The sequence below is a fragment of the Klebsiella sp. JB_Kp004 genome (genome assembly GCF_040065795.1).
Classification (GTDB): domain Bacteria; phylum Pseudomonadota; class Gammaproteobacteria; order Enterobacterales; family Enterobacteriaceae; genus Klebsiella; species Klebsiella quasipneumoniae.
Map to the genome: position 1 here is coordinate 56,607 of NZ_JBEAKW010000043.1, position 55,498 is coordinate 112,104.

At 55.6% G+C, this 55,498-nt stretch carries 58 protein-coding genes, 1 tRNA gene and 3 pseudogenes (2 of these 62 only partly in view); 26 read left to right on the forward strand and 36 right to left on the reverse strand.

Going from position 1 to position 55,498, the window contains the following annotated elements; all coding sequences use genetic code 11:
* Positions 1–134 carry the end of an SDR family oxidoreductase gene (locus tag ABLX76_RS18695; protein WP_023290977.1) on the forward strand. The gene continues 610 nt to the left of window position 1, outside the view, so the window shows 134 of its 744 coding nt (coding positions 611–744); its start codon lies beyond the left edge, outside the window; it ends in the stop codon at positions 132–134.
* Between the two features lie 116 nt (positions 135–250).
* Here ABLX76_RS18695 and ABLX76_RS18700 read toward each other — a convergent pair whose 3' ends face one another.
* From ABLX76_RS18700 to ABLX76_RS18725, 6 genes are all read right to left on the reverse strand, one after another.
* On the reverse strand, positions 251–754 hold the full coding sequence (locus ABLX76_RS18700; protein WP_348875054.1) for a protein disulfide oxidoreductase: 504 nt from the start codon (positions 752–754) through the stop codon (positions 251–253).
* Complete coding sequence (locus ABLX76_RS18705) at positions 744–1,355, reverse strand: thioredoxin domain-containing protein (protein ID WP_023290975.1); 612 nt, start codon at positions 1,353–1,355, stop codon at positions 744–746. The genes ABLX76_RS18700 and ABLX76_RS18705 overlap by 11 nt, the downstream gene beginning before the upstream one ends.
* Position 1,356: 1 nt before the next feature.
* Positions 1,357–3,366, reverse strand: a complete 2,010-nt coding sequence (locus ABLX76_RS18710) for a protein-disulfide reductase DsbD domain-containing protein (RefSeq protein ID WP_348875055.1) — start codon at positions 3,364–3,366, stop codon at positions 1,357–1,359.
* A 49-nt stretch (positions 3,367–3,415) separates the two neighbouring features.
* Positions 3,416–3,775: a hypothetical protein gene (locus tag ABLX76_RS18715; RefSeq protein ID WP_023290973.1), complete on the reverse strand. Its 360-nt coding sequence runs from the start codon at positions 3,773–3,775 to the stop codon at positions 3,416–3,418.
* 124 nt (positions 3,776–3,899) lie between these two features.
* On the reverse strand, positions 3,900–5,333 hold the full coding sequence (bglA, locus tag ABLX76_RS18720) for a 6-phospho-beta-glucosidase BglA (RefSeq protein WP_023290972.1): 1,434 nt from the start codon (positions 5,331–5,333) through the stop codon (positions 3,900–3,902).
* A 118-nt stretch (positions 5,334–5,451) separates the two neighbouring features.
* Complete coding sequence (locus ABLX76_RS18725; protein WP_032454033.1) at positions 5,452–6,180, reverse strand: MurR/RpiR family transcriptional regulator; 729 nt, start codon at positions 6,178–6,180, stop codon at positions 5,452–5,454.
* 50 nt (positions 6,181–6,230) lie between these two features.
* On the opposite strand from ABLX76_RS18725, the gene yqfB reads away from it, so the two are divergent.
* The gene (yqfB, locus tag ABLX76_RS18730) at positions 6,231–6,542 is read left to right on the forward strand and encodes a N(4)-acetylcytidine aminohydrolase (RefSeq protein ID WP_065883829.1); all 312 of its coding nucleotides are present in this window, start codon (positions 6,231–6,233) and stop codon (positions 6,540–6,542) included.
* A gap of 163 nt (positions 6,543–6,705) precedes the next feature.
* Positions 6,706–7,368 (forward strand): hemolysin III family protein, encoded by a 663-nt coding sequence (locus tag ABLX76_RS18735; protein ID WP_065883827.1) that lies wholly within the window; start codon positions 6,706–6,708, stop codon positions 7,366–7,368.
* A gap of 134 nt (positions 7,369–7,502) precedes the next feature.
* On the opposite strand, the gene ygfZ is transcribed toward ABLX76_RS18735, so the two are convergent.
* On the reverse strand, positions 7,503–8,486 hold the full coding sequence (gene ygfZ, locus ABLX76_RS18740) for a tRNA-modifying protein YgfZ (RefSeq protein WP_087848599.1): 984 nt from the start codon (positions 8,484–8,486) through the stop codon (positions 7,503–7,505).
* A gap of 245 nt (positions 8,487–8,731) precedes the next feature.
* Here ygfZ and sdhE point away from each other — a divergent pair, with 245 nt between their 5' ends.
* Together sdhE and ABLX76_RS18750 are read left to right on the forward strand one after the other, a co-directional pair.
* The gene (gene sdhE / locus ABLX76_RS18745) at positions 8,732–8,998 is read left to right on the forward strand and encodes an FAD assembly factor SdhE (RefSeq protein WP_002916312.1); all 267 of its coding nucleotides are present in this window, start codon (positions 8,732–8,734) and stop codon (positions 8,996–8,998) included.
* Positions 8,979–9,389 carry a protein YgfX gene (locus ABLX76_RS18750; RefSeq protein WP_023290968.1) on the forward strand — a complete coding sequence of 137 codons (411 nt, stop codon included), beginning with the start codon at positions 8,979–8,981 and terminating at the stop codon, positions 9,387–9,389. Before sdhE ends, ABLX76_RS18750 begins: the two co-directional genes overlap by 20 nt.
* Before the next feature lie 6 nt (positions 9,390–9,395).
* Here ABLX76_RS18750 and fldB read toward each other — a convergent pair whose 3' ends face one another.
* Positions 9,396–9,917, reverse strand: coding sequence for a flavodoxin FldB (gene fldB / locus ABLX76_RS18755; RefSeq protein WP_004205324.1), 522 nt, complete (start codon positions 9,915–9,917; stop codon positions 9,396–9,398).
* A gap of 100 nt (positions 9,918–10,017) precedes the next feature.
* Between fldB and xerD the strand changes: the two genes are divergently transcribed.
* The 5 genes from xerD to lysS all read left to right on the forward strand — a co-directional run bounded on the left by xerD (position 10,018) and on the right by lysS (position 16,100).
* Entirely contained in the window at positions 10,018–10,914 is an 897-nt protein-coding gene (gene xerD, locus ABLX76_RS18760; RefSeq protein WP_004144729.1) for a site-specific tyrosine recombinase XerD, read from the forward strand.
* A gap of 22 nt (positions 10,915–10,936) precedes the next feature.
* On the forward strand, positions 10,937–11,650 hold the full coding sequence (gene dsbC, locus ABLX76_RS18765; protein WP_002916301.1) for a bifunctional protein-disulfide isomerase/oxidoreductase DsbC: 714 nt from the start codon (positions 10,937–10,939) through the stop codon (positions 11,648–11,650).
* A 5-nt stretch (positions 11,651–11,655) separates the two neighbouring features.
* A complete protein-coding gene (recJ, locus tag ABLX76_RS18770) occupies positions 11,656–13,389 on the forward strand; it encodes a single-stranded-DNA-specific exonuclease RecJ (RefSeq protein ID WP_348875059.1) in 1,734 nt (577 codons plus the stop codon).
* 85 nt (positions 13,390–13,474) lie between these two features.
* A protein-coding gene (prfB, locus tag ABLX76_RS18775; RefSeq protein ID WP_101862173.1) for a peptide chain release factor 2 occupies positions 13,475–14,573 on the forward strand; the annotation gives its coding sequence in 2 pieces (ribosomal slippage) (positions 13,475–13,549 and positions 13,551–14,573; 1,098 coding nt in all).
* Between the two features lie 9 nt (positions 14,574–14,582).
* Positions 14,583–16,100, forward strand: coding sequence for a lysine--tRNA ligase (gene lysS, locus ABLX76_RS18780; RefSeq protein WP_008806422.1), 1,518 nt, complete (start codon positions 14,583–14,585; stop codon positions 16,098–16,100).
* 190 nt (positions 16,101–16,290) lie between these two features.
* Here lysS and idi read toward each other — a convergent pair whose 3' ends face one another.
* Positions 16,291–16,845: an isopentenyl-diphosphate Delta-isomerase gene (idi, locus tag ABLX76_RS18785; RefSeq protein ID WP_032454025.1), complete on the reverse strand. Its 555-nt coding sequence runs from the start codon at positions 16,843–16,845 to the stop codon at positions 16,291–16,293.
* Between the two features lie 315 nt (positions 16,846–17,160).
* Here idi and actS point away from each other — a divergent pair, with 315 nt between their 5' ends.
* The 3 genes from actS (at position 17,161) to ABLX76_RS18800 (ending at position 20,049) form a co-directional block, all read left to right on the forward strand.
* Entirely contained in the window at positions 17,161–17,874 is a 714-nt protein-coding gene (actS, locus tag ABLX76_RS18790; RefSeq protein WP_050533763.1) for an amidase activator ActS, read from the forward strand.
* 80 nt (positions 17,875–17,954) lie between these two features.
* Positions 17,955–18,028, forward strand: a tRNA-Gly gene (locus tag ABLX76_RS18795).
* Between the two features lie 89 nt (positions 18,029–18,117).
* Complete coding sequence (locus tag ABLX76_RS18800) at positions 18,118–20,049, forward strand: site-specific integrase (protein ID WP_239944211.1); 1,932 nt, start codon at positions 18,118–18,120, stop codon at positions 20,047–20,049.
* A 117-nt stretch (positions 20,050–20,166) separates the two neighbouring features.
* On the opposite strand, the gene ABLX76_RS18805 is transcribed toward ABLX76_RS18800, so the two are convergent.
* The 7 genes from ABLX76_RS18805 to ABLX76_RS18835 form a co-directional block, all read right to left on the reverse strand.
* Positions 20,167–20,502, reverse strand: coding sequence for an NIPSNAP family protein (locus ABLX76_RS18805; protein WP_348875061.1), 336 nt, complete (start codon positions 20,500–20,502; stop codon positions 20,167–20,169).
* Between the two features lie 62 nt (positions 20,503–20,564).
* Positions 20,565–20,915 carry a GNAT family N-acetyltransferase gene (locus ABLX76_RS18810; protein ID WP_348875063.1) on the reverse strand — a complete coding sequence of 117 codons (351 nt, stop codon included), beginning with the start codon at positions 20,913–20,915 and terminating at the stop codon, positions 20,565–20,567.
* Positions 20,916–21,216: 301 nt separating this feature from the next.
* Positions 21,217–23,058, reverse strand: a complete 1,842-nt coding sequence (locus ABLX76_RS18815) for a TIGR04141 family sporadically distributed protein (protein ID WP_230122647.1) — start codon at positions 23,056–23,058, stop codon at positions 21,217–21,219.
* A 505-nt stretch (positions 23,059–23,563) separates the two neighbouring features.
* Complete coding sequence (locus ABLX76_RS18820; RefSeq protein WP_021314595.1) at positions 23,564–24,115, reverse strand: DUF4468 domain-containing protein; 552 nt, start codon at positions 24,113–24,115, stop codon at positions 23,564–23,566.
* A gap of 102 nt (positions 24,116–24,217) precedes the next feature.
* A complete protein-coding gene (locus tag ABLX76_RS18825; RefSeq protein WP_230122645.1) occupies positions 24,218–24,790 on the reverse strand; it encodes a hypothetical protein in 573 nt (190 codons plus the stop codon).
* A gap of 408 nt (positions 24,791–25,198) precedes the next feature.
* Positions 25,199–26,212, reverse strand: coding sequence for a hypothetical protein (locus ABLX76_RS18830; RefSeq protein WP_348875065.1), 1,014 nt, complete (start codon positions 26,210–26,212; stop codon positions 25,199–25,201).
* Between the two features lie 155 nt (positions 26,213–26,367).
* Positions 26,368–26,835 carry a DUF1643 domain-containing protein gene (locus tag ABLX76_RS18835; protein WP_008806412.1) on the reverse strand — a complete coding sequence of 156 codons (468 nt, stop codon included), beginning with the start codon at positions 26,833–26,835 and terminating at the stop codon, positions 26,368–26,370.
* A 192-nt stretch (positions 26,836–27,027) separates the two neighbouring features.
* Between ABLX76_RS18835 and ABLX76_RS18840 the strand changes: the two genes are divergently transcribed.
* Positions 27,028–27,588: a recombinase family protein gene (locus ABLX76_RS18840; protein WP_105630007.1), complete on the forward strand. Its 561-nt coding sequence runs from the start codon at positions 27,028–27,030 to the stop codon at positions 27,586–27,588.
* Positions 27,589–27,861: 273 nt separating this feature from the next.
* Positions 27,862–28,863, forward strand: coding sequence for a PIN domain-containing protein (locus ABLX76_RS18845; RefSeq protein ID WP_219415380.1), 1,002 nt, complete (start codon positions 27,862–27,864; stop codon positions 28,861–28,863).
* A 298-nt stretch (positions 28,864–29,161) separates the two neighbouring features.
* On the opposite strand, the gene ABLX76_RS18850 is transcribed toward ABLX76_RS18845, so the two are convergent.
* A complete protein-coding gene (locus ABLX76_RS18850) occupies positions 29,162–29,914 on the reverse strand; it encodes a hypothetical protein (RefSeq protein ID WP_230122643.1) in 753 nt (250 codons plus the stop codon).
* A gap of 122 nt (positions 29,915–30,036) precedes the next feature.
* Here ABLX76_RS18850 and ABLX76_RS18855 point away from each other — a divergent pair, with 122 nt between their 5' ends.
* Together ABLX76_RS18855 and ABLX76_RS18860 are read left to right on the forward strand one after the other, a co-directional pair.
* Positions 30,037–30,495 carry a helix-turn-helix transcriptional regulator gene (locus tag ABLX76_RS18855; protein ID WP_139070342.1) on the forward strand — a complete coding sequence of 153 codons (459 nt, stop codon included), beginning with the start codon at positions 30,037–30,039 and terminating at the stop codon, positions 30,493–30,495.
* 175 nt (positions 30,496–30,670) lie between these two features.
* A complete protein-coding gene (locus ABLX76_RS18860; RefSeq protein ID WP_219415383.1) occupies positions 30,671–31,543 on the forward strand; it encodes a hypothetical protein in 873 nt (290 codons plus the stop codon).
* 291 nt (positions 31,544–31,834) lie between these two features.
* Here ABLX76_RS18860 and ABLX76_RS18865 read toward each other — a convergent pair whose 3' ends face one another.
* Positions 31,835–33,223 (reverse strand): MFS transporter, encoded by a 1,389-nt coding sequence (locus ABLX76_RS18865; protein ID WP_110243462.1) that lies wholly within the window; start codon positions 33,221–33,223, stop codon positions 31,835–31,837.
* Positions 33,224–33,352: 129 nt separating this feature from the next.
* Between ABLX76_RS18865 and ABLX76_RS18870 the strand changes: the two genes are divergently transcribed.
* Positions 33,353–34,270, forward strand: a complete 918-nt coding sequence (locus tag ABLX76_RS18870; RefSeq protein ID WP_348875069.1) for a LysR family transcriptional regulator — start codon at positions 33,353–33,355, stop codon at positions 34,268–34,270.
* Positions 34,271–34,517: 247 nt separating this feature from the next.
* On the opposite strand, the pseudogene ABLX76_RS18875 reads toward ABLX76_RS18870, so the two are convergent.
* Positions 34,518–35,219, reverse strand: a pseudogene (locus ABLX76_RS18875) (carboxymuconolactone decarboxylase family protein); the annotation flags it as partial.
* Positions 35,220–35,422: 203 nt separating this feature from the next.
* Between ABLX76_RS18875 and ABLX76_RS18880 the strand changes: the two are divergent.
* Positions 35,423–35,686, forward strand: a complete 264-nt coding sequence (locus ABLX76_RS18880) for a hypothetical protein (RefSeq protein ID WP_023290955.1) — start codon at positions 35,423–35,425, stop codon at positions 35,684–35,686.
* 3 nt (positions 35,687–35,689) lie between these two features.
* On the opposite strand, the gene ABLX76_RS18885 is transcribed toward ABLX76_RS18880, so the two are convergent.
* Entirely contained in the window at positions 35,690–36,262 is a 573-nt protein-coding gene (locus tag ABLX76_RS18885; RefSeq protein ID WP_065883804.1) for a DUF1349 domain-containing protein, read from the reverse strand.
* Between the two features lie 18 nt (positions 36,263–36,280).
* The gene (locus tag ABLX76_RS18890) at positions 36,281–36,574 is read right to left on the reverse strand and encodes a YciI family protein (RefSeq protein WP_065883802.1); all 294 of its coding nucleotides are present in this window, start codon (positions 36,572–36,574) and stop codon (positions 36,281–36,283) included.
* A 217-nt stretch (positions 36,575–36,791) separates the two neighbouring features.
* Here ABLX76_RS18890 and ABLX76_RS18895 point away from each other — a divergent pair, with 217 nt between their 5' ends.
* From ABLX76_RS18895 to ABLX76_RS18915, 5 genes are all read left to right on the forward strand, one after another.
* Positions 36,792–37,121, forward strand: coding sequence for a metalloregulator ArsR/SmtB family transcription factor (locus ABLX76_RS18895; protein WP_087848602.1), 330 nt, complete (start codon positions 36,792–36,794; stop codon positions 37,119–37,121).
* 51 nt (positions 37,122–37,172) lie between these two features.
* Positions 37,173–38,465, forward strand: a complete 1,293-nt coding sequence (locus tag ABLX76_RS18900) for an arsenic transporter (protein ID WP_050533783.1) — start codon at positions 37,173–37,175, stop codon at positions 38,463–38,465.
* 9 nt (positions 38,466–38,474) lie between these two features.
* Positions 38,475–38,897, forward strand: a complete 423-nt coding sequence (gene arsC / locus ABLX76_RS18905) for a glutaredoxin-dependent arsenate reductase (RefSeq protein WP_086074981.1) — start codon at positions 38,475–38,477, stop codon at positions 38,895–38,897.
* A 473-nt stretch (positions 38,898–39,370) separates the two neighbouring features.
* The gene (locus ABLX76_RS18910; RefSeq protein ID WP_086074982.1) at positions 39,371–40,924 is read left to right on the forward strand and encodes a peptide MFS transporter; all 1,554 of its coding nucleotides are present in this window, start codon (positions 39,371–39,373) and stop codon (positions 40,922–40,924) included.
* Positions 40,925–41,108: 184 nt separating this feature from the next.
* A complete protein-coding gene (locus tag ABLX76_RS18915) occupies positions 41,109–41,408 on the forward strand; it encodes a DUF1889 family protein (RefSeq protein ID WP_004205347.1) in 300 nt (99 codons plus the stop codon).
* A 249-nt stretch (positions 41,409–41,657) separates the two neighbouring features.
* On the opposite strand, the gene ABLX76_RS18920 is transcribed toward ABLX76_RS18915, so the two are convergent.
* From ABLX76_RS18920 to ABLX76_RS18940, 5 genes and pseudogenes are all read right to left on the reverse strand, one after another.
* Positions 41,658–43,106, reverse strand: a complete 1,449-nt coding sequence (locus ABLX76_RS18920) for an MdtP family multidrug efflux transporter outer membrane subunit (RefSeq protein WP_087848604.1) — start codon at positions 43,104–43,106, stop codon at positions 41,658–41,660.
* Entirely contained in the window at positions 43,103–44,407 is a 1,305-nt protein-coding gene (locus ABLX76_RS18925) for an FUSC family protein (protein WP_348875082.1), read from the reverse strand. The genes ABLX76_RS18920 and ABLX76_RS18925 overlap by 4 nt, the downstream gene beginning before the upstream one ends.
* A 7-nt stretch (positions 44,408–44,414) precedes the next feature.
* Positions 44,415–45,047, reverse strand: a pseudogene (locus ABLX76_RS18930) (FUSC family protein); the annotation flags it as partial.
* Between the two features lie 12 nt (positions 45,048–45,059).
* On the reverse strand, positions 45,060–46,085 hold the full coding sequence (gene mdtN, locus ABLX76_RS18935) for a multidrug transporter subunit MdtN (RefSeq protein ID WP_023290946.1): 1,026 nt from the start codon (positions 46,083–46,085) through the stop codon (positions 45,060–45,062).
* Between the two features lie 6 nt (positions 46,086–46,091).
* Complete coding sequence (locus tag ABLX76_RS18940; protein ID WP_032454006.1) at positions 46,092–46,364, reverse strand: YtcA family lipoprotein; 273 nt, start codon at positions 46,362–46,364, stop codon at positions 46,092–46,094.
* Positions 46,365–46,588: 224 nt separating this feature from the next.
* Between ABLX76_RS18940 and yjdI the strand changes: the two genes are divergently transcribed.
* Both yjdI and ABLX76_RS18950 read left to right on the forward strand, forming a co-directional pair.
* Positions 46,589–46,819 carry a 4Fe-4S mono-cluster protein YjdI gene (yjdI, locus tag ABLX76_RS18945; RefSeq protein ID WP_004205354.1) on the forward strand — a complete coding sequence of 77 codons (231 nt, stop codon included), beginning with the start codon at positions 46,589–46,591 and terminating at the stop codon, positions 46,817–46,819.
* An 11-nt stretch (positions 46,820–46,830) separates the two neighbouring features.
* Positions 46,831–47,103: a GNAT family N-acetyltransferase gene (locus ABLX76_RS18950; RefSeq protein WP_002916201.1), complete on the forward strand. Its 273-nt coding sequence runs from the start codon at positions 46,831–46,833 to the stop codon at positions 47,101–47,103.
* 65 nt (positions 47,104–47,168) lie between these two features.
* On the opposite strand, the pseudogene ABLX76_RS18955 reads toward ABLX76_RS18950, so the two are convergent.
* The 10 genes and pseudogenes from ABLX76_RS18955 to fimB all read right to left on the reverse strand — a co-directional run.
* A pseudogene (locus ABLX76_RS18955) lies at positions 47,169–47,330 on the reverse strand (fimbrial protein); the annotation flags it as partial.
* A gap of 41 nt (positions 47,331–47,371) precedes the next feature.
* Complete coding sequence (locus ABLX76_RS18960; RefSeq protein ID WP_049013376.1) at positions 47,372–48,277, reverse strand: fimbrial protein; 906 nt, start codon at positions 48,275–48,277, stop codon at positions 47,372–47,374.
* A 17-nt stretch (positions 48,278–48,294) separates the two neighbouring features.
* Positions 48,295–48,780 carry a fimbrial protein gene (locus ABLX76_RS18965; protein ID WP_074442688.1) on the reverse strand — a complete coding sequence of 162 codons (486 nt, stop codon included), beginning with the start codon at positions 48,778–48,780 and terminating at the stop codon, positions 48,295–48,297.
* A gap of 27 nt (positions 48,781–48,807) precedes the next feature.
* Positions 48,808–49,335, reverse strand: a complete 528-nt coding sequence (locus ABLX76_RS18970; RefSeq protein WP_023290941.1) for a fimbrial protein — start codon at positions 49,333–49,335, stop codon at positions 48,808–48,810.
* A gap of 10 nt (positions 49,336–49,345) precedes the next feature.
* Positions 49,346–51,958: a fimbrial biogenesis usher protein gene (locus tag ABLX76_RS18975; RefSeq protein ID WP_348875072.1), complete on the reverse strand. Its 2,613-nt coding sequence runs from the start codon at positions 51,956–51,958 to the stop codon at positions 49,346–49,348.
* A gap of 81 nt (positions 51,959–52,039) precedes the next feature.
* On the reverse strand, positions 52,040–52,699 hold the full coding sequence (locus ABLX76_RS18980) for a fimbria/pilus periplasmic chaperone (RefSeq protein WP_223822580.1): 660 nt from the start codon (positions 52,697–52,699) through the stop codon (positions 52,040–52,042).
* A 94-nt stretch (positions 52,700–52,793) separates the two neighbouring features.
* Complete coding sequence (locus ABLX76_RS18985; RefSeq protein WP_348875074.1) at positions 52,794–53,330, reverse strand: fimbrial protein; 537 nt, start codon at positions 53,328–53,330, stop codon at positions 52,794–52,796.
* 71 nt (positions 53,331–53,401) lie between these two features.
* The gene (gene fimA, locus ABLX76_RS18990; protein ID WP_004205364.1) at positions 53,402–53,950 is read right to left on the reverse strand and encodes a type 1 fimbrial major subunit FimA; all 549 of its coding nucleotides are present in this window, start codon (positions 53,948–53,950) and stop codon (positions 53,402–53,404) included.
* 479 nt (positions 53,951–54,429) lie between these two features.
* Positions 54,430–55,038 carry a type 1 fimbria switch DNA invertase FimE gene (fimE, locus tag ABLX76_RS18995; RefSeq protein WP_044524645.1) on the reverse strand — a complete coding sequence of 203 codons (609 nt, stop codon included), beginning with the start codon at positions 55,036–55,038 and terminating at the stop codon, positions 54,430–54,432.
* 452 nt (positions 55,039–55,490) lie between these two features.
* A protein-coding gene (fimB, locus tag ABLX76_RS19000) for a type 1 fimbria switch DNA invertase FimB (RefSeq protein ID WP_023290937.1) crosses the window boundary here: on the reverse strand, positions 55,491–55,498 show its 3' end. 598 nt of this gene lie beyond the right edge of the window; only the last 8 of its 606 coding nucleotides appear in the window; the start codon falls outside the window, past its right edge; its stop codon occupies positions 55,491–55,493.

The window sequence follows — 55,498 nt, forward strand, 5'->3', positions numbered from 1 at the left end:
ATCGGGTGAAGCATTCGCTGCCGATGCGGCGCGGCGGTCAGCCGGAAGAGGTCGCTCAGGCCATTGCCTGGCTGCTGAGCGACAAAGCGTCCTATGTGACGGGCAGTTTCCTCGAACTGGCGGGCGGTAAATAACCCGCTGATGTCAATTGCCCGGCGGCGCTGCGTTTGCCGGGCATGGGGGTAAGGCGAACGGTAGGCCGGGTAAGGCGTAGCCGCCACCCGGCATAAAGTCCGGTAAAGTGGCTGGCCTACCAGGAGGCCAGCCACAGCCGCAGACGCATTCCCCAGCCGCTGGTCCAGCCGGTGGTAACCGACTTCACCTCGCCTCGAGAAATCACCACCAGCGTTGGCGTCACCCGAATGTCCCACTGCCGCGCCAGCTGGCCGCTCGGGTCATTCACCGTCGGCAGCGCCAGTTTCTTTTTGGCAAGCCACGTCTCCAGCGCGGCGTTATCGCCGGATCGCAGGGCCACGGTCAGCACATTGCCGCCATCGGCGGCAAGCGATTCCACCGACGGCGTGGTGTAGCGACAGACCCCGCACCAGGTGGCCCAGACGTACAGCAGCAGCGGCTTTTGCTGGCTCATGGCGTTCAGATCCACCGCCCTGCCGTCGAGGGTGCGCAGCGATGTGGCGCTGACGTTTTGCGGCAGCGCGGGCTGGCGAAAATAATCCACCGCCAGGCCCACCGCCGCGCCAATCAGCAGCCACACCGCCAGCTCACGCAGCCAGCGCCGGAGCTTACTGGCCACGGGCTTTCGCCAGCTGCTCTTTCACCAGCCCCTCCAGTTCGTCAGCAGGGATCGCCCCGGCGACCATCTGATCGCCGATGATCGTTGCCGGGGTGCCCTGAATATTCAGCACCTGCGACAAAATCAGGTTCATCTTCAGCGAATCCATGGTCTTGTCATCAAGACTGACGCTGTCGGTGGCGGTTTTCTTCTGCGCCGCGGCGATGCTGGCGTCATCGTGATAGCCTTTTTTCGCCATCAGCCGCTGATGCAGCGCCCAGAACTTATCGGGCTGCTGGCGCCAGGTAGAGAGCGCCGCTTTGGCGGCATTGACCGAACTTTGCCCCTTGAACGGCAGCAGCTTCACGATCAGCTGGATGTCCGGGTTATCGTGGACGATTTTTTCCAGCATCGGATCAAACTGTTTACAGTAAGGACAGTTGTAATCGGTAAACGAGACGATCGTCAGCTTCGGCGCTTTGGCGCCGGTGCGCGGGCTGTTCGGATCGTTAAACAGCAGCTGCGCCAGCTGGTCATTACCGTTTGCTGGTGGTTCTTCCGCCGGGGCGGCGAAGCTGAAGGCGGATACGCACAGCAGTAATAAGGCGGTGATAGCTCTCATGTTAGTTTCCTTTGGCGGCAGACAGGGTGGCGAGGAGGTGTTCGCGATCTAACAGCGCAGGCAGGATCTCTCCCTGCGGCAATCCCGGTCCGTAAATCTGGTTAAACGGCACCGCGGCGCTGCCGCGGTCGGTTAAAAACTGACTAATCGTGGCGGAGGGGCGGCTCCAGTCGCCGCGCAGGGCGACCACGTCCGGCGCTAACAGCGCCTGCTGGACGTCATCGCGCAGCAGCACATTGTATTTATTGGCTTTACAGGTCACGCACCAGTCGGCGGTGACATCAATAAACACCCGCTTATGTTCCGCCAGGGCGCTGGCGATAGCCTGCTCGCTGAGCGGCTGCCAGTTAACCCGGTCGCGGCGCGGGCCCTCGCCGTCAGGCCGGGAGACAAAGGCGACGGCGCCGGCCACCACGATGGCCAGAGCCCCTGCGCGCAGCGCTGTCCGCCAGCGGTAGCGCCAGGCGGTGGCCAGCAGCAGGGCTACGGTCAGTATCACCAGCAGGGTAAGCACCGGGGTACGGCCGATGTGGATCGTCAGCAGGCTGACCAGCCATAGCGCCGAGCCCAGCATCATCACCCCCAGCGCCACCCGCAGATGATTCATCCAGCGGCCTGGGCGCGGAAGGCGTTGCGCCAGCCCCGGCCAGGCGACGATCAGCAGCCACGGCAGGCTCATACCGATCCCCATGGCGAAGAAAATCCCCCACAGCAGCGGCAGCGGCGCCACCAGCGCCACCGACACGGCGGTGCCGAGGAACGGCGCGGTGCAGGGCGTCGCCAGCAGGGTGGCGAAGGCGCCCTGCCAGAAATGGCCCATTAAGCCGTTGCCGCCTCGGGTGGCGAGGAAGGTGCTGGCGGTGGAGGAGAGGCGGATTTCGAACAGCCCCAGCAGACTGGCGCTGAACAGGACCATCACCAGCGCCATGGCGCCGATAAACCACGGGTTCTGGAACTGGATCCCCCAGCCGAGCGCCTGATTACCCAGGCGTAGCGCGGTCATCATCAGCGCCAGCGCCAGGAACGAGACGACGATCCCGCACGCCGAGGCGAGGAACTGTCGGCGCACCGCGCCGCGTTCGCGATGTTCGGTTTGCACCAGCGAGCCGAGCTTCATCGCCAGCACCGGCAGGACGCAGGGCATTACATTGAGGATAAGCCCCCCGGCCAGCGCCATCAGCAGCACCCAGCCTAACGCCGCTCCCGGCGCGGCGCTGCCTGCGCTGATAGCGAGCTGGCTTTCCTGCGCCTGGCCGCTATCCGCCAGCACCAGCGACAACGTTTTACCGCGTAGATCCGGCGCCGCTTCGCCCCAGCTGTCGGTGATCGGCACGCTGGCGGTCAGCGTATCGCCGCGGGTGGAAAAGCTCGGCTTGCCGAAATCGACATCCTCCATGCTGTCGATAAACAGCGCTGGCTGCTGCCAGCCGGCATCACGGCGGGCGGTCACCGTCAGTTTGCCGCTGACGTAGCTGGCGCTCAGCTGCGAAGTCATGCCATCGCGCAGCGGCAGCGTGCCCATCGCACGGGTGTAATCGTAGGCAAAACCCTCCCCTGGCGGGGCCGTCATATCCAGCGAAAAGGGATAGTCAGTGAGAATGCAGACATTGCTGCAGGTGGATAATGTCAGTACGCCGCTGAGCGTCGGCGGTATCTTCCCGTGCAGGGTCATCGGGAAGCTGACGTCGCCGTGATACCCCTGAGTGGAAATGCCCGCAACGTCGAAACGCTGCGGCGTCGGCCAGCGCCAGTCAACCGCCAGCGGCGTGCCCCAGGCGATAGCCGGCGCGACGCCGCCTTCCCCTGGCGAGCGCCAGTAGGTTTTCCAGCCCTTTTCTAGCGCCACGTCTAAAAGCAGGCGGGTATCGCCATTGCTCTCGGTTTGCGCCCGCAGGCGCACGCTGGCGTGTTGATTATCGGCGGCGCGTAGCCAGCCGCTGTCGGCGGCCTGGCTGACGGGCAGCCATAGCCAAAGCAGGCAGACCAGTAGTCGCCTGAATAACATAGACATAAATTTGCTCCATAAATGATGAATTAACCTGAACTGTCAGGAAAATCACTCACTCACGGAAGACGCATAATCGCAGATGCACCCGCAATCGGGGCGGGGAGATAACGCGGGGAGGCCACTGGCGTTCGATACGCGGCGGGATCGCCGCCAGCACCGCCAGCAGCAGGGTGATAGCCAAAAGCGCCCCTTCGAACAGCATCGGCGGGACGGCCATCAGCGACTTGGCGCTGAGCTCGCACGGCGTGACCGGCGCGTCGGCCTTATCCTGGGTTTGCTGTAGCGACGGGCTGTCGGCAGCGAGGTTCATGACCAGCGCGTGCATCCCGGCCATTCGCTGGGCGGTGCAGACCAGCACCACCAGACAGGCCAGGAGGACAAAAAGAATGGCTTTGCGTTGTCGCTTAATCATGAGCGCCTCAAATATTCACGAGGCATATCTTATCGGGCGAACGCGTTTTGGCAATGGTAAAGCTGTAAAGAAGTGTCTGGCGGATAAGCGATTTGCCCTCTCCCGGCCGGGAGAGGGCAGTCAATTACAGATTCTCACCGTTGCTGGCGATGACCTCTTTGTACCAGTTGAAGCTCTTCTTGCGCGAGCGGGACATATCGCCGGTGCCGTCGTCGTGTTTGTTGACGTAGATGAAGCCGTAGCGTTTGCTGTACTGGCCGGTGGTGAAGGAGACGCAGTCGATGCAGCCCCACGGGGTATAGCCCATCAGATCGACGCCGTCGTAGGTGACGGCTTTCATCATCTCTTCGACGTGGGCGCGCAGGTAGTCAATGCGGTAGTCATCATTGATGCTGCCGTCGGCTTCGACTTTGTCGTAGGCGCCAAAGCCGTTCTCGACGATAAACAGCGGCTTCTGGTAGCGCTCATACAATTCACACAGGGAATAGCGCAGACCGACCGGGTCAATCTGCCAGCCCCAGTCGGAGGCTTTGACGTGCGGATTCGGCACGCTGCCTTCGAAGCCGGAAATGGCGTCGCCGGTGCCGCCTTCGGCTTTTACCGCGTTGGTCATGTAGTAGCTGAAGCCAAGATAAGCGCAGGTGCCTTCGCGCAGGATCTGCGCGTCGCCATCCTCCATCTTGATGTTGAAGCCGCGGCGCTCCCACTCATTCAGCACATAGCTCGGATAGTAACCGCGCAGCTGAACGTCGGTAAAGACGTAGCGCTCGCGCATCGACTCCTGAGCAAACATCACATCTTCCGGTTTGCAGGAGTAAGGGTAGAGGGCGACCATCGCCAGCATGCAGCCGACCTGCATGTCCGGGTTAATACCACGCGCCGCTTTCACCGCCAGCGCGCTGGCGACGAACTGATGGTGCAGCACCTGGTACATGGTCTCTTCCGGGTTGTCATGCTCGGTATAAACCACCCCGGAGCAGCAGTAGCCGAACAGCGGTGCGCGCCAGTTACGCTGGTTATTGATCTCGTTGAAGGTCATCCAGTATTTCACTTTGTGCTTATAGCGCTCGAAGACCACTTCGGCGAAGCGCACAAAGAAATCGACCACTTTACGGTTGGTCCAGCCGCCGTACTGCTGCACCAGGTGCAGGGGCATCTCGAAGTGGGAGAGGGTGATCACCGGCTCGATGTTGTACTTCAGCAGCTCGTCGAACATGTCGTCGTAGAACTTCAGCCCCTCTTCATTCGGCTGGGTCTCGTCGCCCTGCGGGAAGATGCGGGTCCAGGCGATGGAGGTACGGAAGCATTTGAAGCCCATCTCGGCGAACAGTTTGATGTCTTCTTTGTAGCGGCCGTAGAAATCCACCGCTTCGTGGTTGGGGTAATATTTGCCGGCTTCAACCTGGTGGGTGATTTCACGCGGCACGCCGTGCGCCCCGCCGGTCAGCACGTCGCAGATGCTCGGGCCTTTGCCGCCCTGATCCCAGCCGCCTTCAACCTGATGCGCGGCAACCGCGCCGCCCCATAAAAAATCTTTCGGAAGGGTTAATTTTTTCATCCTGGCTAATCTCTCTAATAACTATTGCTCTCGAGTCTAGCAAAGTGAAATTGAATGTCACGATATAACAAATTACGCCAAACGTAATATGTTACATCGAAAAAACAGGCTGTTATTTTTAGCTGATTTTGCGCGCTAATTTACGTCCGAGCGTTTCGAGAATATAGATCACTGGAATTTGCGTCGTAATATCGTAGACACCGCCAATGCGCGTCTGCGGCACGTGCCAGGAGAGATTGAAATCGGCCAGTTTGGCCAGCCGCGAGTGTTCGTGACTGGTAATGGACATCACCTTGCAGCGGTGCAGGCTGAACTGGCTGGCGAAGCGCAGGATCTCTTCCGTCTCGCCGGAGACGGAAAGCACGATCGCCAGCGCGTTACGGGCCATATCGTTAGTCACCGGAAAATAGGGGTCATCAATATGATTACTAAATTTCCCGACGTTGGAGAAGAAGCGGGCGCCATATTTCGCCAGCGCGCCCGAGGTGCCTGCGCCGACGAAAATAATACGTTCGGAGGCGAGAATAATATCGACGGCCTGCTCGAGTAATTCATCGAACTCGTCATTATTAACGCTTTTAAAAAAGCTCATGATTTCGCTGGCGCCGATATTTGCCTGTTGAGGCTCGTTCTGCTCAAGATATAATTTAAAGCGCACGCGAAATTCAGAGTAGCCCTCGCACTGCAGTTTGCGGCAGAAGCGCAACACGGTGGTGGTGGAGACGCCGGCGGCTTCGGCCAGTTCGCGGATGGTCATGTACATCACTTTGTCACGATTCTTAATGACGTAGTGGTAGACCATCATCTCAAGATTATTGAGACTGGCGACAGCGGCGTGGGAGAACATACTCACAGTGGCGAACTCACAATTCATAATGACCAGGACGGAATTATATCATGCAGGCCAATGACATTACCTTTTTTCAGCGCTTTCAGGAGGACATCCTCGCCGGGCGCAAAACGATCACCATTCGCGATGCGGCGGAGTCGCACTTTAAGCCCGGCGATGTGCTGCGCGTCGGGCGCTATGAAGACAACGGCTATTTTTGCACCATCGCCGTGACCGCGACCTCGACGGTGACTCTCGACACGCTGACCGAACAGCATGCTCAACAGGAGAATATGACCCTCGGGCAGCTGCGTCAGGTCATCAGCGACATCTATCCTGGCGAGAACCAGTTTTATGTCATTGAATTCAAAACGCTTTAAGGTAATCAGAAACAGCTGTGAGTTGAAATAAAATTGTAACTTTATGATTTTAATGTATTTACAAATATACATCGTTTTATTTTAGCTAACAGGTGTTCACTGGAATCATTCTCAGTTACCCTAAGTGGGCAATGAAAGCGTTCTTGTTTTCACGGAGTCAAATATGGTGCGCAAACCATTAATCACTCAGGGATATTCTCTGGCAGAGGAAGTTGCCAACAGCATCAGTCACGGGATCGGGCTGGTGTTCGGTATCGTCGGCCTCGTGCTCTTGCTGGTGCAGGCGGTGGACACTAACGCCAGCGCGACGGCGATCACCAGCTACAGTCTGTACGGCGGCAGCATGATTATGCTGTTTCTCGCCTCCACGCTCTATCACGCGATCCCGCATCAGCGGGCGAAACAGTGGCTGAAAAAGTTCGACCACTGCGCCATCTACTTGTTAATCGCCGGGACCTATACGCCGTTTTTGCTGGTAGGGTTGAACTCGCCGCTGGCGAAGGGGCTGATGATCGTCATCTGGAGCCTGGCGCTGCTGGGGATCCTGTTTAAGCTGACCATCGCGCACCGCTTTAAAATCCTGTCGCTGGTGACCTATCTGACCATGGGTTGGCTGTCGCTTATCGTGGTCTATCAGCTGGCGGTAAAGCTGGCGGTGGGCGGCGTGACGCTGCTGGCGGTCGGCGGGGTGGTGTACTCGCTCGGGGTCATCTTCTACGTCTGCAAACGCATTCCCTATAACCACGCTATCTGGCATGGCTTCGTGCTCGGCGGCAGCGTGTGTCACTTCCTGGCGATCTATCTCTACGTCGGTCAACACGGATAAAAAAAGAGCCCCGTAAGGGGCTCCTTGCTGCATATCCTGACCACGTCCACGCTTATCGTGGCGACGAAATTCTGCGACCTGGTCGCCCGACTCAGCCGCTTGCGCCGCCAGCCGGCAACTGCCGAGGGATGAGGTTAAGCTTCTTCCAGCGAATAGGGCAGCGGTTCGATGCGCAGGCTGCCGGCATCGTCGCGCACGCGGAACACGCTGTCCGGCTCCATATCGTTATTCATCACCACCTGCACCAGCAGCTGGCCATCATCCAGCTGAACCGCCGCAAGCACCGTACCGGTGCGGCGCCAGTTTTCGCCCATCTTCAGCTCCAGATCTTCTCCGGCCTCCGGCACCCGGCTGGCGGTACCTGACAGCGTCCACAGCGCGCGCTTATTGGCGCCGCGGAATTTCGCCCTGGCGACCATTTCCTGGCCGGTATAGCAGCCTTTTTTGAAGCTGATACCGCCCAGCGCCTGCAGGTTGGTGGCCTGCGGAATGAACTGCCCGCTGTTGGCGCTGTCGATAACCGGCAGACCGGCTTCAATATTCAGCGCCAGCCACTGCTGGCTATTGTTGAGCTGCGCTTCGCCGCGCAGCGCGTCGGTGACGCGATTGGCGGTGTCGACATCGGTCACCAGCAGGAAGCGTTCGCCCGGGTGTTCAAACCACAGCAGGCTGGTGGCGCCTTCGCTAACCACCGGCGTCGCGGCGTCGGGCAGGGCGGCGAACAGCGGCGCCAGCGCGGCGCGCGCCTGGAAGCCGGCCACCCCCAGCAGAACCAGATCGTCGTTGGCGGCGATGGTGACTTTGGAGAAGACGGCATATTTTTTCAGCTCGGTCAGCTGCGCGTCGCGCAGGCTGCGGCGCTCAATCCACGCGAAGCCGCCGTCGCGGCGGAATACGCGCAGGTTGCTCCACATCTTGCCTTTGGCGTCACAGTGGGCGGCAAGCAGATGCTGGGCATCGGTGAGACTGCTCACATCGGCGGTAATCTGCCCCTGCAGATATTTTTCGCTGTCCGGTCCGCTAATTGTCGCCAGCGCCCAGTCATCCAGGGTCATCAGCGTTAACGGCAGACGAGCGGAAGAGGAAGGCTGACGCGGAGGAAAAGGTGTAAAAGCCATAGTCATATCCTGAATCGCTTAACGCAGTGTGTGTGACCAATGGTAAAAGAGCTATAGTGCATTGCAAGCGCTTTCAACAGGCCATTTGTGCGCTGACGTTTGGCGACGGCCTGACGCGGGAAAACAATAAGCCCATCATTATTTTATGGTTTTTATGGAAGGATGCTCGCATTCAGCGATATTCCTGTAAAGTTACGGCAGAAAACGGGTTAAACTAACCTATATTTTGCTGCTGGAAGGTCAACATGGACATTAACAATAAAGCACGTATCCACTGGGCATGCCGCCGCGGGATGCGCGAACTCGACATCTCCATCATGCCGTTCTTTGAGTATGAGTACGATACCCTCAGCGACGCTGACAAACAGCTGTTCATTCGCCTGCTGGAAAATGACGATCCGGATCTGTTCAACTGGCTGATGAACCACGGCAAACCGGCCGATGCGGAGCTGCAGCGGATGGTAACCTTAATTCAAACACGGAATCGGGAACGTGGTCCTGTGGCAATCTGATCTCCGTATCTCCTGGCGCGCGCAGTGGTTTTCCCTGCTGCTCCACGGCGTTGTGGCGGCGCTGGTGCTGCTGGTTCCCTGGCCGTTAAGCTACACCCCGATCTGGCTGCTGCTGCTGTCGCTGGTGGTCTTTGACTGTGTGCGTAGCCAGCGACGGATCCATGCCCGTCGCGGGGAGATAAAACTGCTCACCGATTCCCGGCTGCGCTGGCAAAACGCCGAATGGGAGATCCTCGGGACGCCGTGGGTCATCAACAGCGGTATGCTGCTGCGTTTGCGCCATGTCGATACCCGACGCGGTCAGCATCTGTGGCTGGCGGCGGACAGCATGGATCCCGGAGAGTGGCGGGATCTGCGCCGGTTGGTGCTGCAAAAACCGGCGCAGGAGTAAGCGGCGTCAGGAGAAGTGTTCGGCCATTTCGCCGAGGATCTGCTCGCACCAGCTCTGGATGCGCTCGTCGCTCAGGTCGTACTGGTTGGTTTCATCCAGCGCCAGGCCAACGAACAGTTGGCCATCAGCGATCACCGGTTTCGGGCTGGTGAACTCATAGCCTTCGGTTGGCCAGTAGCCGACAAACTTCACGCCTTTGGTCGCCAGCTTGTCATGCAGCATGCCCAGCGCGTCAAGGAACCATTCGCCATAGCCCAGCTGATCGCCCATGCCGTACAGCGCGACGATTTTGCCCTCCAGGTCCAGGGTGTCCAGCTGGTCCCAAACCGCTTCCCAGTCTTCCTGAATTTCGCCGAAATCCCAGGTCGGGATGCCGAGGATCAGTACATCGTACTGGCTCATCAGGGCGGGGGAGTCATCTTTCAGATTGTGCAACGTCACCAGCTCAGGGCCGATGATATCGCGGATTTTCTCCGCGGCCATTTCGGTGTAGCAGGTACTGGAGCCGTAAAACAGACCTATATTCATCGCGTAAACATCTCGATTCTTGCTGTGAATGGCGGGCAGTGTACCAGAAAGGCGTCCTCTTAAGGCATAATGAGAGCGTTTAACGAACAAAGAGGCCGATGTGAAACAGGATCTGGCACTAATCGAACAGTTTCTCGATGCCCTTTGGCTGGAGCGCAATCTGGCGGAGAATACGCTCAGCGCCTACCGTCGCGATTTGACGATGCTGGTGGAGTGGCTGCACCATCGCGGCCTGTCGCTGGCAAGCGTCGGCAGCGACGACCTGCAGGCGCTGCTGGCCGAGCGGCAGTCCGGCGGCTATAAAGCCACCAGCACCGCGCGCCTGCTGAGCGCCGTGCGTCGTTTCTTCCAGCATCTGTACCGGGAAAAAATTCGCCCGGACGACCCCAGCGCGCTGCTGGCCTCGCCGAAGCTGCCGCAGCGGCTGCCGAAGGATCTCAGTGAGGCGCAGGTTGAGCGTCTGCTGCAGGCCCCGCTGGTGGAGCAGCCGCTGGAGTTGCGCGACAAAGCGATGCTGGAGGTGCTGTATGCCACCGGCCTGCGCGTCTCGGAGCTGGTGGGGCTGACGATGAGCGACATCAGCCTGCGCCAGGGCGTGCTGCGGGTGGTGGGCAAAGGCAACAAAGAGCGGCTGGTGCCGCTGGGGGAAGAGGCGGTACTGTGGGTGGAAAATTACCTCGAGTATGGTCGCCCCTGGCTGCTGAACGGCGTGGCGTCGGATGTCTTATTTCCCAGCCAGCGCGCCCAGCAGATGACGCGTCAGACCTTCTGGCACCGGATTAAACACTATGCCGTGCTGGCGGGGATCGACAGCGAAAAGCTCTCCCCGCACGTGTTGCGCCATGCGTTCGCCACGCATTTGCTCAATCATGGCGCCGACCTGCGCGTGGTGCAGATGCTGTTAGGACACAGCGATCTCTCCACCACGCAGATCTACACCCACGTGGCGACCGAGCGTCTGCGACAACTTCATCAACAGCACCACCCGCGGGCGTGAGTGCTGAACAAAAGGACTGAGTATGAAAAAAGGTTTATTGATGTTCACCCTGCTGGCGGCTTCCCTTTCCGGGGCGGCGCATGCCGATAGCGCGGCAATTAAACAGTCGCTGGCGAAGCTGGGTGTGCAGAGCACCGATATTCAACCGTCGCCGGTTTCCGGGATGAGCACGGTGCTGACCGACAGCGGCGTACTGTATGTCACCGACGACGGCAAGCACATCATCCAGGGGCCGATGTACGACGTGAGCGGCGCGCAGCCGGTCAATGTCACTAACCAGCTGCTGCTGGGTAAACTGAACGCGCTGAGCAACGAAATGATTGTCTACAAAGCGCCGAAGGAGCAGCACGTCATTACCGTCTTCACCGACATCACCTGCGGTTATTGCCATAAGCTGCATGAGCAGATGAGCGACTACAACGCGCTGGGGATCACCGTGCGCTATCTCGCCTTCCCGCGCCAGGGACTGCAGAGCCAGGCGGAGCAGGACATGAAGGCCATCTGGTGCGCGAAAGATCGCAACAAAGCGCTGGATGACGCTATGAACGGCAAGGGCGTGCAGCCGGCGAGCTGCAGCGTGGATATCGCTAAACACTACACCCTTGGCGTGCAGATGGGCGTCAACGGTACCCCGGCGATGGTCCTCAGCAACGGCATGGTGCTGCCGGGCTATCAGGGGCCGAAAGAGCTGAAGGCGTTCCTCGACGAGCATAAAAAACAGACAAGCGGTAACTGATTCGCGTGAAACAACAGATACAACTACGCCGCCGCGAGGCGGTTGACGGCGTCGATTTACCCGCCGAACTGCCGCCGCTGCTGCAGCGGCTGTATGCCAGCCGCGGGGTGCGCAGCGCCCAGGAGCTGGAGCGCAGCGTCAAAGGCATGCTGCCGTGGACGCAGCTCACCGGCGTTGAAAAAGCGGTCGGGATGCTGTACGACGCTTTCCAGAAAGGGTTGCACATTGTCGTAGTCGGCGATTTTGACGCCGACGGCGCCACCAGCACCGCGCTCAGCGTGCTGGCCCTGCGCGCGCTGGGCTACGGCAACGTCTCCTACCTGGTGCCGAACCGTTTTGAAGACGGCTACGGCTTGAGCCCGGAAGTGGTCGATCAGGCCCACGCCCGCGGCGCGCAGATGATCATGACCGTCGACAACGGGATCTCGTCCCATGCCGGCGTCGATCATGCCCATGCGCTGGGGATCCCGGTGCTGGTGACCGATCACCACCTGCCGGGGGAGACGCTACCGGCGGCGGAGGCCATCGTTAACCCTAACCTGCGCGATTGCGACTTTCCGTCGAAATCGCTGGCCGGGGTCGGGGTGGCGTTCTATCTGATGCTGGCGCTGCGCACCTTTCTGCGTGATAACGGCTGGTTCGATGCCCGCGGCATCGCCGCGCCGAACCTTGCCGAGCTGCTGGATCTGGTGGCGCTTGGCACCGTTGCCGACGTCGTGCCGCTGGATGCTAACAATCGTATTCTCACCTGGCAGGGGTTAAGCCGCATTCGCGCCGGCAAATGTCGGCCCGGCATTAAGGCGCTGCTGGAGATTGCCAACCGCGATCCGCAAAAGCTGGCGGCCAGCGACCTCGGTTTTGCCCTCGGGCCGCGCCTGAACGCGGCGGGGCGGCTGGACGACATGTCGGTCGGCGTCGCGCTGCTGCTGTGCGATAACATTGGCGAAGCGCGCGTGTTAGCCAATGAGCTTGACGCGCTCAACCAGACGCGCAAAGAGATCGAGCAGGGGATGCAGGCGGAAGCGCTAACGCTCTGTCAGCAGCTGGAACGCAGTAGCGACACCCTGCCCGGCGGGCTGGCGATGTACCATCCGCAGTGGCACCAGGGGGTGGTCGGCATCCTCGCCTCGCGAATTAAGGAACGTTTCCACCGGCCGGTGATCGCCTTTGCGCCCACCGGCGACGGTACGCTGAAAGGCTCCGGCCGCTCCATACAGGGGCTGCATATGCGCGATGCGCTGGAGCGTCTCGATACGCTCTATCCGGGGCTGATCCTGAAGTTCGGCGGCCACGCGATGGCGGCAGGATTATCGCTGGAAGAGGCGCGCTTTGAGGAGTTTCAGCAGCGCTTTGGCGAGCTGGTGACCGAGTGGCTGGATCCCGCGCTGTTACAGGGCGAGGTCGTTTCCGACGGGCCGCTGGCGGCGGCGGAGATGAGCATGGAAGTGGCGCAGATGCTGCGCGACGCCGGGCCGTGGGGACAGATGTTCCCGGAACCGCTGTTTGACGGCCGTTTCCGCCTGCTGCAGCAGCGGCTGGTGGGCCAGCGTCACCTGAAGGTGATGGTCGAGCCGGTTGACGGCGGCCCGCTGCTGGACGGTATCGCCTTCAACGTGGATACTTCCATCTGGCCCGACAACGGCGTGCGTGAAGTCCAGTTAGCCTACAAGCTCGACATCAATGAGTTCCGCGGCAACCGCAGCCTGCAGCTGATCATCGATCACCTCTGGCCAAATTGACAACAGTGTATGAATAAGGGCGCGAATCCGGTAGAATTCCGCTCTTATCACCGCATTTTGACAAATCCATTAAAAGAAACCGACCATGTTTGAAATAAATCCGGTAAAAAACCGCATTCAGGACCTCACGGAGCGCTCCGACGTTCTTAGGGGGTATCTTTGACTACGATGCCAAGAAAGAGCGTCTCGAAGAAGTAAACGCCGAGCTGGAACAGCCGGACGTCTGGAACGAACCTGAACGCGCTCAGGCGCTGGGTAAAGAGCGTTCTTCCCTGGAAGCCATCGTAGATACCCTGGATCAGATGTCCCAGGGGCTGGAAGACGTTGCCGGCCTGCTGGATCTGGCCGTGGAAGCGGACGACGAAGAGACCTTCAACGAAGCCGTCGCCGAGCTGGATACGCTGGAAGAGAAGCTGGCGCAGCTTGAGTTCCGCCGCATGTTCTCCGGCGAATACGACAACGCCGATTGCTACCTCGATATTCAGGCAGGCTCCGGCGGCACCGAAGCCCAGGACTGGGCCAGCATGCTGATGCGCATGTACCTGCGCTGGGCGGAAGCGCGCGGCTTTAAGACCGAGATCATCGAAGAGTCCGAAGGTGAAGTCGCGGGCATTAAATCCGTGACCATCAAGATCATTGGCGATTACGCTTACGGCTGGCTGCGTACCGAAACCGGCGTTCATCGTCTGGTGCGTAAGAGCCCGTTCGATTCCGGCGGCCGCCGTCATACCTCCTTTAGCTCTGCGTTCGTTTACCCGGAAGTTGAAGACGATATCGATATCGAAATTAACCCGGCCGACCTGCGCATCGACGTTTACCGCGCCTCCGGCGCCGGTGGGCAGCACGTTAACCGTACAGAATCCGCGGTGCGTATTACCCACATCCCGACCGGGTTGGTGACGCAGTGCCAGAACGACCGTTCGCAGCACAAGAACAAAGACCAGGCCATGAAGCAGATGAAAGCAAAGCTTTATGAGCTGGAGATGCAGAAGAAAAATGCCGAGAAGCAGGCGATGGAAGACAACAAGTCCGATATCGGCTGGGGCAGCCAGATCCGCTCTTACGTGCTGGATGACTCGCGTATTAAAGATCTGCGTACCGGGGTGGAAACCCGCAACACTCAGGCGGTGCTCGACGGCAGCCTGGACCAATTTATCGAAGCAAGTTTGAAAGCAGGGTTATGAGGAACCAACATGTCTGAACAACAAGCACAGGGCGCTGACGCGGCAATTGACCTTAATAATGAACTGAAAACCCGTCGCGAGAAGCTGGCTGCGCTGCGTGAGCAGGGCGTCGCTTTCCCGAACGATTTCCGTCGTGACCATACCTCTGACCAACTGCACGCTGACTTCGATGCCAAAGAAAACGAAGAGCTGGAAGCGCTGAACGTTGAAGTGGCCGTGGCTGGCCGCATGATGACCCGCCGTATCATGGGTAAAGCGTCCTTCGTCACTCTGCAGGACGTTGGCGGCCGCATCCAGCTGTACGTAGCGCGCGATGACCTGGCGGAAGGCGTTTACAACGACCAGTTCAAAAAATGGGATCTCGGCGACATCATCGCCGCCCGCGGTAAGCTGTTCAAGACCAAAACCGGTGAGCTGTCTATCCACTGCACCGAGCTGCGTCTGCTGACCAAAGCCCTGCGCCCGTTACCGGACAAGTTCCATGGCCTGCAGGATCAGGAAGCGCGCTATCGTCAGCGTTACCTCGACCTGATCTCCAACGATGAATCGCGCAACACCTTTAAAGTGCGTTCGCAGATCCTGGCGGGTATCCGTCAGTTCATGGTTGGCCGCGGCTTTATGGAAGTTGAAACCCCGATGATGCAGGTGATCCCGGGCGGCGCCTCCGCGCGTCCGTTCATCACCCATCATAACGCGCTGGATCTGGACATGTACCTGCGCATCGCGCCGGAACTGTACCTCAAGCGCCTGGTCGTGGGCGGTTTCGAACGCGTCTTCGAGATCAACCGTAACTTCCGTAACGAAGGGATCTCCGTTCGTCATAACCCAGAGTTCACCATGATGGAACTCTACATGGCCTATGCGGACTATAAAGATCTGATCGAGCTGACCGAATCCCTGTTCCGCACCCTGGCGCAGGACATTCTCGGCAACACCGAAGTGCCTTACGGCGACCAGGTGTTCGACTTCGGCAAGCCGTTTGAAAAACTGACCATGCGCGAAGCGATCAAGAAATACCGTCCGGAAACCGAGATGGCGGATCTGGATAACTTCGATTCCGCGAAAGCGATCGCTGAGTCTATCGGCATCAAAGTGGAGAAGAGCTGGGGTCTGGGCCGTATCGTGACCGAGATCTTCGAAGAAGTGGCGGAAGCGCACCTGATCCAGCCGACCTTCATCACCGAATACCCGGCGGAAGTTTCTCCGCTGGCGCGCCGTAACGACGTCAACCCGGAAATCACCGACCGCTTTGAATTCTTCATCGGCGGCCGTGAGATCGGTAACGGCTTTAGCGAGCTGAACGACGCCGAAGATCAGGCGCAGCGCTTCCAGGACCAGGTTGATGCGAAAGCCGCAGGCGACGACGAAGCGATGTTCTACGATGAAGACTACGTCACCGCGCTGGAGCACGGCCTGCCGCCGACCGCCGGTCTGGGTATTGGTATCGACCGCATGGTGATGCTGTTCACCAACAGCCACACCATCCGCGACGTGATCCTGTTCCCGGCAATGCGTCCGCAGAAATAATCGCGTCTTGTGAAATGCAAAAACCCGGCTTGCCGGGTTTTTTTATGTCTGACGTGAGGCCTGAAGGCTGGCGGCGTAAATGTCTTATCCGGGCTACGCAACAGCGCAGAACCGTAAGCCTGTGCAAGCGTAGCGCCGCCAGGCATTAATGACAGGCACAGGGCTGCGCCTTGCCTGGAGAATAGTCAGCTTACCCGCGCACACGCGCAACAAAGTCGGTCAGCGCCTGGCGAGCGTCCCGATTTTCCGCTTCCAGCACCATCCACGGGCTAAACGCCCACGGCGTGGCGGCCAGCGCGCTTAACATCGTTGCCAGGTCAACCCACTGATAATCCATGACTTCATCGTCGTTAGGCAGCACTTCGCTCACCACGCGCGCGGCATACACCGGGCATACTTCGTTCTCAACGATGCCGTTCGGGGCGACCGCCCGGTAGCGGAAGGCCGGGTGAACCGGCACGATGTCGGCGATCTCCACGCCGAGTTCGAAGCGACAGCGGCGCGTGACGGCCTGCTCGAAGGTCTCGCCCTGCTGGGGGTGTCCGCAGACGGAGTTGGTCCACACCCCGGGCCAGGCTTTTTTGCCCAGCGAACGGCGGGTGACCAGCAACTGCCCCTGCTGATTAAACAACCAGCAGGAAAACGCGAGATGTAAAGGGGTATCAAGCGTGTGGGCGGCATACTTCTCCAGCATACCGGCAGGTTGATCCTGCTCATCCAGTAAAATGACGTGTTCCCCGGCCATGACGACTCCTGAAAATAAAAAATGACCCGGCACAAACCCGCCGGGTCATGTACTCAGGCCTCTAGGGTAGCCGATAAATGGGAGAAAGGCATTACCAAAACAAGCCCTGGAGTCCGCTCTGTGAGCGGCAACGCGTCATGGCGGGCAAGCCCACCACGACGTGCGGCTCCAGCAGCAATCGCTGTCCGTCGCGGGCCGTATTCGATGGCAGGGGGATATTGGTTTCGCCATCAGGGATGACGCCCTGCGCCGCGGACTGGTATGATATTCGCCCTGGTTGCGAGGTAAGTGGTTGTGTTAAGTGCAGGATGCCTGATGATGAAACGCGTTTTTATGACACTGATGCTGGTGGTAAGCCTGGCGCTGGCCGGCTGCTCCAGCAACTCCGATTCCGGTACGACCTACACCGTCAAACGCGGCGATACCCTGTATGGCATCTCCCGCACCACCGGCACCAGCGTTCGCGATCTGGCCCGCCTGAATAACATCTCCCCGCCTTACACCATTGAGGTGGGGCAGAAGCTGAAGCTTAACGGCAGCAGTTCAACGAAGACAACGAAGAAAAAATCTGCCTCCACGCGCACGGCGGCGGTCACGCCTTCGTCCGCGGTACCTCAGTCCTCCTGGCCGCCGGTGGGACAGCGCTGCTGGCGTTGGCCGACCAGCGGCAAAGTGGTCCTGCCTTATTCCACCGCCGATGGCGGCAATAAAGGCATTGATATCGCCGGAACTCGCGGCCAGCCGGTCTACGCCGCCGGGGCGGGCAAGGTGGTCTACGTCGGCAACCAGCTGCGCGGCTACGGCAACCTGATCATGATTAAGCACAGCGAGGATTACATCACCGCCTATGCCCACAACGATAAGCTGATGGTGAATAACGGCCAGAGCGTGAAGGCCGGCCAGCAAATCGCCACCATGGGCAGTACGGATGCCGACTCAGTGCGTCTGCATTTCCAGATCCGCTACCGGGCGACGGCCATCGATCCGCTGCGCTATCTGCCGCCGCAGGGCAGTAAGCCTAAGTGCTAAAAGGTTATTTTATCGCCAGTCAGCATCCGGCGGGCTTGTCACAGGGTGCGTAAGGGCTATAATGCTTCTCGCACCTCTTCGCGGGCGTAGTTCAATGGTAGAACGAGAGCTTCCCAAGCTCTATACGAGGGTTCGATTCCCTTCGCCCGCTCCAGAATTCCCCTAACGTATTCATTCCACTATCTTTTTCTAAATCATACGTGACGGCGCTCGTGACCCTCCTACAAGGAGTTCATACAGCCGATGGCGCAACGTGGTAATCTCTATCGACGTCCTAGCGGGATCTATGTTCTGCGGATAACCGTTCCGGTTCGGTATCGTGCCCTGATAGGGCAGCGTGAAATACATGCATCTACCCGCACAACCCACCTCGCAAATGCTAAGGCAATCGCCACGCGTTTGTTGGAGAAGTGGTATGCGTCTCTGGAAGAGTTCAAGCAAGTGGATAAAGAGAAAATTCGGGGAAACGCCCCGTTGTTGGCGGGGGCTGGCAAAATCAGCTTGGCTCTGTTTTGCGAATCATTTGATGTGGGTCTTGAAACGGTTGTTCCGCATCTTTTGGCAGACAATATTCCGCTGTATGCTTTCGTAGATAGCCAGCGGGGTTTTCTGATTGATGATTTTACTGCCATTGATCGTGACCCTGATACGCATGGCTTTGTTTTAAACGACGTTGCTCATTACGGCACTGAGGCTATGGTTAACGGCTATATGCAGATTTACATGCCGCTGCATGCCCTCAAGGAATTGAAGAAAGGGCTATCAACGGAAATAACTGCATTCAGGGCTACCAACGGTAATCCCCTTGCTCTTTGGCTACTGGACTTGCCAGGGGTTACGGTAGATTCAAGTTCTTTATTTATCAACAATGTGCAGGCTGAAAAGCTGCGTAGCATGTGGGATAAAGCGTTTGCGAAATCTGAACCTGAATTACCTCCTGTTCCGGCTGTTGTGCCACCACCACCTGTTGTCATCACCAATCCGTATTGCAATCCGCTATTTGCTTCGAAAACGGTTTCAGAAATTCTTGAAAAGTTTATTGAACACAAAAACACTGGAGACCTTAAACTTGCCAGTGAGGATAAAATTCGATCAAGAATCGCTCATTTTATTGACGTTATGGGCAACTTAACGCTTGGCGAGTTAGATCGTGATGTCGTAAAAGTCTACGTTGCTAAAATGCAGAAGATGCCCGGTAATTTGTATTTGATGCGGCGTCGATATGCAGCCGAAGATTTAAACCAGCTCATAGAAAAAGCACTTACTGCTGGCGAAGCAACTATGACTAAAGATGCTATAGAGCGCCATATTACTGCACTGGGAGCTATGCTGGAATGGGCGCGAAGGGAGACATGGTTGATCGGCAATCCAACTGAGAACGTATTAGCGAAACGTAAAAGAAAAAACAAAGATCAAGATAAGCGTTATCAATTCACAGAGGAAGAGTTAAAGCTTATTTTTTCTGCTAGCTGGTTCAAAATTGGTGCAGGTGAACCCAATCAATTTGGGCGTTACATCAACTTTCGTCCCTATCATTATTGGTTGCCATTATTGGCATTATATACTGGTGGGCGAATTAATGAGCTATGTCAGCTTTACCTCTCTGATATTCGTGTGAGTGAAAGCGGGGTTGCATATTTAGATTTCAATCTTGATACCCCGGATAAAGTAATGGATGATGAAACAGAAACTGATAAATCGTTGAAAACACCGAATGCGCAGAGGCAAATGCCGATTCATCCCGAACTTATCAAACTTGGTTTTCTGAAATATGTTGAAGCTTTGAAAGTTGATGGGCGAGAGCGACTTTTCCCTGAATTGAAACACCACGAAATTAAAGGTTATCGTGGTTATGCATCGAAGTGGTTTAACGAAAACTACCTCGGAAAACAACTTGAAATGCCGCGCGACGGCAAGAGGGTTTTCCACTCACTTCGTCATAATTATGTTAACCACCTCGACAGGTTGGAATTAAGCGAGCGTATGATCGCGCAGTTGGTCGGCCATGCTCGCGGTAGCACAACTGCAATGACAACTTACCGCAAAGACCGGGCAGTCGAAGAACAATTCGACGCTATCTCTAAGTTAGCCTATGACCTTCCTGATATTAAGCCATTTGATGTCAAAGCGGGGCTTAAAGCTTTGAAGGATGCTTTACGCAAGCAGAAGCCGTGATATGTGTTCACTCGCACGCGCTGGGACACCCCCTGGCGCGTTTTTTATTGAAGATCGTGGATTTCACAGTGCCAAATTTGAAGACGCTCAAAACGCGTCTGGTGAAATACTGATGACCTACGATTGCACCCGCAACCCCTCAACGCTTTCTGGTGGCAGGCTTATCACTGTTTTAATGCTTGTCTCGATGCTGCCAATGATGTCTTGGCGTGGGCCGTTCCGCCAATCAGCGCTTGCGTAGAAAGAATCTAGAACCATAGCCATGCTTTCTTGGTTGTTAAAAGCACGAATAAGGTAGTAGCAATCGGAATCATGCAGGGAGTTACCAAACGATACTACATCGATCCCGTGGCGTTGGTGTAGAGGAACGCTGATTTCCCGCATGATTGTGTGAAAAATGGTTCCGGTGCCTTTAAGTAAGGTGTATTGCAGTATTTCGACGGTTCGTTCCATTAATGCTGTCCCCAATTGAGTGCCATCCCTTCGCTTTCGGGGCGAACGCTTTTAAACCCGAATTATTCATATAGTTCCGGGACATCTGCGATCAAGGTAATGTATGCTCCTGCGGGTGCATGTTGTCCAAGCCAGGTCATTAAAGCTTCCATGATTTTCCGGCCCAGCCCTTTCCCCTGATGTTCTGGATCGAACGCAACCTCTACGATTTCGAAGTTGAGCGCGCCATCACCGACAATTCTCCCCATCCCGACAATGAGCCCCGAATATTCAATATATACGCCATGAAAAGTTCTTGGAAGTGCATGTTTTGCAGCTTCAGGAGAGCGGGGTGTTAAACCGGATATGATGCGCAAGCGGCAAAAATCTTCTGCGGGTGGAACCGCGTCAACCAGATCGTATTTTGATTCCATATTCAGCCTCAGTGTCAAGAATTACTTTTTTTAGCACTAACATGAGCATCTATGCAATCTTCAGGAATTTGGGCTGAAAGCATATTGCCTCGATAAGGAGAAGCCTGTTATTGCCGAAGTTTTTTAACGCAATACCTTAAAGGGCAGTTTGCAAACCTAGGATCTCCACTTTTTCGCGCGACAATTGTTCCTGTAGCTTTCGTTGTATGGTAGAGAAACGTAACCCTAATTAATTATAAACAATTAAAAAACCCCGTATAAACTACGGGGTATGGCAGGTTTCTTTTTATTAAAGCATTTACTATAGACGTTCGCTCTCCCAAGCATGGCTCGTGCTTAACTTCCCGTGTTCACTAGCTTTTACATGAATCATAAATCTCGAGCCGATAGGGCTGTTAGTTATTTCTTGTGAGCATCTTGCGACTTTTGTTCCCTGAGGAAAAAGTTGGCTGTGATCAACAATAACTTCATTTTTACCATTTGCACCGGCAGACACAATCACTGTAATGCGCGGGTGTTTACTATAGCCTTCTTTAGAAGGACTAATATCTTTTATAAAACTAACCACACCCTCTGTTCGATAAAGAGAAAGTGTTCTTAAGCTTCGCATTAAACTTATTTTAGAAAAAAGAGGGAGGTTTTCAGATTTCAGTTCTGCTGGTTTCTTGGTTATTATGCCAAACTCAACTTTATAATTACCACTATCTATCACGCGGTTGAAACTATCCAAATCTTTACCTTGAATATTTTCCTCGATTAATGACTTAAGTTTTTCTTTGCTGCTCTTTTCCAAAATGAGTAATTCTATAGAATTGACACCTTGATTGAAAAGATGGCTAAGTTGAGATGATCTTGAAGATATTTTTATATGATGAAAAATACAGTAATTATCCTGGTAACTTATTAAATCGCATGGTTCTATTTGTGAGTATCCATCGGGACTTATGTCTTTCTGATCTAAACATATATGGAATGCTGAGTTGTTTGCCACATCTTCATTATAGTTCTCTTCACTATAGTTTCTTATGTCATCCTTAATGTTGTCATGATCATATGAGGGAAGTTGGCTATCTTCACACCTTGCATCTATATAATCTTTCAAACTCTGCAAATATTCTTGGTCAACTTTATACCATTCACCTTCGCAGAGATGGTAAACAACTTCCTCGTTATCAAAGTGAATATCATAGATAAAACTTCTGTAAATGTTATATGCTTTCGTTATAACACCTTCTTCATTGCAGAGGTTAAGCGAGAAATCTTTGATTTTGTCTATATTGAATGTATTTAAGTCAACTTCTCCTAAATAGTCATAAAACTCTTCAAGACTAATGTCAGTATATATTGGGGATATGCCTTTCCTTCCTTTAAAGGAGCAGTAAATATTATCACTATAATCCACGATGTCCGGGATTGATAAGGCTAGTTCGTTGTTTTTATTAATGAAAGCATCTAAAAGAGAATCATCAAGACGCTTAATTTTAATAGGGTCTTTTTCTGGCGTTATTTTTTGTATGTTAGGGAAAGACTCTAAGTATTCATCACTGGAATATAAATCTAGTAGTTGGTCGCACAATCCGGTAAGTTGTTCTGGCTCGACTTTAAGTCCAACTTTTAAGCTGGTTGAACCAGTCGCATTTTTGAAGAGATCAATATATTGTGGTTTTACTTTTCCTGTCAGGCTTTTTAATATCTCGCTATTACTATCAAAATCTAAATAGGTTAAGTCAGACATAACAGGGACTTGCATTCTTTTCCTTCTTGATGCTCCGGGATCGACTATATCAGCGCTTTTTAACTCATTAGGTTCAAGGCTGTTTAAAGTAACTTTTAAGCCAAAATCATACTCGTAGGAAACATCTAGCAAGTTGTGATAAATATGGCCAAAAGTTAGAGCAAAACATCGATCTCTTACCGGAAGAAAAATTAATGCCCCTTTGTTTTCTTGTTTTAAATTTCCACCAATTGAGAAGTAGTCAACCCACCAAGGGGTTGTTCTAACCCTATCGGAAATAAACAAGGTTGCGCCTTGTGGGAGATTTAGAGCCTGAAAGCCACCGATAAGTTGATGGTTCAGCTTAAGGGAGTTCTGTGCATTGTAGCCAGCTTTAAGCAAAAAAATAGAAAAAGACCTTGTCTTCATATCATTTTAGCCCTTTGAGAGGTAAGCAGTTATGAAGTTACTCGCATTTGAGAAAAGGTTAAATTTTAACCCGTGCTATTCGTGATATAGGTCAAACATATCGCCACCTAAGGACTCTGTTAACCTATTGAGTCTGAGCGTAGTGCTTGACTATAGTGCAGTATCGTTTCAAATACTCATGATGGTTCTCTACTTGTTTTTCCATATAGAGAAGGTTAAATGGTGATGCTAAAACGCGTCTGGTGACCTACGGTTGTATCCGCAAGACTCCTCAGACGCGCTAGGAAGCTATGTGGCGCGTTGTTGACTAGGGGGGATGAAATTGTGGTGCGGAATTTGCGGCGCTCTCATAGAGTTGCTAGCGTAGCCAAGTGAAACAGGATGCTTTCGAATGGAATAAAAATGCCGTGTGATAAGCTGTCATAACTATCATTATGCACCCACATATAATCCCGGCTATAGAAAGCTCAAAAACTTATCCGGCAAGTTTTTGAGCTGATGGCTGTTACCAGTCTTTTGCAGCAGAGCTACTTTCAGTCACGATCTCGCGTTTGTATTGTTCCACAATATCATTCAACGCTTTTTTGGCTTTTGCTTGTCCACCAACAGTCATATTTGGCGAATCTATGGCAGGGAACGCAATCCCGCTGGTTACATGGGCCGGACGATAAATGTGGATATCATCAAAGGTGATGCGAGCTTTATCATCCTTTGTGTCGATTTTCATAGTGAATTTATATCGAACATCTTCATTAGCTAAGCAATCATTAAAACCGTCACATGGGTATTTAACATTCCCCTTGCCAACAATCGAACCTTCTTCTTTATCGGCATATTGGATTACGCTGTTAGAATCAGTGAAGACCTTTGCAACCCAAATTTTGGAACTACTGTAAAGTGCATCCTTTTTAACCCCGGGAACGTTAACAACACTGACTATACTACCCAGCGGTTGTTTAGCCGCTTCCATATCTGGTGAGGTCACACAACCTGTCAACACAGTAATACTGGATACAACCAAACTGGCTAAAACAGTTTTCATCATTACTTTTTTCATTCGATTTGTCCTTATCGCATTTTTATTAAGTGCAGTATGTAAATATGGTGCGGAATGAAGTTGGTTTCTCAAAACCGCAGGACAGGTCTCGCTTTTCTATTATCACCCGTAGTGGATATAGGCATAAACAGCGACAGCAACGAGCGCGCCAAAACGTAATAACCCATTACGATGCTTGGTTAACCACTTCCGCTCGTAACGCAACGGCGTGTAGAAAGGTGTTACCCATTTAAGAAACTCTGCATTGAGGTTGTCCAAAGACTCTTTGGGCCCTTTAAGATTGCTGCCGACAATGTATTGGCGTCTTATCAAATCGATACGGCAGTTACCGATGTGTTCCCTTTCAGTTGTAAGCTCCGATTCATCAACGAAATCAAAGGACTCTACGAGAATTTGGTGTGCTGCCTGCAGATCTTTATGGGTGACAAAAGCATCACAGGTGATCAGGTCGCCTTGAGAGGTGAATGTCAGGAGATCAATCCCGTGAGTTGCTTGTAAATTATCGATTAGTTGTTGTCTGATGGCTCTATCAAATGGTCGGATGTATCCCCATTTCGGATCGATATCTCGACCATACTCCTCATAGCTGAAAAACTCGCCTTCAAGGGAGAGCCCACCCCAATCAAAGCGCACATAACAATCCGGTTGGGCTTGGTAATAATTGGATACGGGCATAAGCTTCCTTGAGAAAGGAGATCAGAAAAATCCTAAGTGGTTAATTGAACTATGCGGGAGAGAATTTTTCAACAATGTTTATCTGCAAGTATAAGGATGATTTTGCCACCACCGAAGTTTTTGGACGCAATGCCTGAGAGGGGGACTTCCAAACCTAGGAGATCCACTTTCCCGCACCAAACTTATCCGGCTGCATTTGCACCGCGAACCCGATGTCGTGTCACAACGTTTGGTTCGTGTTTGATTGAAGGAAACAGTAACCGACAAACACCGATAGCTAAGACATGTAATCTGACAGTTGAGTTGTTATATATACAGTTATTAAGAGAGCTGTATCCAGACCAGCAGGAATGCGGCTTCTTTCCTGCTGATTGTCACTTTTTTTTGGAATAACGAAAGGGGGGCGGCTTAAACGTGGAGGCGCCGTAAAGCACCCTTAACGGCGTTTTGCAGATCGCTAACAACCGCCAGATGCGAGCTTTCTTTCCGCAGGCGCTTGTCAACGTTAACCATCATCCAGCTACGTTTATCCCTACGTCCGATATTATTGAAAGAATGCAACCCGCGCTCGGCTGTTGCGTCGTTCACCTTACGAACTGCGTTGACAGCGGTAAACCGGAACAAATCACCGTCAGCCATCATTTCAGGCTCAATTGGTTTGCGAAATTTGAACAGGTGAGCGAGGGTTTCAAATCGAAAGCGCTGCATGTCGCTAAGATGGTGAAGAGAGTAGTGAGTGAGCGCAGCACCTTTTAACGTGACTTCAACACGAGCGCGTTGCTCTTCTAAAGGTAGTTTCTGATCGTTGTCAGTGCGTTTGTGATAGACCTGCCACGAGATGTTGTCCCACTTGTTACCTGTCCTGAAGTTTCGATTTGGAGTGATACGTGTTCCGGGGAAAAGGTAGACATTTTTCCACGAAGCGGGATTGAATTGCCTTGGTCGGGTTCCGTTACTAAACAGGCTTGTCTGAAGCCGATAGGTCATTGCTCGTGTCGCTGATACTGACCGTTGTTTATGCCAGAAATCGCAGAAAACTTCGACTCCCACGATTTGTGGCTCACACGCAAATGGGAAACGGTTTTGCAATTGCTTGAGTGCAGCTTCCAGCTTCCCGCCATGGTTTGCCAGTAGATCACGGAAGCAAATCCGAAAAGTATCGTTAGTGCTGCTTATCGTAGGTTTTACCCACGTTTTAACGTTGTTGTCGGGACGGGGGGCGCATGATGACAACTTTGAGATACGTAGACCGCAGGGTTTAACCCAGAGTTTTAATCCGGTGATTTTAAGTAATTCATCCTGAACGTAGCGATGCTGGGTCAGTCTGGAGAAGCTGATCTTTAAGTCCAGCCAATCGATCCCGGCTGAAACCTTAAAGGATTTGCGGTCTGCTTCAGCAGCTACGTATTTTCGACTCTTCATAGTGCGACCTTATTGAAGGGAACTTCAAACCGGCATCAGGGTCGTTCGAACTGAGCAGATTTGAGAACATTTCGAGCACGGTAGCACAACGGTTTTGCGATAAAAACCTTATTTATCAATATACTGCGTTCATATTCTGAACGCAGTAGTCGTTGCTAACTTAAGGGTATGAGAACACTGTCATTTTTCATATACAGAGGATGTTTGGGTTCACCTGTGGCGTTTAAGACAAAGCACATTGTGGTTTCTGGTAGCAACTGTCGGACTACTGTTGAGCGCTTGAGATGTCTGCCTTCGTTGCCCCATGCCGCCACTACCAGACCGGCACTGGCAATAAGCCTTATCAGATGGCTATCGTTATCTATACCAATGGGATCAGGTGCTTTCATCATTTCATGTCGCTGGGTATGAACGAACGCGAACAGGTTGGCCATGTATACCCCGCCGTAGCCCCAGTTTTTGGCAAACGATATGCAGCGGCTCAAGGTGCGATCATCGTTCTCAGCATCGGCATATGAAGGGTTTAGCCCGATGAAAAGGGCATATGGTTTTGATTCGTCCCAGACTCGTGATAACGAGTAGCGATACTGGCCGCACGGTGAAAAAATCGCGTCTTTAATCATTCCAGTTGTCCTTATGAAGTGATGGTTTCAGCCTAACATTTCTTTATCCGTTTTAAGCGCCAACAAACGACCGTTTTCTGGCATCTCCCAATCGCACGCTTTCACACTGTTGGAAAAATAGCCTTGGCTTTTCTGGCAGGCCATCCTAATGTTGGCCTCGTTTTCTGGCAGGGGTCAGATGGGGAGATAACAATGGCAACTTTTGGCTACGGACGTGTTTCGACATTGCAGCAGGATAATGAGAACCAACGGCTGGAGCTTGGGCAGGCTGGGTGGCAAATTGATTACTGGTTTGCCGATGTTGTTAGCGGGAAGATTCCGGCAATGCAACGTAAAGCATTTTCTGAGATGCTCAATAAAATCCGCGATGGTGAAACGTTGGTGGTAGCGAAGCTTGATCGTCTGGGGCGTGATGCGATTGACGTCCTGCAAACGGTAAGGGCTCTGGCTGACCGTAATATCAAGGTTATTGTCCACCAACTTGGCACGACTGATCTCACCTCCGCAGCGGGTAAGCTTCTGTTGTCGATGCTAGCAGCGGTTGCGGAGATGGAACGTGACCTCTTGGTTGAGCGGACCCAGGCGGGTTTGTCGCGGGCAAAAGCCGAAGGAAAGAAGCTGGGAAGACCGTCGAAAATCGCCCCAGAAGCCCGTGACGAGATTGTAGAGAAAAAGAATAGCGGAACTAGTGTCAGTGCGTTAGCACGAGAATATGGCGTTTCTAGAGCTACGATTGCTGCAATACTTGATTAAGGCTCATCTGCATCTCAGGCCCGAGCTGGCATTTTGGGTAGCGGTGTGTATTTCTTTTGACCGTCAGAAGTGGTCTAAAAGAGGTTATGTTACATAGCTAATTCACATATTAGATCGCCGTCCATTCAGGATTATGTATGATTGGTGTGCCATCAGATAGGCATCCAAGACCGAAGAAACATTCAGTTTGGTTTAAGATGATTGTTAATAATTGCTACTAACTTCTCTGAAGATTAGTATTGTTTCTATTCCTTACTTGCGGAGATTAAAAACGTGCATTATCTCTACATCGATACCTGTGTTTGGTTAACTATAGCAAAGTCAAAGAATCAGCATGCACTACTTGAAGCATTTAACCAATTATTGGATAGTAACAACGCTGCTATTGTAATCCCAACCTTGGTGAAGGAAGAGTTTCTTAGAAATAAGGACAGGGTTATCGAAACTACTAAGCAGCAAATTGGTTCGGAATTCCATAAAGTCAAAAAATTAATCGGGGCTTATGGAGGTAATGGTAAGGACCAAGCGCTAGCTGTATTAAATGATGTTGGAAGTCGCTTGCCTATTTTAAGCGAAGTTACAGGGCATACAGCGGAGATGATTGAATCTCTGATGGATAAATGTATAAGTCTTGAGGCTAGTGATTCCGTTCGGTTAAAAGCCGTGGCAAGGGCATTGGATAAGAAAGCTCCTTTTCATCGTTCAAAAAACAGCGTTGCTGATTCAATATTAATTGAGTTGTTTTACGACTTTATGAAAGATAAAAATGGCGTTTTCCATTTTGTTACGGAAAACTATACGGATTTCAGCTCGTTAACTGATAGGCGAAATCCACATCCGGATTTTGGTGAGATATTTTCTGATAATGTCCATTATCATTTAGATATCGCTGAGGCGATAAATAGTATAGAACCTGAGCTTTTGAGTGTGCTTGAAGAAGAAAATAATTGGGTTGATGATGACACAAGAAGCTTAACAGACATACTAACTGCGATTAATGAGTATTGTGAAAAAGTATGGTATAACCGGCATAAATACAGGGAGTATAAAATTGAAATAGGTGATATTTCTATAATACCTAAAGGAGATGCACGCCATGGTAATAATGTTATTCATGAAGATATCTGGGAAAGGGCAAAGTTAGCAGCTGAGAAAGTCGAAGAACAATATGAAGACACTGGCCCTTGGGATGATTTTGAATGGGGAATGATCAATGGCAAGCTATCTGCCTTAAGATGGGTGCTTGGAGATGAATGGGATATGTTAGATACCTAGTGATAATTAATCCTATTCACGGGTAGGGATTACATCCTGCTGCTTTGAATATCCGCCTGTTTTTGAAGCTCTGGTTATGATTTATAAGTATTCTATATTGTGGCTTTTTCCGGTCAGCTTTCTAGTTCTAAACTGACCGGAGTAATTAGGAATGATGTAGCAAAAGCTGGAACCTTTACATGAGAGGAAAATGCTTTCTTGAAACTATAAGATACTCAAATGCCAGATAGCTTCCGCATAACGTAGTTACATCTGCCTGTCTCCTGCTGTGGGTTTGATAAAAAGATGCAGTATGCGATCAGAAGTTGTTCATACAGTTAGTGTAAACAAAGGCCGCTGAAACCTGAGCATCTTGTTTCGGGTGTTCATATACGTAGTCAACGAAGGTCTTATAGAGCATGATCATTTGAGGAGTGACTTCGGACTTACCGTTCATATTATCAAGTCGCTGATAATATTCATCTTTGCTCACTCCTCCGTTTCGGCCTTCGGTTACGTTTGCAGTAAATTGAGCCATACCCATGCACATTTGATCTTTATGGTTATTTGTTTTATCCGGGTGGATAGCACCTTCTAACACTTTATCACCGCTGATGGCATGTTGTGCCCACATTGAATTGTTGGCGATAAACTTTTTGGAACCGGTTGCAATACCGTATTCGATGCGAATGCCATTATCGTGATAGCTACCGTCAGCATCTTTAGTCGCTAGCTTTAAAGATATGCGGCAACCAGGGAGTGTTTTGTGTTCTTGCGCCGAGATAATAACGGTGTCCGTATCGCAATCAGCAAAGCTGTATTCGGGGTTAACGTAGGTGTTAGTTTTGATGAGCAGCCCAGTAAGTCCGTTTTTATAGCCTTTTGCCGGCAGCGTTTTGAAGGCGCTGCGATCACCCTTTTTGATTGCTTCCCGGAAGTGCTCCATACCGATGCGCGTCGCCAGTTGATCGATGCTTTCTGCTGCATAAGATCCAGATGACGCAGCGATTAACATAATGGTCAGCACAGACTTGGCTGAAAAACCGGGCTTACTAAGCCGTGTTTTTGACATGTTGTTACCCCTCAGAATCCACCCCAGCGGTGTCAGTTATCGCATCATAGACCATTGATTCAAAATGTCACTATTGGAGCGTGGCTCTTTAGTGGACATCTGCGCAAATTCAGGGCATGAAAATGACCCTGAGAAAACTGTTTGGACAACGAGTAAAAGAGTTGCGCATTGCCACCGGAATGAGCCAAGAAGCCTTTGCCGATCGGTGTGGGTTTGCTCGTAGCTATATGAGCCGCATTGAACGCGGCGGTTCTAATGCGTCTTTGGATGCGATTGAGGTGCTGGCCAACGCTCTCAGTGTTGAGCCGTGGCAGTTGTTAGCGTCTGACTCATCTGAAGATAACGATCCGGAACTGTTGGTTCCATACGCAGCCGATGGTTCCTGTTTTCACCCCGGTTTGGCGAGCTCCCGTGATGGTTCGTTTGGCGTAGGCGATAAAGCGGCTCAGAAGCGTTTTGGCACGTTTTCTGAAGCTCTTGAGTATCTCCGTAGCATGGAGACAGCAAAATGGCGTAGGCCCAATACCAGTGGCAACTGGGGCATTGTTTCGGCAGTGCGGTGGGGCAAACTGAGAAAGTGAAGTAAGTGTAAGTTTATGAATTCTGGATGCTGTATTAATGAACAGTCTTCTTTGGCAAAAGGTGAGACACCTATGAATCAGTCTTACTCTTCTATAAGAGTCGACAAAACATCAAAATCCAGGTGCGTTACGTAGGCGTTACAGTGGCATTTCACTTCGGCAGTGGAGAGTATTTTTGAAAAATAATCATTTAATATCATATGATTGGCTAAATGCGCTGAATAATCTTGAGTTACTGTCACTTCATTCCGAAATTTTAACGCAGTTGCGTTTTAGAGGTGTCATTCGCACCAAGAATAATCCTGTTGGTGACTATGCTGAATGGCTGGTTTCTAAAGCACTGGGTATGACTCTTCTCAGTAATTCGTCGGCGGGCGCTGATGCCATTGATGCTGATGGCCTGAAAGTGCAGATCAAAGCTAGGAGAGTTACGCCGGATAATCCTTCCCGGCAGCTTAGTGCCTTGCGTAACTATGAGGCAGCCGATTTTGATTATTTAATCGCGGTTATTTTCGATGAGACTTACAACATTCTTGATGCTTACAAAATCCCACATGAAGTAATACGAGATTATGCACGGCATAGTGACCACGTTAACGCACATATCGTTAACCTCAAGGGCGCGATTCTTACTGATCCCCGAGTTAGTTCCATCAAAGAAGACTTGATTGTCAGGAGTTCGGCTTCAGTCAATGAAGCGGCTATGCAAACCCTTCCACCCGAACCTATGGAGGAGGTTTTGAATCAACCAGAGAAGATAACGAGTAGTGTTACCCTGGTCAGCCTCCTTAAGGCTATTGGGATGGAGTGCTTCGTAAACTACTACCATCATTTTGCCGATTTAAATTTACCAAGCGCTTATATCATTGAGCAAATGCACTCACGTGAGGGTTATACAGAGAAAAGTTGCCGGAGCCGTCTCAGTAAAGCGCGAAAAGTGATCAGGGATGGTTTAAGTATTGAGGCTTTGGCGTTGATCGCTGACTCTGAGCGAATGCAAGATTCTGTCAGAAATGACGCGCTAAAACTTATCAGCGTTCTGGAGTGAAGCGGTTTGCAAAACGTTGTAGTTCCTCCTACAAAACCCTCCTACAATGCATCACGTTTTTGTTAATAAATCCATGGGATTACGAGAACTTTGGAGCGGGGGTGATTTCCCTTCGCCCGCTCCAAACTCAAGTCTTCTGAAGTCTACCCAACTCAATTTTCCCTTGATAAATAAGAAGTTATAGCATTCTGTTAGTCTATTGAACTCCGACGGAGGACTCCTCTTTGGTTGCGGGATCGGCGTTTTGCGCTGCTGGCGCTGGAGTAGTAGCGTTTAGTGATATTTTCGCACTTATCCTGTTTCCGCAGGATGAGTGATTTTACGCAACCGGCTCGCGCTGACGACGACCGATACCGCAGAGGCCGCGGCGGCGCTCCACAGCGCAACATGAATTGACCTTTCATCTGCTGCCAGCAGAACGCCTACGGCGGCGGCTCCCAGGCACTGCCCGAAAGTGCGCATAATGGATAAAACTCCGGACGCATAACTCGCGTGCTCACGAATAACGTTTGAGAGCATTTCCCGGTTATTGGGACTCTGAAAGCAGCCAAACCCTATTCCGCACACCAGACTTCGCAGGCAGATATCCCACATTGGAGGGCTGGCGGGTAACGTCGCCAGCAAGATCAAACCGACGACAAATATCACCAGCCCCAGGGTGGATATCGCCGGGGCTGATATCGTGTCCGCCCAACGGCCTGCATGCGGCGCAATCAGCACGATCCCTAACGGCCACGGCGTAAACAGCAGGGCAGACACTACCGGACTGTAGCCGTATTCGCTCTGAAACAGGAAGGGTAGCGCAATAAAGGTGATCCCCTGGCTGACAAAAGCAACCATTGACGTGAAAGCCGCGAGGGTAAAACGTTCATTTTTAAACATGCTCGGCGGCAGTAAGGGATGACCCGTACGGCGGATTTGCCAGATAAAAGCCATGCCGCTCAGCGCAGCGAGAGCCATCCAGCAAAGGCTGCCGAATTGAGAAGTAGCGTTCTGTAGGCTGTTCGCCGCCATGATCGTCGAACCCAACAGCAGCGCCGACAATATGGCGCCCACGGTGTCGAAGGGCGCCTGCATACGGATCGCATCCCGCGGCAGCGCTCTGACCGCCAGCAGTAAGGCGAGGGTGCCGGGAAGAACGTTTATCGCAAACAGCCATTGCCAGCTCAGGGTGTGAAGGATCGTACCGCCCAATACCGGGCCGATAGCGGAGCTGGAGGCAATGAGCAGGGCATGGAACCCCAGAATGCGGCCAAGTAAGCGTCCGGGAAATACGGACCTGAGTATTGCGGGGGCAATACTCAGCGTCGCCGCGCCGCCGATCCCCTGAAGCACGCGCATACCGATAAGCATTTCGGGCTTATTCGCCAGCGCGCAACCCAGTGATGTCAGGGTAAAGGTCGTCAGGCCCGCCAGAAATACGGGGCGATAACCCAGACGGGCCGCAAGCGCCGCGAATATCGCCAGCGTCATCGCAGCCGCCAGCAGATACCCGTTGGCGAACCAGACGGCAATACCGGCAGGTACCTGCAAATCCTGAGCCATTGAGGGCAGGGCAATGTTGATCATGGTGCCATCAAACACGCCCATTAAGGTGGTGGTCATTATTGCGGCCATCACCCGTGCGCGCGCCGGGCCAGGCAGTCCTTCGTCGCCGGGTTGGCTGGAAAAGAGCGTCATCATTTGTCCTCTGAGAAGAGTGTATGGATGACAAAACTATAAAGATGGCTTTTACCGGGCGGAAGGCGCACTATTTTCACTTTATTGTTGCATCAAACGCCTTATCTTAATGTGCTGGGAGAAAGGGGAATGTCTGATCCTGATTTTAATTTGCTGGTAGCACTCGACATATTGCTGAGTGAAGCGAGTGTCGCAGGTGCGGCACGTCGTCTGAACCTCAGCACCTCAGCCATGAGCCGGACATTAAGCAGGTTACGCGATGTCACAGGAGACCCGATCCTGGTGCGCGCCGGGCGTAACATGGTACTGACCCCGTGGGCCGAAGCGACCCGGGATCGCGCCAGGCGTGCAGTGCACGATGCCAGGGCGGTATTGCAGCCCTCAACTGAAACGTTCTGCGCGCAAAGTCTGGCGCGTCTTTTTACCATCAGGGCAAACGATGGTTTTGTGGTGGCGTTTGGGCCTGCGCTCATCGCAGCGGTTGCCGACGCCGCGCCGGATGTCTGTATACGCTTCGCGCCTAAGCCGGAAAAAACGTCGCGCTATCTTCGGGAAGGGCTGGTTGATCTGGAGATTGGAGTTCAGAGTAATATGGGGCCAGAAATACGGCTGCAACGACTGTTTGAGGATCGGTTTGTTGGCGTCGTGCGTAAAGGGCACCCGCTGGCTAAGCAGGCAGAAATAGGCGTGGGTGATTATGTCGCCTGGGGTCATGTGGTAGCGTCACCCGAGGGCGCGTTGCACGGATCCGTTGACGATGCGCTGGCCGAACTGGGGACAAAACGTAAAATTGCGAGCGTTGTACCGGGATTTCCGACAGCACTGTCCGTGGCGCTGGAATCGGATCTTATCGCCATGATACCCGCACTCTATTTACTCAATCAGCAGGTAACGGACCAGGTACACGTTTTCGAGCTGCCGTTCAAAAGCCGTCGTATTACGGTATCGCAGATGTGGCACCCAAGAATGGAACGCGACCCCGGTCACCGCTGGCTGAGAGAGCAAATTCTTGCGATATGCGGTGGGGGGAGGTCAGTCATGACCTGACCAAATAGACATGTCCGCGCTACCGTCTCGCCACAGCGATCGCTGCTTTCAAAGGATGAGACTCATGACGGCATACGGAACGGAAATTTTCTCAATGAGCGATGTGAACAGACTCACGATCGAAGTCTCCACGCGTCGATAGACCGTTTATGTCCTTTCCGCGAGATTTAATCGAAAGCCCTCGTGCTACCTTTAAGCTAACTATTAACGATAAAGAAAGGACAGCTTTCCTGTCCTTTATCCTTTTTTATTCAGCTTTGCTCTCGCGCGATCGCAACACTTCACCGACCACCGGGGCGGCGGTAAACGCATTTGGCCATCCCGCGTAGAACGCTGCCTGGGCGACCACTTCTCCGGCCTCTTCAGCCGAAAGCCCATTATCCATGGCCCTGTTTAGGTGGTAGCCAATCTGCGCGCTCTGTCCGGCGGCGATTAACGCGCTGACCGTCACCAGACTTCTGTCGCGGGGCGTAAGCGCGGGCCGTTGCCAGAGGTCGAGAAACAGCGGGTCGGCGGTAAATTTAACCAGGCCAGGCGAAATGGGGCCGACATTTTTCTCCACGGTATCTGCACGCTGTTTCTCTACCTGTTCATTGAGGGGCAGCAGCGTCGGCGAGGCGGAGGGAAGGGCCTCTGCCGTCACGCCCCTGGTTTCAAAGATGGCTTTCGCGACGCTGACGGCTGATATTGCATTGGGCCAACCTGAGTAGAACGCCAGATGGGTAATGATCTCTGATACTTCCGCTGGCGTCACGCCGCTATCGAGAGCGACTTCAATATAGTGCTTTAGCTCGCCTGGCTGGTTGCGGGCAATCAGCATGGCCACAGTCACGATGCTGCGGTCGCGGGCAGACAGGGCGTCACGTTGCCAGAGGTCGTTGGTAATCGCTTCACGGCCAAAGCGTGCCAGCGACGGGGAGACCGCGTGAATGTCAGCGTCCGAAAGAGTGAAAGCCCTGATTGATTTTCTGATAGCGCATACCGCGGCATAAAGGCTATTTTGCGTGCGAAATGTCTGAAGGCGCCGGCCCTGTCTTTCCCTCTGCCTTAACCCTATACTCCATGCGGATAAGGCGGTTTTTTATCGCGGTGCAACGGCTTATCCCATCGTCAACGCGATGGGCGGGGAATTTCACTAAGGGAGAGGCAGCAATGGGCAGACGCTTAATGGTCTGTGTGTTCGCGCTGGTGGCGTTTTCAGCCACTGCAGCGCATGGTCATCACGGCCAGTCGGTAATATCGGGCGCCGACGGCGGCAACGGTTCGGACGGCGGCAGTAGCGATAATTCCTCGGGTCGGGCAGGGTGCCCGGGCGGCACCGATCCCGATAAGCACGGCCATTTTTACCTGCCCGGCACCCGCGAACCCTGCAATCCTGGCCCCCAGGATGCAGAGAAAGTCGGGTCTTCCCACTAGCGTTCAGCTCAGATCGTGCAGCGCTTTGTCCAGCGGTGGGGAAAGTTGAATATCCAAAAAGGCAACCGCCAGTCCGCCGCGCTCCGGTGAGCAGCACATGACGCCGGCTTTCACCGGGCCTGGTGGAAAGTAGCCGAGCCGCAGCAGCGGCCATCGCTCGCCGTCGGTCGAATACTGCAGCCTTAACGCATCGCCCTTGCGGGTCAGCCGCAGCCAGAAGGTGCGCGGGTCGCCGGGGAAAAGCCCGGTGGCCCAGTCGGAGTGGGTTAGCGTCAGCACGCTGCCGATGGCCGGGGCATCGTCATTAAACTCAATCCCCGCCTTCAGCCAGGTCTGCTCGTCCGCCATCATCATCAGCCCGGCCTGGTCGTAAAGCGTGGTGAAATCCGCACAGATTTTTGCCTGCAGGGTAAAATCGCCCTCCACCTCAGCGGCATAAAGATGGCCGGAGAAGCGCTTGAAGCCATACCAGGTATGACGCCAGAAATCGGTATGCTTATCGGTGACCACCGTCAGGCCGTCGGCATCGCGGCGCCACTCGGCAGGTTCATTGATCCAGTGAAAGGATGGCTGCATGTTTCCTCCGGGACAGGCTTATAACAGCGACTGCAGTGCGGGGGACGCCATGCTGGCCTCAAAGGGGATAATCTCCGTATGGGCGAGACCCAGCTGCTGGAAGGGATCCTGGCTCAGACGCGCTTCCAGAATTTCCCGGCTGTCGCATGTCGCCAGAATCACCCCGCCGGTGCGGGGAATACGGCGGCCGGAGGTGAGAAAGAGGCCGTCAGCATAGCCTTTTTTGAGCCATTCGACGTGGGCGGGGATCGCGCTGTCAATCTCTTCGAGCGGTTTTATATACGTTAAAACAACCACATAAATCGTACTCATCCTGAAAACCCTGTCAATCCGATGGGATCTTCAGCCTGACATATTTCGATGATGGTTAAAAGAAAACGCGGCATTTTTGCGTGCTATTGAGCAGGAGGCACATGTTGCAACGGTATGGAGATTTATCGCGGCTGTAAAAAACACATATGTTTTTTCGAATGCATATTGATCTTTGTTCGTGGTCCCGTATGCTGTCCGTCACGCTTGAGGAGAAACCATGTCTTTATTGCCCCTGCAACTGTTCAAAAACCTCGCCGATGAAACCCGGCTGGGGATCGTGCTGTTGCTCAAGGCGCGGGGAGAGCTGTGCGTGTGCGATCTCTGTACGGCGCTCGCCCAGTCCCAGCCCAAGATCTCCCGCCATCTGGCAATGCTGCGGGAGAGCGGGCTGCTGCGGGATCGAAAACAGGGTAAGTGGGTCCATTATCGCCTCTCTCCGCAGATGCCGGCCTGGGCGGCGCAGGTGATTGAGCAGGCCTGGCTAAGTCAGCAGGACGATGTGCGGCTGATGGTCAGCAGACTGACTGACGGGCCGGGTTGTCGGTAAAAAATTTATCTTAACATATATGATTTTTCGAATGTGATTGGTGGGGGAACGATGTTGCTGGCAGGTGCGATTTTTGTCCTGACCCTGGTGCTGGTGATCTGGCAGCCGCGGGGGTTAGGGATCGGCTGGAGCGCGGCCTTTGGCGCGGCGCTGGCGCTGGTCACCGGTGGAGTACAGATAGCCGATATCCCGGTGGTGTGGCATATCGTCTGGAATGCCACCGCCACGTTTATCGCCGTGATCATTATCAGCCTGCTGCTCGACGAGTCCGGCTTTTTTGAATGGGCCGCGCTACACGTTTCCCGCTGGGGAAGAGGGCGGGGTCGTCTGCTGTTTACCTGGATTATCCTGCTCGGTGCGGCGGTGGCGGCGCTGTTTGCCAACGACGGCGCGGCGCTGATCCTCACGCCCATCGTAATTGCTATGCTGCGGGCGCTGGGTTTCAGTAAGGGAACGATGCTGGCCTTTGTCATGGCAGCCGGGTTTATTGCCGATACCGCCAGCCTGCCGCTGGTGGTGTCGAATCTGGTGAATATCGTTTCGGCAGATTTCTTTGCCATTGGCTTCAGGGAGTACGCTTCGGTGATGGTGCCGGTCGATCTCGCGGCGATCCTCTCCACCCTGGCGATGCTGCACCTGTTCTTTCGCAAGGATATCCCGCCGGCCTGGGATATGGCGTTACTGAAAGCGCCGGCCACGGCGATAAAAGATACGGCGACGTTCCGCACCGGCTGGGGCGTGCTGCTGCTGTTGCTGGTCGGCTTTTTCGTTCTTGACCCGCTGGGGATCCCGGTCAGCGCCATCGCGGCGCCGGGAGCGGGGATCCTGTTTGCTGTCGCGAAGCGCGGGCGGGTGATAAACACCGGCAAGGTGCTGCGCGGCGCCCCATGGCAGATTGTGATCTTCTCGCTGGGGATGTATCTGGTGGTGTATGGCCTGCGAAACGCCGGATTAACGGATTATCTGACCACGGTGCTGAACATGCTGGCGGAGCGCGGGCTCTGGGCCGCAACGCTGGGCACCGGTATCCTGTCGGCCTTCCTCTCTTCGATCATGAATAATATGCCCAGCGTGCTGGTCGGCGCCTTGTCGATTGATGGCAGCGCGGCAACAGGGACGATCAAAGAGGCCATGATATATGCCAACGTCATCGGCTGCGATCTGGGGCCCAAAATCACGCCGATTGGTAGCCTGGCCACGCTGCTCTGGCTGCATGTGCTGACGCAGAAGCACATTACCATCGGTTGGGGGTATTATTTCCGCTGCGGCATCATCATGACCCTGCCGGTGCTGCTGGTAACGCTGGCCGCGCTGGCGCTGCGTCTCTCCTTCAATCAGCCATGAGAACGTGCTATGAGCATCACCATTTACCATAACCCTGAATGCGGCACCTCGCGTAATACCCTGGCGCTGATCCGCAACAGCGGCGCTGAGCCCACCATTATTTATTATCTGGAGACGCCGCCGTCGCGCGATGAGCTGCGCCAGCTGATCGCCGCGATGGCGATCCCGGTGCGGGCGCTGCTGCGGCAAAACGTCGAACCCTACGATGCGCTGGGCCTGGCGGAAGAGCGGTTTACAGATGACCAGTTAATCGACTTTATGCTCCAGCATCCGATCCTGATCAACCGTCCGATCGTGGTGACGCCGCGGGGCACCCGGCTCTGCCGCCCGTCAGAGGTGGTGCTGGAGATCCTGACGGCGCCGCAAAAAGGCGCCTTCGTGAAGGAAGACGGTGAGCGCGTCATTGATCGGACGGGACAGCGTGTGAAATAGCGCGCAAAATGGCGCCGGCTGTAGCAGCCGGCAAACCATGTGCATCCTGCCTCGCGGGAGGCTCTCCGGGTGTGAAGCACCTGGATGGCTGAACAATATTCTCCCTTAGCGCTATTTCTGCCTCCTCAGGCCCGTTTCCCTTACTTTTCCTGTCGTTATATGCCCTGCCTGCACCGACGGTTTTTGACCTTTGTTACTCAATCAACTTACTGTTTTTAATAAATAAAATTATGTATTCTTTACAATGGCATAATGTCAACGCCGTTTGCGCTTTTGCGAACATTAAATCTATAAAACTAGATGTTTGTCGACTTTTCATCTAAAAAGGGAAGGCAAGGGGCTGGACAAAACCACTGCATGGTTATCAAATGGTTAAAAATGCTCGTTCCTGATGTTAAGACAAACAAATTATAAATCGTCAGCCCGCTTTATACGGTTAACTTGCGCTGCGGTGCACCTTATCTGGAGAATTTATGCATTCCTCTGTTAATAAAAACGAAAGCCGTACCTTTTTCGGCCATCCTTATCCGCTGGGCTCCCTGTTCTTCACCGAAATGTGGGAGCGCTTCTCGTTTTACGGCATCCGCCCCTTACTGATCCTGTTTATGGCGGCGACGGTTTACGACGGCGGAATGGGGCTGGCGCGGGAGAACGCCTCGGCGATCGTCGGGATTTTTGCCGGCAGTATGTATCTGGCCGCGCTGCCGGGCGGCTGGCTGGCGGATAACTGGCTTGGCCAGCAGCGCGCTGTCTGGTACGGCTCGATTCTGATCGCCCTCGGGCACCTGTCGATCGCCCTGTCGGCATGGCTGGGCAACGACCTGTTCTTTATCGGCCTGATGTTTATCGTCCTCGGTTCCGGGTTGTTTAAAACCTGTATCTCGGTGATGGTCGGCACTCTGTATAAAAAAGGCGACGCGCGCCGCGACGGCGGTTTCTCGCTGTTCTACATGGGGATCAACATCGGCTCGTTTATCGCGCCTTTGATCTCCGGCTGGCTGATTAAATCCCATGGCTGGCACTGGGGCTTCGGCATCGGGGGGATCGGGATGCTGGTGGCGCTGATCATTTTCCGTGTCTTTGCCGTGCCGTCGATGAAGCGCTATGACGCAGAGGTCGGCCTCGATTCCACCTGGAACAGCCCGGTGGCGAAAAAGAATGGCGTTGGGGCGTGGCTGCTGGCGCTGGCGCTGGGAGTGGCTGTGGTGGTCACGCTCATTAGCCTGGGCACGATCGTGATTAACCCGGTGGCGGTGGCCAGCGTGCTGGTCTATGTGATTGCCGCTTCCGTAGCGCTCTATTTCATCTGGCTGTTCGTCTTCGCCGGCCTGAACCGTAAAGAGCGGGCGCGCCTGCTGGTGTGCTTTATTTTGCTGGTCTCGGCGGCCTTTTTCTGGTCGGCATTTGAACAGAAACCGACCTCATTCAACCTGTTTGCTAACGACTATACCAACCGGATGATCGGCGATTTTGAGATCCCCGCGGTCTGGTTCCAGTCGATTAACGCCTTATTTATCATTCTCCTCGCCCCGGTATTCAGCTGGGCGTGGCCAGCGCTGGCGCGTAAAAACGTTCGTCCGGGCAGCATGACCAAATTCGTCATTGGCATCCTGTGCGCGGCGGCGGGCTTTGGCCTGATGATGCTGGCGGCGCAGAACGTCCTGAACAACGGCGGGGCCGGTGTGTCGCCGCTGTGGCTGGTGGGCAGCATCCTGATGCTGACGCTCGGCGAACTGTGCCTGAGCCCGATTGGTCTGGCGACCATGACCCTGCTGGCGCCGGAGAGAATGCGCGGCCAGATGATGGGGCTGTGGTTCTGCGCCAGCGCGCTGGGTAACCTGGCGGCGGGCCTGATTGGCGGTCACGTGAAGGCCGATCAGCTGTCGCTGCTGCCGGATCTCTTCGCCCGCTGCTCCATCGCGCTGCTGATCTGCGCCGCCGTGCTGGCCGTGCTGATTGTCCCGGTCCGTCGGATGCTGGAGAACAGTCAGTCCAGCGGCGCGCAAAAATCCGTCAGCAACGCCTGACGCGATCCCCAGGCCGGTCCCGCGGGACCGGCTTGTTTTTTGTCCAACCCCCGCCCCGGCAGTGCAAAATCCCCTTTTCTGAATGCGCGATGTCCCATAACGTGAGCGTGTTCTTTGAAATCACGTCGCTTTCCGGTCCATAGTGTAGTCAGGTTTACTATGTGGTTAATATAAGGACACACCTATGCCAGCAGTCATTGATAAAGCATTGGATTTTATTGGTGGTATGAATACGTCTGAGCCAGTACCACAGTCTATGGATGAAAGTACCGCGAAGGGAATTCTCAAATATTTGAAAGAACTGGGCGTGCCAGCCAGCCCGGCCGACGTCGCTGAGCGCGGTCAGCAGCAAGGCTGGAGCGCCGGGTTTACCGACAAAGTGGCGGAGTGGGCTGAACGGGTCGCCGCCGGCGAACGGCTGGTGATTAAGCATCCGGAATTCTTTTCCACCTACATGCGGGAAGAACTGCGCGCCCTGGTGTAATCGCCGCGCATGAACCCCGCGTCTTCTGTTTAATGCCTTCCCCACCGGGGAAGGCATTCTGGCTGATCACAAACCTGTTTATTATTGTGCCCGTATTTCTGCCGGGTGGCGGCTTTCGCCTTACCCGGCCTACGAAAGAGGACAATATCAAACCGCTATGCGGTTGGCCGTAGGCCCGCGCAAGCGCAGCGCCGCCGGGCAATCCCTGAAGACGGTTTAATGCCTTCCCCACCGGGGAAGGCATTTTTGTTACTGGCCGCGGTAGCCGCCGCCCAGGGCTTTGATCAGGGTAATGTCGGTGCTCAACCGCTGGGCCTCAATATCCAGCAGCAACAGCTGCTGGGCAAGGACCGCCCGCCGGGCCTCTTCGGCGGCGTAGCGGCTGAGCAGGCCGCGCTGATAATGGGCGCGAGCGCTGTCGGTGGTGGTCTGCGCCGCGGTGACCTTCAGCTGCTGCAGCGCGCGCTGCTGATTCAGGTCGTTAAGCTGGCTGGAGCTGATGGCGACATCGCGAACCGCGTCCAGCACCGCCTGGTTGTACTGTTTGATCAGTATATTGCTGGCGGTGCGCACCGACTGCAGATTGGCGTTCAGACGACCGCCGTCGAAGATCGGCAGATAGAGCCCAGGCAGCAGGTTGATCTGCTGGAAAGAGGACTTAAACAGATCCCCGACGCTCAGGGCGTTATAACCCCAGAACGCTTTGATATCAAAATGGGGATAAAACGCCGCTTTCGCCGCATCGACCTGGCTCAGGGAGGCGGTCACATACCCGCGCAGCGCCTGCAGGTCCGGGCGGCGGGCCAGCAGCTCGAAAGAGAGCGACGGCGGCAGCGTCTCCTGGAGCGCAGGCAGCGCCACCGGATGGATCGCCGGCATGCTTTGCGCATCGGCGCCGATCAGCGCCCGCAGGGTTTCACGATACTGGGTCAGCGTCCCCTCGGCGCTGATGATCTGCTGGCGGGCGGCGAGCTGCTCGGCCTGGGCGTTGGCCACATCCACGCTGTCTTCCACGCCGCGTTGGGTCCGATGCTCGTGGGCCGCCACCGAGAACTGGGCAATATCTTCCAGGTCCTGCAGCAGCGCGATTTTCTGGAACGTCGCCTGCATGGCGAAATAGAGCTGCGCCACGCTGCTGGCGATGTCGAGCTCAATGCCGGCGGTCTCCGCCAGCCGGGCGTTTTTCTCGCCAATGGCGGCGGCGACCCGGGCGCGATCGGCTCCCCAGAGATCGATATTCAGCTGCGCCCCGACGCCAACGGTGTTCAGCGTATACCAGGGACCGTTCTTATCCACCGGCAGGGAGTAGGAGTAGGGCCAGCTAAAGGATTTGTCGGTGATCCGCAGGCGATTTTGCGCCGCGACGGCGGTGGCCTGCAGGCCCATCGCCGACTGAGCGAGTTCCACCGTGGACTGCGACTGAGAGATGCGCAGCCGGGCGGCCTGCATGGTCGGCGAGTTCTGCAGCGCCCGGTTGATCAGCATATTGAGCTGAGGATCCTTATAGGCCTCCCACCAGCGGGCTGCCGGCCAGTCGCTATTCGCCAGGTGGATCACCTGCGCCAGCTGGGCCTGCTGCGGATTGACGATGGCGACCTGGGCTGGCTCGTCCTGGATCAGCGCGCAGCCGCTGAGCAGCGTCAGCGTCAGGGTAAGGAGAGTGCCGCGCAGCCGCGGGGAGAAAGGAAGGATCATCATGACGTTTTAGCCTGTTGCTCAGTCGCTATCGGTGTCGGGCCCCAGTCGGGAAGGGCGGCCAGCGCGGCGGCCAGCGCCGGGCCAAAGGGGTTAGTCAGGTCGGCGGCCAGCTGCTCGGCAGGCGCTGTCGCCTCCTGTTCGATACGTTCGGCGTAGCGCCGCAGCTGTTCGGCGCAGCGGGTCAGGGTCGGGTCTCCCGGCGCGGCGTTGAGCCGGTACCCTTCGCTGAGGCGGGCGATCTCCTCGGCCCGGGCGAGGGTGGCGCGCATCGGCCAGTCTTTCGCCTGGGGCCAGGGGTGGGCATACGTACCCAGCGGTTCGGCGCGAACCCGATGGATCAGCGCTTCGCTGTCGGTGAAGGCGACAAACAGAGGGGCCAGCGGCACCGCATCGTGCGGGGCGGCGAGGCAGTCCGCCAGCCGGCGATAGAGTCCGGCGAGGCGCGATTTCAGCTGCGGCGCTTCGCTGTCCGGCCAGAGATACAAATGGACAATGGAGGAGACCAGCACCCCAAGCAGGATGCCCAGCACCCGGTCCCGCAGCTCGGTGAGATTTGTCAGCGGACCAAACCAGCTGAGGAAGGCCAGCGCAAAAGTGAAACCAATCTGGATCCCGGCGTAGGCGATACGCTCCGAGCCGGCGGCAATCCAGGCCGCCAGCGCCAGCACCGGCAGGGACATCGCCAGCAGCCCCGACAGCGAGTCGGTCCAGGGCTGGACAAAGACGATTAACAGCAGCGCCAGCAGAGTGGCGAGCAGCGCGCCGCCGATGCGCAGCCACGTCTTCTGCATCGTGGCGCCCAGCCCGGGCTGGGCGACGATCACGCAGCTCAGCATAATGGTGTGCAGCCCCTGCCAGTCGGCAGCGGTATAGAAGACATAGCAGATTAGCGTCGCCAGCAGGGTCTTGAGCGCAAAATGGAGATAAGCCGGGTTGCGCCAGGCGTCCGGCGCCAGCAGAGGCGGTTTTTCCACCTCGCCCTGCGGCAGGGCCACCGGCTCACCCTGGGCCAGCTGCTGCAGAAGGGCAGCCATCTCCTGCAGAACGGCGCGATTGGCGCCGCGGCCGCTGAGCGCCAGGGGGGGAATGGCGCCGTCAAACGGCCCCTCGCTAAGGGCGCTCTTCAGCTGCAGTACCGCCTGCGACAGCAGCAGGCGATCGTCGCTATCGGCCTCGTCCGCTTGCAGCAGCGCCGCCAGCTGGTAGCAGCGCAGGGTGGCGGCCAGCCGCGAGCGCCAGGCCTGCGGATCGGCGGCGATCTCCGGCGTCGCCCGACAGGCCTGGGCGAACAGCGACTGCAGCTGGTTGAATTGCGCGGCGGTCTCGCCGAAGGTCGGTGGCGTTTCTCCGCCCGGGGCGGGGGGGCCCCCGGGGGCGGGCCCCCGACTGCAGCATCTCCGCCAGACGCGCCTTAAACTGGTTGCCGGGAAAGGCCTGCTGAAAACAGGCGTTGACCAGCAGGGTGACAAGGATCGCGGTGTTAATCGCCACCCACAGCCAGAGCAGCAGCCGCACCAGGATCTCGCTCTGGCTGGTCATCGACGGGAAGGTTTGGGCGTAAATCACCGCCAGCGCCACCACGAAAAAGGCCAGTCCCAGCTTGCCCAGCACCCGCATCAGATAGATGGCGCAGAAAAAGAGCGCCACGGAGGCCGCCAGGCGGATCAGCGGGTAGTCATAGGTCCACTTGATGATCAGCAGCACGCCGCCGAGCGCCACGCTGACGGTGACAAAAAAGACCACGCTGACTAACTTAATCATCAACACGTTAGGCTGGCTGACGTAGAACACGACGATCAGCGCGACGGCCAGGAAGGGGATCTGCAGGGTCATGAACAGGGTGATGAGCACCGCACAGCTCAGCGTCAGGCGCAGCGTGTAGCTGGCGCGTCCCGGCGCGTCGCGCAGTTCCTGGCGTAAAAAATGGGCGAGAGGAAACATTGCGTCGCCCGGCTACGGCTGCAGCACGGCGCTGGCCGAGGCGCCCATGCGGAACAGAGCCGGATCGGGATCGCTGACGGCGATTTTCACCGGGAAGCGCTGCGAGACGTGGACCCAGTTAATGCTTTTCTGGATCAGCGGCAGGCCTTCGATGACGCTCCCGCCTTCGGGCAGGACCCCGGAGCCGACCGAATCGACCACCCCGTTAAAGGTCCGGTTGTGGTTGGTCATCACGGTGATCCGCGCCGCCACGCCGGGGCGCACGTTGTTCAGATCGGTCTCGCGGAAGTTCGCGATCACATACCAGCGGTCGTCATCCAGCAGGGTGAAGACCGGCTTCAGCGCCGAGGCGTACTGGCCGACGGTGGTTTTCAGCGCCACTACCACGCCGTTGAACGGCGCGCGCACTTCGGTAAATTCCAGATGCAGTTCGGCGAGGGCGATTTGCGCCAGGATCCCGGCGCGTTGCGCCACCATGGCATCCACGCCGGTCACGGCCGCCGAGGCCTGTCTGGCCTGCAGCAGCGTGGCTTCCAGCTCCGCCCGGGCCGCTTTCTCGGCGGTGCGCGCCTGATCGAGATCTTCCTGCGAGGCAAACCCCTGCGGCACCAGCGGTTCAAGGCGGATGCGCGTGGAGGTGGTCTGCTTGACCAGCGCTCTGGCGCGCTCGACGGCGGCCGCTACCGACTGGGCGTTATACTCCTGCGCTTTGATGGTGCGCTGGGTCAGCATAATCTGCGCGTCGAGGGTCGTCAGCCGGGCTTTCGCGTCATCGAGCATCGCCTGATAGGGACGGGGGTCGATGCGGAACAGCAGATCGCCTTTTTTCACCCGCTGGTTATCGCGGATGGGCATCTCCACGATGCGTCCGCTGACCTCGGGCACCACATCGATGGTATCGGCATAGACATAGGCGTCATTGGTCTCCGGCGACGTTTGCAACTGCCAGATAACCAGGATCAGCGCCAGGATGGCGGCGAGGACCAGCGCCAGCAGAGGCCATTTCTTGCGTAACAGGGGAGTGCGGGAAGTAGTCATAAGCGATCAGTGAACAAAAAACAGAAACCACAGCAGCGTGGCGAACAGGAACATCAGCGCGACATAGCTGAAGACCAGGGGAGAAAAGCGCGGCTGCCAGCCGTTACGGGTAATCAGGATATGGCAGGGGATGAGTAAAAACGCGCCGCCCAACAAGCAGAAAAACCAGCCGGGGAACGCGGCGCCCAATACCGGGATCGCTGGTGAGAGTGAGCAGCCGGTGAGCGGCAAGACGAGCAGTAGCCGCGCCGGGCGGGCTATGGTGGCAATATGATTCAATGGAACATCCCTGAGTGCTCTTACCAGTGTGTCATGAGTGTAATCGCCTCGTTGCGGGAATGAAAGTCAACCGTTCGTTGACTGCGGGATCCGTGCGCGCCGGAAGAGCGGGAGGATGCGCCAAATCCCTCTCCTGACGCCCATTACCGACTTGCGCATAGTCAGCCGTCACGGGGAGGACTATGCTTAGCCTGAAAGTCATAAAACAAGACCGAGGCAATGTCATGGATAAGGAATTACTGGAAGCCGGCTACCGGGCCTACACCGGGGAGAAAATCGACGTCTACTTTAATACGGCGATCTGTCAGCATTCCGGGAACTGCGTGCGCGGCAGCGCGAAGCTGTTCAATCTCAAGCGTAAGCCGTGGATCATCCCGGATGAAGTGGATGTCGCGACGGTGGTGAAGGTGATCGATACCTGCCCGAGCGGCGCCCTGCAATATCGTCATAAATAAGCGAGGAGAAGATGGAAATACTGGAAGGGCACAACAAATTTTATGTTAACGACGCGCAGGGTAACCAGGTCGCGGAGATTGTTTTTGTTCCCACCGGCGAACACCTCAGCATTATCGAACATACCGATGTCGATCCCAGCCTGAAAGGCCAGGGCGTGGGGAAACAGCTGGTGGCGAAGGTGGTGGAAAAAATGCGCCAGGAGCAGCGGAAGATTATTCCACTCTGCCCGTTTGCCAAACATGAATTCGATAACACCCGCGAATACGACGATATTCGCGCCTGACGTACCGGCACCGGTGTAAACCGGTGCGCTTTTCACTCGCCAGCGCATCCGCGCCATTAGTCACTCATCGCTTCCTCCCATGCCTGTTCAAACGCCGACCGTGAGTTTGCTGATGAACGAGGCGGCTACCTGTGCGGAAAGCGAGGGGCCATATGCGGGTGATATTCCACCCGCTTTTTTACCCCCGCCAGCCGCTTCGCCGCGTTCAGCAACCGCTGGTTCAACCCCCGGGCGGCCAGCGAGCAGGAAGAGAGGATGTCATCGGTCATCATTGATAGACAAAGGTAATGCCGATGATCGACTGCACATTACCGGCGGTGACCTGGCCTGTGGTCCGGGCGTAGGTCGCCGTCAGGCCGAGATTGACCGGCGAGGTTCCGACGGTGCCCAGCGAGACCGTGCTGTTCGCCGGCACGGCGCTGCCGTTGCGGGTAAGCTGGACGCCTATCCCCTGCGCCGGCGAGGCGGAGGCGGTGTTCGTGAAGATCGCGTGGGCGCTGTCCGCGGTGGCGCCGGAGAGGTAATACCCCAGCTGCTGGCTCTGCGCGCAGTGCACCGTGAGCGGCACGGCCATGGAGCCCGGGTAGTCGGGGAGGGTGACGGTGACATCGCGGGCAGAGACATCGCAGCCGCCGGTGGGGACCACCACGTCGTTATTGGCGTAGATGTTCCAGATGAACTGGAAGGAGTCGCTATTGTAGTTGTTGGTCTGATGCAGGATCAGCACCGCGATCAACGATCCTGCGGTGATCGCCACCCCGCCGGCGGTGCTGACCGGCGTCAGATACAGGACGGCGGGCCAGGGCTTATCGGTCCGTGAATCGTAAATCACCCGCGCCGTTTCCGTGGTGGTCGGGAAGGGGTAAGAGGTGCCGTTATATTTCACGGTGCCAGAGAAACTCGACAGCACGCCGCCATAGGCGGATCCGCGCTGCAGGGTCACGTAGTCAGTGATCGTTTCCGGATAGTCGTTATGGCAAAAAATCTGCGTGGAGAGGTCGACCACCAGGTTTTGCCCGACGTTGACCGCCGGGGTCAGGTTAACGTAGACGTTGGCTGAGCCGCCGCCGATGGGGATCGTCGCGCCGGTGGCCGTTTTGCAGGCGAAGGACCAGGCGTTTATCGACCAGCCCAGCAGCAGCAGGGTGGTGAACAGGGGAATAATTTTTTTCATCATGATGCTCTCCTGGCTCAGGCGTAGGTATAGGTGACGTTAATCACCGCCTGAATGGTGCCTTGCGTGGCGCCGCCGTTGACCGACAGGGCCCTGACCTGCAGCGGGAAGCGGGCGGACTGGCTGGCCTCATCCACCTGTACCGACTGGCTGCTGCCGTTGTTCAGCGTGGCGCCGTCCTCGCTCTGCAGTTCGAGCTGAATATTGCCTGCCGTCCCCTGGTTTTTGTAATAGCCGGTGCTGTCCGCGGTCCCGCTGAAGGTGGCCTTCACCCGTGAGGTACCGACGGGGCAGTTGCTGAGATCCAGCGCCACGCTGTGCCAGGCCGATGCCGAGCCCGCGCCGATCAGGCTGAAGGTGTAAAGATCGCCCAGCTCGACGGTGGCATTGACGGTGGAGACCGTGCAGGGTCTGGCCACCACCTTCCCGTTGACGGTGAGGGTGACATCGGCCGCCCGCAGGTAAGGGCTCGCGGTTAACAGGCCGGCCAGCAGCCAGCCCACGTGGGTCCATTTCATTGCAGCCTCCGCTTACTGAAATTCCAGGGTGAATGTCGCTGTCGCATTGACATGCCCGGCGGTGACGGGCACCTGGGTGGCCATCAGACGGGCGTAAAAGTTCAGGATGTTGGTCTGGCCCGGCGTCAGCGTGGTCCAGGCGATGGCTGACGACGGGGCATTGACGGGCAGCCGGGACTGCTGCTGGTCGAGAATCTCCACCCCCATTCCCGCCGCCGCCGAGGCGCCGGCGTCGAGTTTTAACAGGCTGGTATTGACGCTGTCCGCCACGCCGGTGAAGCCGACCTTCACCGCGGTGACGGAAGTGCCGCAGGGCGACAGCACGATACGGAACGGCACCGGCGGGGTCGTCGCCCCGACGGCGTAAAACTGTTTCGCGGCGTTGTCCTGCAAATCGACGGTGAACTCCTTCGACTCTCCGGCCACCGCGCAGGCGTTGTCGCGCACATAGCCGCTGATGGCGATCGTGCTGTCGGCAGCGAAGGCCAGCGGCGCGGCCAGCGTGAGCAGGGCGCCCAGCAGATACTGCGGTGTTCTCATCTTCATCTCCTTAGCGACACGCGACGGACAGCTGGCTGAGCGTCTGCTGCCGGCTCTCCGGCGGCAGACGATAATCGGCCACGCACTGGGCGTCGGGGCCATCGCCCCATTTCACCCGCACCTTACCCGCCAGCGGCATCCCGCTGAGGTAGACCTGACCGTTATCCGCGACGATGCTGCCGCTCTGGTTGCTGTCGCTGGTGGCGAGGGCACCAAACGGCACCGGTTTGCCGCGATGGGTCAGCGTCATCAGGATCTTCATCCCCACCTGGGCGTTAAAGCTGGCGCGGACGATCGCCCCATGGGTAGGCACCACGCTGACCACCGCATCGTCAAGGTCTACATTGTCCGCCAGGGTGTTGGTGTCCAGCGCGACCCGGTTTTCGCGATACTCGGTGGCATACGGCAGGACGGCATATCCGCGCCAGTCGGTGCGAACCCCGGTCTGGTTTTCCACCTTCACGCCGCCGGCGCCGGGGGCTTTCACCAGCACCACGGTATCGTTCAGCGGCTGGCTCAAGGTGATGCCGTTGGCGTGCGCCAGCACGCCGCCGCTGACCCCGTAGTAAAGCTGTTTAAAGCCATCGCTGCGGCTGTAGCCGACGTTGGCGTTGCCGTAGCCGCCGCGGTAGTTGAGCGCGGTATAGCCGGTACTCCCGCTGTCGCCGTTGCCGCCGCCGGCATAGCCGGTTTGCACGCTATAGCTGAGGTTGTTGTCTTCCAGCAGGGTGCCGTACAGGCCCGCCAGATTGGTCATGCGGCCATTGAGATCGTGCGACAGGCTGTAGCTGGCGCTGGCGTGCCGCCAGACCGAACGGCTATCGGAACGCAGCCAGTGGCTGAAGGGGATATTGACGTTAACCGCCAGCATCAGATCGCGTCCCTGCTGCCAGGCGTTTTTCGTCAGGCTGTAGCTTAGCGACCAGTTGATATCGTCTACGGCGGCGTTGAGGCCGGCCTGCAGTTGCTCATCGGCATCGTCGGTGCCCCAGTAAGTCTGGTGGCTGCCGCTCAGATAGAGGGTGGCGGTACGCCCCAGCTGTTGGGTCACGCTCAGCTGCACCTTGCCGCGTTTGCTGTAAGCCAGATTGTAGTAGTCGGTAAATTTGGGTTTCACCTGGATAACCCCGTCCTGAGTTTCCACGCTGTAGCCGCTCATCCGGCGGTAGGTGGTATCGGCAAAGTTATAGTAGCCGCGGGTGGAGTAGCGGTAGCCCACCAGCTGCAGGTTGGTGCCGGTCTCATCCAGTGACTTGTTATAGAGAAAACGCACCGACTGTCCCTGATGCTCGCTGTCGTCAGGCAGGGTGGCGTTGGCCTGGGTGATATCCAGCGACAAGGCGCCGAAATAGCCCATGTTTTTCCCCACCCCGAGGTTAAAGGCGCGATAGCGGTCCGCCAGCTGGGCGCCGCCGTACAGGGTCCAGCCGGCCGGCAGGCCATGCATGGCCGTGCTCTGGAAAAAATCGGGCGTTTCCTGCTGGCTGTTGCCGCTGCGGTACTCCCCGGCGGAGAGGGTGAAGCGGGTATGGCCTTCGCGCTGCAGCACCGGCACCGTTGACCAGGGCACGCTGAAGACCTGGCGGGTGCCATCCGCTTCTTTAATGGTGACCTGCAGATCGCCGCCGTTGCCCGCGGCGTAGAGATCGTCGATGGTAAACGGCCCCGGCGGCACCGTGCTCTGGTAGATTTCGTAGCCGTTTTGTTTGACTGACACCTGCGCGGTGCCGCGGGCGATCCCGTGGATCACCGGCGCGAAGCCTTTCTGGCTGTCCGGCAGCATATTGTCATCGGAGGCCAGCTGCGCGCCGCGGAAGTTGATCCCGTCGAAGACATCGCCGTTGGTGTAGCTATCCCCGAGGGTAAGCCGCGACCGCAGGGGAATGATGTCCCGCTCAAGCCAGCTGTTGACGTGCTGCCAGCGGTTCTCATTGGATGAGGCGCTGCCGCCGCTGCTGTAACTCCAGGTGCTGTTATCGCGCAGGCGCCAGGCGCCGAGGTTCAGCCCGCTCTGCAGATTCAGATAGGCGTAACGGCTGTTCCCCCCGGTGGCGTTATGAACGTTATTGCCGGTGAAGTTATAGTTAATCAGCCCGGCGGTGATGCCGTTATCCCATAGCTCCGGCGGAATATAGCCGCGGGCGTGGCTGCCCATAAACGCCTGGGGTACGGTGAGATACAGGCGCTGCTGGCCGACATCGAAGCGGGTGGTGGCTTCGCTGATGAGCGTCGTTAGCGGCACGCAGGCCTTACTGTCCAGGGCCGCCATGCCCGTCACCCGTCCGGTATCCACCCCCATGCTCGCCAGCTGGCCGCGGGTCAGGCAGGGCGACAGGCCATGGCCCTGCGCATCGGCCTGGAAAGTAACGTCCCGGGTAGTCATATAGCCGTTATTGAGATAAATATCGACGCGATAGGTGCCCGGCGGGACCTCCTGGCCTTTTTCAAATCCCGACAGGTCTGCCACCGCCGCCGGATCGTCAGCTAAAAAGCGGGGGTTAAAATAGAGGTCCGCCTGCGCGGCAAACGGCTGCGAGCAGAGCCACAGCGTCAGCGCCGGTGTAATCAGGCGCCGGGCGCTTCGGCGACCCCCATGGCCCAGTCCATATTTTCGATGTGACATAATCCCTCCGGTCCGACGTTGCCCGGCAGTCAGTGCTTCTGGTCATGCGCAGCGTGGCCCGCGCGGCGGGGCACACCAGAGTTAACGCAGTACGCCATTCATTTTCGGCGTCAGCGCGCCGTAATCGTTAATGGTGCGATAGGTGATGGTGCCGCCGGCATCCGCGGGCAGCTTGACGCTGGTTTTGCCCATCGGCGGCACCAGGGCGTTTTCCAGAATGCGCGTTCCGGCGTTCAGTTCGGTCACCGTCAGGTAATAGGGGGTGGGATTCGTCAGCGTTAGCGACGATCCGTTGCGGCTAAAGGTCAGCTTGTCCGGCGCCTGATCCGGGGGCAGGGCCAGTTTTGCCGGTCGGTAGTAGAGCTTGATGCGGCTGATAATCGCCAGCTGGAGGGTGTTGTCGCTGAGCTTCGATTTATCCATTGAAGGAATGGCCTTCACGTTCATCCAGAACAGGCTTTCCCGATCCTGCGGCAGCTGGTTATTGGTCGCGTCGATAATGCGCAGGGTGTTCTCTTTTTTGCCCTGCATGGCAAACAGGGGGGGAGTGATAACAAACCGGCCGTCTCGCTGCCCATCGGCATTTTCCACCCATGACTGAATAAGCCAGGTGCTGTTGTCGTCGTTATTGGTGACCGCCAGCTGGACCTGTTTCTGACCCGCCGGGTAGATGACCCGGGTCGCGCCCAGCGCGACGCCCGCGTGCGCGCTGGCGCTCAACGCGCCGGCGGCGAAAAGCATACATCCCGTCAGTATGCCGCGTATCGTCGTTGCCGTTTTTCTCACATTATCTCCTTGTCTGCTCACGGTGTTGTCCTGCTGGTCTGCGGGTTGATTACTGATAGGTTAATGAGAACCAGGCCTGGGCGTTGGCCGCGCCGCCGATGACCTGGCGTCCGGTCGCCCGATATTTGGCGACGAAATTTAGCGTCGTCGGTCCGCGGTAGAGCGGCACCCAGCGATCCGGCGGACGATTGAGAGGCAGCTGCTGGCCGTGACTGTCGAACAGCGCGATGCCGATCCCGCTGGCGATCCCCGGGCCTTCACCCACCGACAGCACGTCGGGGTTTTTGCCGTCAGCCACGCCGTGAAATGCCACCCCGACATGCTGGCTGACCGCCGTACTGCAATCCTGTAAATGAATCGCGAAAGGGATCGGGTTGCTGTCTTCGCCCACGTCGTGAAACCGGTTACTGCTGATCTGTCCCAGATTGACCGTCATCTGCCGATCGCCGGCTTCAACGCGGCAGGAACTGGCCATGATCAAGCCCTGAAAGCGCATGCTCCCTCCCGGCAGCGTGACGTTCCACTGATTACCGGCCAGCGCCAGCGGAGGCAGCAGCAGTAGCAGACCCGATTTCATTCCCTGCATCGTTTCACCCCGGTTGCAAAATTAAGCGCGGGCCCTCCTGGCCCGGATGGCTTCCTTGCCTGATGGTTGCCTTACTCGTACTGCACTTTGAAGGTGGCGTCCGCGTTCGCGATACCGGCGGTCGCGGCGCCAGTGGCGTAGTAACGCGCCTGGAACGGAATGATGTTGGTGCCGTCATTCAGGGTGGTGGCTGCGCTGAAGGTGGCGCCGTCCAGCGCCAGCGGCGTGCCGGTGTTGTCGAGGATCTGCACGCCGACGTTGGTCGCGCTGCCGGCGGCAGAGTTTTGCAGCGCCAGAACGGTGGTATTGCTGCTGTCGATAGCCGTACCGGCGAAGGCGACGGACGCTTTGGTTGCTACCGTGGTGTCGCAATCATCCAGCTGAATGTTGAAACCGACGGACGAACTGGTGCTCCCCGCCGTGGCCAGCTTCGCGGAACGCACCTGGCCCAACTGGACGGTTTGATCGATAGAGCCGGCATCCACCGCACAGGCCGCGTTAACGACTTCCCCTTTAAAATGGACGGTCCCGCCGTTAACCGTGGTGGTATCGGCCAGGGCCGCCGCGGAGCTCAGAGACAGGGCTGACACAACAATCATTGCCAGTGTTTTGATTTTCATACTGTTTTCCTTTGAACGATGTCGAAATAACGAACCGGATTGGCAGCCGTTGTGCCTTCCAGGCATTTCAGATTTCAGCCGAGTGGTCCGGCTGCCGGCTCTGCACAGTTTTCGCCCAACCGATGAGACAATTGGGGCCATTTTGACTCGTTGAGATAAATGATCTGATTTTCGTTTAATTACGCTTGTTTTATGGTGTTAAGTTCTGATAAATGTTGTTTATATGGATATTTCATCTGTGGTTGTTGGCGGAGTGCGAAAGGAAGAGCGATGCCGCTGGCGAAGGCGCGTCGATGCCCCGGGAGGTTAGGGTGAGAAAAGTGCGTAATTGATGTTTTAAAAATGATTTAAAATCAGATGATTATGAATTTTTTTGCAGAAATATGGCGTGGTGAGTTGCAAAATATGTCAAAACATTTTTATGATATAAACAGTTTGGCCCCAATTGACCTGTTCACGGTTTATTTTTTTAATCAAATTCAATCGGTTGTATCAATTCCCGCTTCTGCATTGCTTTCTCCAATAAGATTATTTCTTTCCCATATTCCGGCAAAACGCGCCGCATTGCTGGCGGTGTAGCGTACCGTGTGTCGAATATTACGATGACCGAGATAATCCTGGATCAAACGGGTATCTGTCCCTCTTTCCGCCAGTTCGTAGCCGCAGGCGTGACGCAGCATATGGGGGTGGGTCTGCGTTACGGTACCTGCCTTTTCCCCGGCGGCGCGAATAATACGATATGCCTGCTGGCGTGAGAGCGGGGTACCGCGACGGGAGATAAACAGCGCGTCGGTTTTGGCCGCCGCTTTCCAGCCGGCGCGGACCTGACTCCAGCGCTCAATGGCCTCACGTTCATCAAAGCGCAGCGGGTGAATAGTCGAAAAACCGTTCTTCAACCGCCGCACATTGACCCGGCCTTCCCGTAGATCCAGATCGTGATAGTGCAGATCCAGCAGTTCGCTGATGCGCATCCCGTGGCGAAAGGCGAGCAGGATGAGGCAGTAGTCCCGCTCGCCGGTGGCGCCCTGACGCGCGGCCTGCATCATAGCCTGAACTTCTTTGGCGGTAAGAAAACGACGTCGGTTCACAATAGTTGCTCCTGAAAAAGATGTGAGGGGTCGTCATGGCGAAACCATACGCCATGACGGAAAAGATCCGTAATGCGAGAACGGTACAAGGTGAAGGCGATTAACCACGCATAGATAGCATATTATATTTACAGCCAGTCAAAATATCGCCTGGCGATAATTCTTAATTTTAGAGATTTTAAGCAAGGCCACAATAGATCTGCTCGGGTTTCATAGCATGTGCATAAAATAAAAGGTTTTTTTCAAACGATAGATTTTAAAAATAGCGGGATGGATTTTAGCCAACAATAAATAGTCACGGCAAAACCGGAATTTATGCAGGGTTAATTGAACGAGGTGACCGCAGGATTAAATAAGAACTTGCGGGAACAGTAATCATAATTAACCGAGGGTTAATTTATTGATATTTAATTTCCCCGCAACGCGGTACAACGCCATCCGTGGCGTCAGGCTTACTGAA

Excerpts from the sequence above, each read along its gene's own strand:
- ABLX76_RS18705 (WP_023290975.1), bottom strand. The coding sequence starts at position 1,355 with ATGAGAGCTATCACCGCCTTATTACTGCTGTGCGTATCCGCCTTCAGC.
- ABLX76_RS18710 (WP_348875055.1), bottom strand. The coding sequence starts at position 3,366 with ATGTCTATGTTATTCAGGCGACTACTGGTCTGCCTGCTTTGGCTATGG.
- ABLX76_RS18715 (WP_023290973.1), bottom strand. The coding sequence starts at position 3,775 with ATGATTAAGCGACAACGCAAAGCCATTCTTTTTGTCCTCCTGGCCTGT.
- bglA (WP_023290972.1), bottom strand. The coding sequence starts at position 5,333 with ATGAAAAAATTAACCCTTCCGAAAGATTTTTTATGGGGCGGCGCGGTT.
- ABLX76_RS18725 (WP_032454033.1), bottom strand. The coding sequence starts at position 6,180 with ATGTTCTCCCACGCCGCTGTCGCCAGTCTCAATAATCTTGAGATGATG.
- yqfB (WP_065883829.1), top strand. The coding sequence starts at position 6,231 with ATGCAGGCCAATGACATTACCTTTTTTCAGCGCTTTCAGGAGGACATC.
- ABLX76_RS18735 (WP_065883827.1), top strand. The coding sequence starts at position 6,706 with ATGGTGCGCAAACCATTAATCACTCAGGGATATTCTCTGGCAGAGGAA.
- ygfZ (WP_087848599.1), bottom strand. The coding sequence starts at position 8,486 with ATGGCTTTTACACCTTTTCCTCCGCGTCAGCCTTCCTCTTCCGCTCGT.
- sdhE (WP_002916312.1), top strand. The coding sequence starts at position 8,732 with ATGGACATTAACAATAAAGCACGTATCCACTGGGCATGCCGCCGCGGG.
- fldB (WP_004205324.1), bottom strand. The coding sequence starts at position 9,917 with ATGAATATAGGTCTGTTTTACGGCTCCAGTACCTGCTACACCGAAATG.
- dsbC (WP_002916301.1), top strand. The coding sequence starts at position 10,937 with ATGAAAAAAGGTTTATTGATGTTCACCCTGCTGGCGGCTTCCCTTTCC.
- lysS (WP_008806422.1), top strand. The coding sequence starts at position 14,583 with ATGTCTGAACAACAAGCACAGGGCGCTGACGCGGCAATTGACCTTAAT.
- idi (WP_032454025.1), bottom strand. The coding sequence starts at position 16,845 with ATGGCCGGGGAACACGTCATTTTACTGGATGAGCAGGATCAACCTGCC.
- actS (WP_050533763.1), top strand. The coding sequence starts at position 17,161 with ATGATGAAACGCGTTTTTATGACACTGATGCTGGTGGTAAGCCTGGCG.
- ABLX76_RS18800 (WP_239944211.1), top strand. The coding sequence starts at position 18,118 with ATGGCGCAACGTGGTAATCTCTATCGACGTCCTAGCGGGATCTATGTT.
- ABLX76_RS18805 (WP_348875061.1), bottom strand. The coding sequence starts at position 20,502 with ATGGAACGAACCGTCGAAATACTGCAATACACCTTACTTAAAGGCACC.
- ABLX76_RS18810 (WP_348875063.1), bottom strand. The coding sequence starts at position 20,915 with ATGGAATCAAAATACGATCTGGTTGACGCGGTTCCACCCGCAGAAGAT.
- ABLX76_RS18815 (WP_230122647.1), bottom strand. The coding sequence starts at position 23,058 with ATGAAGACAAGGTCTTTTTCTATTTTTTTGCTTAAAGCTGGCTACAAT.
- ABLX76_RS18820 (WP_021314595.1), bottom strand. The coding sequence starts at position 24,115 with ATGAAAAAAGTAATGATGAAAACTGTTTTAGCCAGTTTGGTTGTATCC.
- ABLX76_RS18825 (WP_230122645.1), bottom strand. The coding sequence starts at position 24,790 with ATGCCCGTATCCAATTATTACCAAGCCCAACCGGATTGTTATGTGCGC.
- ABLX76_RS18830 (WP_348875065.1), bottom strand. The coding sequence starts at position 26,212 with ATGAAGAGTCGAAAATACGTAGCTGCTGAAGCAGACCGCAAATCCTTT.
- ABLX76_RS18835 (WP_008806412.1), bottom strand. The coding sequence starts at position 26,835 with ATGATTAAAGACGCGATTTTTTCACCGTGCGGCCAGTATCGCTACTCG.
- ABLX76_RS18840 (WP_105630007.1), top strand. The coding sequence starts at position 27,028 with ATGGCAACTTTTGGCTACGGACGTGTTTCGACATTGCAGCAGGATAAT.
- ABLX76_RS18850 (WP_230122643.1), bottom strand. The coding sequence starts at position 29,914 with ATGTCAAAAACACGGCTTAGTAAGCCCGGTTTTTCAGCCAAGTCTGTG.
- ABLX76_RS18855 (WP_139070342.1), top strand. The coding sequence starts at position 30,037 with ATGACCCTGAGAAAACTGTTTGGACAACGAGTAAAAGAGTTGCGCATT.
- ABLX76_RS18865 (WP_110243462.1), bottom strand. The coding sequence starts at position 33,223 with ATGACGCTCTTTTCCAGCCAACCCGGCGACGAAGGACTGCCTGGCCCG.
- ABLX76_RS18870 (WP_348875069.1), top strand. The coding sequence starts at position 33,353 with ATGTCTGATCCTGATTTTAATTTGCTGGTAGCACTCGACATATTGCTG.
- ABLX76_RS18880 (WP_023290955.1), top strand. The coding sequence starts at position 35,423 with ATGGGCAGACGCTTAATGGTCTGTGTGTTCGCGCTGGTGGCGTTTTCA.
- ABLX76_RS18885 (WP_065883804.1), bottom strand. The coding sequence starts at position 36,262 with ATGCAGCCATCCTTTCACTGGATCAATGAACCTGCCGAGTGGCGCCGC.
- ABLX76_RS18890 (WP_065883802.1), bottom strand. The coding sequence starts at position 36,574 with ATGAGTACGATTTATGTGGTTGTTTTAACGTATATAAAACCGCTCGAA.
- ABLX76_RS18895 (WP_087848602.1), top strand. The coding sequence starts at position 36,792 with ATGTCTTTATTGCCCCTGCAACTGTTCAAAAACCTCGCCGATGAAACC.
- ABLX76_RS18900 (WP_050533783.1), top strand. The coding sequence starts at position 37,173 with ATGTTGCTGGCAGGTGCGATTTTTGTCCTGACCCTGGTGCTGGTGATC.
- arsC (WP_086074981.1), top strand. The coding sequence starts at position 38,475 with ATGAGCATCACCATTTACCATAACCCTGAATGCGGCACCTCGCGTAAT.
- ABLX76_RS18910 (WP_086074982.1), top strand. The coding sequence starts at position 39,371 with ATGCATTCCTCTGTTAATAAAAACGAAAGCCGTACCTTTTTCGGCCAT.
- ABLX76_RS18915 (WP_004205347.1), top strand. The coding sequence starts at position 41,109 with ATGCCAGCAGTCATTGATAAAGCATTGGATTTTATTGGTGGTATGAAT.
- ABLX76_RS18920 (WP_087848604.1), bottom strand. The coding sequence starts at position 43,106 with ATGATGATCCTTCCTTTCTCCCCGCGGCTGCGCGGCACTCTCCTTACC.
- mdtN (WP_023290946.1), bottom strand. The coding sequence starts at position 46,085 with ATGACTACTTCCCGCACTCCCCTGTTACGCAAGAAATGGCCTCTGCTG.
- yjdI (WP_004205354.1), top strand. The coding sequence starts at position 46,589 with ATGGATAAGGAATTACTGGAAGCCGGCTACCGGGCCTACACCGGGGAG.
- ABLX76_RS18950 (WP_002916201.1), top strand. The coding sequence starts at position 46,831 with ATGGAAATACTGGAAGGGCACAACAAATTTTATGTTAACGACGCGCAG.
- ABLX76_RS18960 (WP_049013376.1), bottom strand. The coding sequence starts at position 48,277 with ATGAAAAAAATTATTCCCCTGTTCACCACCCTGCTGCTGCTGGGCTGG.
- ABLX76_RS18970 (WP_023290941.1), bottom strand. The coding sequence starts at position 49,335 with ATGAGAACACCGCAGTATCTGCTGGGCGCCCTGCTCACGCTGGCCGCG.
- ABLX76_RS18975 (WP_348875072.1), bottom strand. The coding sequence starts at position 51,958 with ATGTCACATCGAAAATATGGACTGGGCCATGGGGGTCGCCGAAGCGCC.
- ABLX76_RS18980 (WP_223822580.1), bottom strand. The coding sequence starts at position 52,699 with ATGCTTTTCGCCGCCGGCGCGTTGAGCGCCAGCGCGCACGCGGGCGTC.
- ABLX76_RS18985 (WP_348875074.1), bottom strand. The coding sequence starts at position 53,330 with ATGCAGGGAATGAAATCGGGTCTGCTACTGCTGCTGCCTCCGCTGGCG.
- fimA (WP_004205364.1), bottom strand. The coding sequence starts at position 53,950 with ATGAAAATCAAAACACTGGCAATGATTGTTGTGTCAGCCCTGTCTCTG.